Here is a 57,119-nt window from a genome sequence, read left to right on the forward strand (position 1 = left end):
GCACGACGCGGCCCTCGTCGCGGTGCCCGACTCGTTCCTCGGCGAGCGGACCTGCGCGTTCGTCGTCGCCACCGCCGAGGTCACCGGTCCCCAGCTGCGCGCGTTCCTGCGCGAGCGCGGCCTGGCCGCGTACAAGATCCCCGACCGCGTCGAGTTCGTCGACGAGTTCCCGCACACCGGCGTCGGCAAGACCAGCCGCCGCGACCTGCGGGCCCTGCTCGCCGCCAGGGAGGCCTGACCGTGGGACTGCCCGCCATCGCGCCGTACCCGATGCCGACCGAGCCGGAACTGCCCAAGAACCGGGTCGAGTGGACGCCGGACCCGGACCGCGCCGTGCTGCTGGTGCACGACATGCAGAACCACTTCCTGCGCGCGTTCCCATCCGGCGCGCAGCCGGTGCTCGACCTGGTCGCGAACCTGCGCGAGCTGCGCGAGGTGTGCAGGCGGCTGGGGGTGCCGGTCGTGTTCTCGGCGCAGCCCGGCGGCCAGACCGCCCAGCAGCGCGGCCTGCAGCTGGACATGTGGGGCCGCGGCATCGGCACCGACCCGGTCGACGAGCAGATCATCGCCGACCTGCGCCCGGGCGGCAGCGACCAGCTGATGACCAAGTGGCGCTACAACGCCTTCCACCGCACCGAGCTGACCGCGCTCATGGGCGACCGCGACCAGCTCATCGTCACCGGCGTCTACGCCCACATCGGCTGCCTGATGACCGCCACCGACGCCTTCATGCGCGACATCCAGTCCTTCCTGGTCGCCGACGCGGTCGCCGACTTCTCCGCCGAGGACCACGCCATGGCCCTGCGCTACGCCGCCACCCGCTGCGCCACCACCCTGACGACGTCCCGACTCATCACCCACCTCACCCAGGGCAGGCCATGACCCCCGACGACATCCGCACCCAGGTAGCCGCCCTCCTCGAAGTCCCCCCCACCACCATCGCCGACGACGACAACCTCCTCGACCACGGCCTCGACTCCATCCGCGTCATGACCCTCCTCGAGTCCTGGCGCACCACCGGCACCGACCTGGCCTTCGCCGACCTCGCCGAAACCCCCACCATCGCCGCCTGGTCCACCCTGGTCCGATAGCTCCGGGTGATCACGTCACACGAACGAGATCATCGACGATGACACGGTCGTGGAGATCGCTGGGGAGAACCCGACCGCGTGGCTGGTCATCGCCGCGGGTGACGACCGCGAGCACGCGGGCAACGACGGCTACGACGACGCACCGTCGCAGCACTACAGCTGGGACAGCACGGTCGCCAACCGGGAAGGTCCGCAGCAGGGCCACGTCATCGTGCTGCGCAACACCAAGGTCCTGCTGGGCGTCTCGGTGATCGACCGGGTCGACAAGGACACCGCGGACAAGCTGCGCCACCGGTGCCCCGCGTGCTCGCGGGCGAACTTCAAGCAACGCAAGGAGCTGCTGCCCCGGTACGTCTGCTCGAGCTGCAAGCACGAGTTCGACGAGCCGGAGTCGCGGTTGGAGCAGGTGACCACCTATCGCACGGACCACGCCGCGTCGTGGACCGACCTGCACGGTGTGTTGACCAAGCAGCAGCTCCGCGACCTGTGCTTCAGCACCGGCTCGCAGCTGAGCATCCGCCCCTTCCGCTACGACGCGTTCCGGGCGCTGCTCGGCGAGCGGTCCGACCTGCCGCAGCTCGGCTTGGTCGAGGCGAGGGTCCGGGCGATCGCCGGTGGGCACCGGCGGGCCTTCGTGCGGGTGCGCAACGGGCAGGGCGCCTTCCGGGCCCGACTGCTCAAGGAGTACGGCGATGTCTGCGCGTTCACCGGCCCCACGCCGCGGGAGGCGCTGGAGGCGGCCCACCTCTACAGCTTCGCCGAGGACGGCGAGCACCGCGACGAGGGCGGCCTGCTCCTGCGCCGCGACGTGCACGGCCTGTTCGACCGCGGGTACCTGGCGGTCGAACCCGGCGGACTGACCATCGACGTGGTCGACGCGCTGCACGGCTACGAGGCGTACCAGGCCCTCCACGGCGCTGTGCTGCAGGTCGAGCTGACCGCCCAGCAGCAGGACTGGGTCAGGGCCCACTGGGCCGCGCACCGCTGACCACCACTCGATCGGGTGGCCTGTCCGGTGCTGGCGGGCCAGGGGCGGCAGTGTCCTGAGTGGACCAGTGGTGTGGCTCAGGAGGCTCAGATGCGTGCGGTGGTGCTGGCGGTCGGGATGCTGGTGTTGAGCCCTGCGGTGGCGGCGGCCGAGGCGGCGGAGGGGGAGGTGTGGGTGCGGTCGGTGGCGACCGACCAGTGCCTGACCCGGCCGGAGGTGCCGGGGGTGGTGTTCGGCGACGCGTGCGCGCCGCTGGACCGGCAGGGGTGGCAGTTGACGGAGCACGAGGACCGGAGCGTGGCGATCACGGCCGCCGGGACGGACCTGTGCCTGGCGCACACCGACCTGGACGTCATCACCAAGGCCTGCGACGAACTGGACGAGCCGCAGGCCTGGACCCTGGAGGAACAGGACGGCGGCTTCTGGATCCAGGCCACCAAGGACGACGCGGGCGTGCGGTGGTGCCTGTGGCACGCGGACGAGGGCCCGTACGTAGGACTCCAACCGTGCGACGGGTCGGTCGCGGGAGAACGCTGGCAACTCCCCGTCTTCGGCGGCTGACCCCACTTGGACCGGGGCGTCGACACTCTCGGCGTCCCGGCTTGTGAGGTTGCGTGTGCTCGTGGCTTTGGTGGGCAGGGGCTTGCGGTGCCGGGAAGGTTCGCCGCGTTGCTGCTCCGCTCGGCAGGTTCCAAGGGGTCGAGGGTGGCTGGGCCTGCGAATCCTCATTGACGAGGCCCGGATTCTTCACCCGGTTCAGCGACAGAAGTTATCCACATCTGGATCTTGTCGGGGCTGGTTTCAAGATCGCCTGTCGGGGGGTGCCGATAGACTGGCACTGGGACGCCCCCCGGAGAGGGTGGGGGCTGGGGCAGGACTGGCGTGTGCGCGCGAAGCCGGTGGTTCGGCGTAGGAGCCCTGGTGTGGATTAAGGCTCCTGGTGTGGGGTTAGGGCCCTAGCGTGGGGTCAGTGCCTCGGTGCAGGTCGGAGTCCCGGTGTGGACGAGGGGCTCGGTGTGGGGTGAGAGTCTCCGTGCGGGTGAGGTCTCAGTCTCGGTGCGGACGAGGGCCTCGTCGTGGGCTCGGAGTCTCGTTGCAGGTGAGAGCTTCGTGGTGAGGTCAGAGGGTTGGCGTGGGTGAGAGCCTCGTTATAAGTCAGAGTCCTGGTGCTGGCGAGGGGCTCGGTGTGAGGTGAGAGTCTCGGTGTCGAGCAAGAATCCTGACGTGGGGCTCAAGTCTTTGGGGTGGGTGGGAATACGGGGCGGTAAGAGTTTCGGGGGTGGCGACCTAATAGGGCTCGTCAGGTTGGGGGGCTGTTGACCGGGCTGGGAGGCTGGGGGGATGAGGCCTGGGGTGGGGGAGTGGTTGGCTGTTCGGCGGTTTCGGGGGGCGGAGTCGCGGGGGTTGGCGCGGGTGGCTCTTGGGTTGTATGGGGCGGAGCGGGTGGGGGTGGTGTTGGCGCGGGAGGGGTGGTTGCTTGAGGAGCCGGTTGGGTTGGACCGGGTGAGGACTGTGCTCACGGATGTGCCTGCCCCGGGGCCGCCTGAAGTAGTGGAGCATGTTTTGCCGCCGGGGTACGACACCTACACGCAAGCCATTGGTGACCTGGCGCGGCCTCGGCTATTCGAGGATCGGCCGTGTTATCGGCTTGTGGATGCCAATGGCGTCCTGACCTACGGCATGACCACGTACTTCCAGGCGCTTGACGTTCGGGAGGCGTTGGCGCATGAGTTCGCGGCGGCGGCGCTCAAGGGGGAGCCGACCTGGGATGATCTGCCGCTCAGGCGGTCCACAACCGATCTGCCCATGGCGGCGGGGGTGCTGACCCTCACGCTCTCCAGAGACGGCCATTTCCTTGCCCACCAAAGAGATGGCAGAGCCGTGGCCGACGCGGGTGGCAACATCACCGCCGTACCAGCGGGCACCTTCCAGCCCACGAGCGACCACACCGCGGCGCACGACTTCGACCTCTGGCGCACCATCATGCGCGAGTACGCCGAAGAACTCCTCGGCTACCCCGAACGCCGCGGCACCATCGACTACGACAACGACGAGCCCTTCGCCACCCTCGACAAAGCCAGGCAAGACAACAGGATCCAGCTCTACTACTACGGCACCACAATGGACCCACTGACCCTGGGCGTCAGCCACCTCACCGTAGCCGTACTGGACGAGCTACCCCAGGACATCGCGACCACCAACGACGAAGGCAGAGTCCTCAAAGGAATCCCCTTCACCGAACAAGCTATTGCCGAGCTGGAACCCAGACTTTCCCTGGGAACCCTGCACCTGCTCCGGCGAGCCCACCTGGACCGCGAACGCCTGCTGGCCCCAGGTCCACAATAGACCCAGGGCCGGCGGCAGCTCACACAGCGGAGAAGTGCGACGCGTCCCCCGTGCGCACCGCGCTCGGCGTCCCGTCGATGCTGACCGGGACGTCCCCGGCAAGGGTGATGCGGTGCAGGCGGCGGGCCTGGTCGTCGTAGTCGGCGATGGCGTAGTGCTGGGTGGCGCGGTTGTCCCAGATGGCGACGTCGCCGTCCTGCCAGTGCCAGCGGACGGTGTTCTCCAGCCGGGTGACCCTGGCCTGCAGGAGCTGGAACAGCGCCTGCGACTCGACCGAGGTCACGCCGATGAGCCGCTTGACGAAGTGGCCGAGCAGCAGCGAGCGCTCGCCGGTCTCCGGGTGCACGCGGACCACCGGGTGCTCGGTCTCGTACAGGTCTGACTGGAACTCCGAGCGGTACTGCTCGGTCTTGACGTCCACGCCGCCGATGCGCAGCTCGTCGATGTTGGCCGCGTAGTCGTAAGCGTTGGTGTGCACCGCCCACAGACCGTCCACAAGCGCCTTGAGCGACAGCGGCAGCGCCTCGTACGCGGCGACGGTGTTGGCCCACACCGTGTTCCCGCCGTACGGCGGCAGGTGCACCGCGCGCAGGATGCTCACCGACGGGATCCGGTCGACGAACGTCACGTCGGTGTGCCAGCTGTTGGCCTTGCCGTACTCCGAGTCGATCGGCAGCACGTTCGGGTTCTTCACCGCGCGCACCGTCGGGTGCGCCAGGGTCACCTCGCCCAGCAGCGAGCCGAACGCCAGCTGACCCTCGTCGTCGAGGTGGTCCTGGCCGCGGAAGAAGATGACCTTGTTGGCCAGCAGCGCGGCGCGGACCGCGGCGACCGCGGCCTCGGACAGGTCACCGCCGAGCCGCACGCCGTCGATGCGCGCGCCGATGTTCGAACCGAGCTTGACGACCGACACCCCGGTCTGCACGGACTGGCTCACGGTAGGGGTTCCTTTCTGCTGCGGATGCCGCGACCGCGGCGAGAGGCGGGCTGCCCCGCACGCCGAACCTACGAACGCCACCGGCGCGCCAACAAGTTTCCGGAAAGCACTGAAATTAAGTGGGCACCACCGGTTCCATATCCCGGACGCCGTTGACATCCCCTGTGGACAAACGGATTCTTCCCTGGTGCGCCGCTGCCGTTGACCACTTGCGCCTGCCCGCCACCGCCTGCCGGGCCGGTTCGTCTCCACCTGAGTTCTTTACCCGCGCGAACAAAAGCGGGTCGACCCCACCTGCCTGAGAGGGAACCCACCCGTGCCCGAGTCCCCGCGCCGACCCAGCGTGCGCGCGGCCAACGCCGCCGCGGTGTTGGCCGTGATCCGCCGCGAGGGCCCGCTCTCCCGCGCCGCCATCGGCGAGCACACCGGGTTGAGCATGCCCACGGTCAGCAGGCAGGTCGGGGTGCTCATCGAGCTGGGCCTGCTGCGCGAGTTCCCCGAGCTGGTGCCGGTCGGCGCGATCGGCCGCCCCAGGGTGCCCATCCACCTCGACGACACCACCTTCGCCGCCTGCGGGGTGCACATCGGCGTGAGCACCACCACCTACGGCCTGGCCGACCTGCGCGGCACCCTGCTCGACTCCGAGGAGATCCCCACCCCGCAGGGCAGCGCCGAGGACGCCCTCGCGCACATCGCGGGCAAGGTCCGCGCGTTCCTGCGCCGCTGGCCGCGCCGCCGGGTGGTCGGCATCGGCCTGGCCAGCGGTGGCCTGGTCGACACCGAGCGCGGGGTGCTCGACCACGACCGCCTCGGCTGGCACCGGGTGCCCGCCGCCGACCTGCTGCGCCGCGCCACCGGTTACCCCGTGCACCTGGACGGCCACGTCACCGCCATGGCCAACGCCGAACTGCTCTTCGGCTGGGGGCCGCGGGTGTCGAGCCTGCTGTACTTCTACGCCCGCGAGGTCGTCGGCATCGCGCTGTCGGTCGACGGCGTGCTGCACCGCGGCCCCGGCGGGGGCGGCAGCATCGCCCACCTGCCCATCGGCGGCGACACCCGCTGCCCGTGCGGGTCCACCGGCTGCCTGGAGGCCACCGTCGCCGACCGCACCGTCGCCGACCGGGCGGTGGCCGCGGGCATCGTCCCCGAACCCGACATCCGCCTCGTGCGCGCCGCCGCCACCGCGGGCGACCCCACCGCCAACGCCCTGCTCGCCGACCGCGCCGCCGCACTCGGCCGGGCCGTCGGCCTGCTGCGCGACGCCCTCAACCCCGACCGCGTCGTCCTCGGCGGCCAGGCCATCACCGACCCCGCCGAGCGGCTGCCCGACCTGCTGCGCGCCTTCGCCACCACCACGACCCTGCCCGGCACCGACATCGTGTCCGTCACCAGGTTCGGCCCCACGCTCCAGGCCACCGCCGCGTGCACCGGCCTGCTCAACCGCCTGTTCGACCACCCGCTCGACCTGCTCGACCAGGCCCCCACCGCCGACCGGTCCCCGGTCGGCGCCCCCTGACCCCGACCCCGGACCGCAAGAGAGGCCCCACCCCGATGAACGCTCCGTCCAGACGCCAGACGCTCAAGGCCATCGCGGCCGCCGCGCTGCTGCTCGCCGCGACCGCCTGCCAGTCGGCCGTGGACGCGCAGACCAGCTCCGCGGGCACCTCCGCCGCCCCGAAGCCGGGCGGGGTGGCCGAGATCGGCGTCGCACTCGACCTGGTGCCCGCCAACCTGTTCACCAACAGCAACGTCTCCATCACCACCGTCGTCGGGCTGGTCTACGACACCCTCGTCCGCTACGACAACAAGACCCTGGAGCCCAAGCCGCGGGTCGCCACCGAGTGGAAGCAGACCGACGGCGGCAAGACGGTCACCCTCAAGCTGCGCAAGGACGTCAAGTACCACACCGGCCGCACGCTCACCTCCGCCGACGTGAAGTTCGCGCTGGCCAACTACGCCGACGCCAAGTGGAACGGCCAACTCCTCTCCACCGCCAAGACCATCACCGCCGTGGAGACCCCGGCCGCCGACGAGGTCGTGCTGCGCCTGGAGCACCCGGTCAGCAACCTGTTCGACCTGCTCGACACCGTCCCGCTGGTCGACTCCGAGACCGCCGCCGACATCGCCACCGGCAAGAAGTTCGTCGGCACCGGCGCCTTCAAGTTCGACTCGTGGCGGCCCAACACCGACCTCACCTTCAGCAAGAACCCCGACTACTGGGGCGGCGCGCCCTACCTCGACGGCGTGCACGTGCGGGTCATCCCCGACGCCCAGTCGCTGGCCGCCGCCGCGAAGTCCGGCCAGGTGCAGCTCGCCCGCGCGGTCGGCTACCGCGACGCCGAGTCCCTCGCCGCCACCCCCGGCATCAAGGTCACCTCGCTGGAGGGCGCCGAGCTGCAGGCCTACGTCGGCCTCAACGTCACCGCGCCGGGGCTCGAGGACCCGAAGGTCCGCCAGGCCATCGCCTACGCGCTGGACAAGGAGCGGATCATCAAGGAGGTCTTCCGGGACAAGGGCTACCCGACGTCGCTGCCGTGGCCGCGCACCAGCCCGGCCTACGACCAAGAGCTCGACGGCCGCTACAAGCGCGACGTCACCAAGGCCAAGGCGCTGATCGCCGAGTCCGGCAAGCAGCTGCCGGAGATCCCGCTGTCCTACGTCGGCAACGACGGCGTCTACACCGCGATCGCCCAGATCATCCAGAACAACCTCGCCGAGGTGGGCATCAAGGTCGCCCTCACCCCGGTCGACTCCACCCAGTTCGTCAAGCAGCTCATCGGCGCCCAGTTCCCCGGCCTGTGGACGACCAACCACTCGTGGGCGCAGTTCTCGCCCTCGACGCTGACCGTCAGCGCCTACCCGTTCAACGCCCGCCGCAACGCCTCCAAGTACAGCTCGCCCGCCTACACCGCCGCCGCGGAGAAGGCGTGGACGCTGGCGTCGGCGACCGGCCCCGAGGCCACCGCCGCCTACAAGGAGCTGTCCACCCAGCTGCTCGACGGCGCGTTCCTCGCCGAGATCGGCGTGGTGTTCGAGCTGGCGGCCACCCGCGACACCCTGCACGGGCTCGACTGGTCGCGCAGGCGGGAGCTGGACCTGTCCAAGGCGTTCCTGGCATGACCCGGTACCTGCTGCGCCGCGCGCCGTCGGCGCTGGTCGTGCTCTGGCTCGCCTCGGTGCTGATCTTCCTGGTCATCCGGGCGATCCCGGGTGACGCGGCCGCGGCGCTGGCAGGTCCGGACGCCTCCCCGGAGGCCATCGCCGCCATCCGGCACGACCTCGGGCTCGACCTGCCGGTGCTCACCCAGTACCTGCGCTGGCTCGGCGGGCTCTTCAGCGGGGACCTCGGCCGCTCGTACCTGGTCGGTGGCGACATCGCCGACCTGGTGGCCGAGGGCTTCTCGAACACGCTGACCCTCACCCTGGCCGCGCTGGTGGTCGCGGTGCTGGTGGCCCTGCTGCTCGGCCCGATCTGGGCGGCGACCACCAACCGCTGGGTCGACCGGGCGCTCACCGGGTTCCACACCGCCGCGGTGGCGCTGCCCCCGTTCGTCACCGGCGTGGTGCTGATCATCGTGTTCGGGGTGTTCTTCCGGCTGCTGCCCACCGGCGGCGTCCCGCCCAAGGGCATGTTCGACCGGCTCGACATCACCGCCCAGTACCTGGTGCTGCCCGCGGTGTGCCTGGCGCTGCCGGTGGCCGGGGTGCTCACCGGGTTCCTCGCCGAGACGCTGCGCTCCGAACTGCGGCAGGACTACGTGACCACGGTCCGCGCGGCCGGGGTCAAGCGGCGCGAGGTCGTCGTGCGGCACGCCATGCGCGGCGCGCTGCCGGTGGCCATCACCACCCTCGGCCTGCAGACCGGCGCCCTGCTCGGCGGCGCCGTCCTGGTCGAGTCGATCTTCTCCTGGCCCGGGCTCGGCCTGCTGATCGAGCAGGGCATCACCCGCCGCGACTACCCGGTCGTGCAGGTGCTGCTGATGCTGTCGGTCACGGTGTTCGTGCTGGTCCAGCTGCTCACCGACGTCGTACACGCCTACCTGGACCCGCGGGTCCGGCTGGGAGCGCAGGCATGACCGCCACCCTGGAGACCCCGGAGCCGGTCGAGGTCGCCGTCCCGGACCGGCCGAGGACCTTCCTGCGCGGCAAGGGCCTGGTCGGGCTGGTGCTGGTCGGCCTGGTGATCTTCGCCGGGCTGCTCGGGCCGCTGCTGGTCTCGTGGGACCCGTACGAGCAGATCCCCGGCGCCAACCTGCTCGGCCCCACCGCCGGGCACCCGCTGGGCACCGACGACCTCAACCGCGACATCCTCGCCCGCCTGCTCACCGGCATCCGGGTGGACGTGCTGATCGCGTTCACCGCGGTGCCGATCGGTGCGCTGGTCGGCTGCGCGGTCGGGGCGCTGGCCACGGTCAACAACGTGCTCGACGTCGCGGTGCAGCGGCTCTTCGACGTGCTGCTGGCCTTCCCGCAGCTGATCCTGGCCATCGGGCTGGCCGCGGTGATCGGGCCGGGCACCACCTCGGTGGTCATCGTGATCGTCTGCGTCGAGATCCCGGTGTTCGGGCGGCTGCTGCGCGCGGCGGTGCTGCGGGTGCGGGAGGCGCAGTTCGTCACCGCGTCCGAGGTGATCGGCGCGGGCAAAGCCCACGTGTTGCGTCACCACGTGTTGCCGAACTCGCTGGAACCGATCCTGGTCCAGTTGGCACTGTCGCTGTCGGTCGCGGTGTTCATCGAGGGCGCCATGAGCGTGCTCGGCATCGGCGTGAGCCCACCGCACCCGTCCATCGGCTCGGTGCTGACGACCTCGTTGCGCTACCTCGATCTCAACCCGCTCTTCGCCATCGGACCCCTAGCGGTGACAGCCGTGCTCGTGCTGGGCTTCCAGCTGATCGCCCAGGCCGCGAACGCCGCACGCGGCGCCTGACCCGAAGGACCAGACCATGACCCCATCCCTGCCAGCTGACCCGAACGAACCCGCCCTCCCGCCCAACGCGCGCGGGTACGAGGGCTTCACCGGCCGCGTCGGCCGGGTCTTCGCCGAGTCGCGCCCGGGGTGGCCCGTCGAGCGGCGCGCCAAGGGGCCCAACATCGTCGTCGTCCTCGTCGACGACCTCGGGTACGCCGACATCGGCCCGTTCGGCGGCGAGATCGCCACCCCCGCGCTGGACGCGCTCGCCGCCGGTGGCCTGCGGCTGACCAACTACCACACGACACCGCTGTGCTCGCCCTCGCGCGCGGCGCTGCTCACCGGGCTCAACCCGCACCGCGCCGGATTCGCGTTCCCGGCCAACTCCGACCCCGGCTACCCGGCGTACTCGTTCCAGCTGCCCGACAACGCGCCGTCGCTGGCCGAGTCGCTGCGCGCCGCCGGGTACGCCACCTTCGCCATCGGCAAGTGGCACCTGAGCAGGGACGCGGCCAGCCACGACGCCGCCGACCGGTCGTCGTGGCCGCTGCAGCGCGGGTTCGACCGGTACTTCGGCAGCCTGGAGGGCCTGACCAACCTGCACCACCCGCACCGGCTGGTCTGGGACAACAGCCCGTACGACGGCGACTTCCCCGAGGGCTACTACCTCACCGACGACCTCACCGACCGCGCCACCAGGATGATCGACACCCTGCGCGCGAACGACCCGGACAAGCCGTTCTTCCTCTACTTCGCCCACCACGCCATGCACGGACCGTTGGGCGCCAAGGACTCCGACCTCCAGCGCTACCGCGGCCGCTACGCCGAGGGCTGGGACGCGATCCGCGAGAAGCGCTTCGCCAAGCAGCTCGCCGAGGGCCTGTTCCCCGCGGGCACCGTGCTGCCGCCGCGCAACAGCGAGCCCGGCAAGGACGTGCCGCCGTGGGACGAGCTGTCGGTGGAGCAGCAGGAGCTGTTCGCCCGGTACATGGAGGTCTACGCCGCGTCACTGGACAATGTGGACCAGAGCGTCGGCCGGATCGTGGAGACCCTGCGCAAGCACGGGGAACTGGACAACACGATCATCGTCTTCACCTCCGACAACGGCGCCACGGCCGAGGGCGGGCCGGAGGGGACGCGCAGCTACTTCAGCCAGTTCGTGCACGTGCCCGGTGTGCCGTCCACCTGGGAGCGCGACGTCGCCCGCGAGCTCGACCTGCTGGGCGGCCCGCAGACGACCATCCACTACCCGCGCGGGTGGGCGCAGGCGTCGAACACGCCGTTCCGGCTCTACAAGTTCGACACGTACGCCGGTGGGGTTCGCACGCCGTTCATCGTGCACTGGCCCGCCGGCCTGGACGCTGGCCTGCGGCACCAGTACGTGTACGTGACGGACGTGACGCCGACCCTGCTGGAGCTGGCCGGGGTGTCTCGGTTGGACGCTCGGCACGGGGTGGCGTCGGCCGAGGAAGACGGGGTCAGCGCGGTTCCGGTGTTGCGTGACTCGGCTGCTGAGAGTCCACACACGACTCAGTACACGGAGACCGGCGGCAACCGCGGGTACTACGCCGACGGGTGGAAGATCGTCACCCGGCACGTCCCGGGGAAGCCGTACGACGACAGCGAGTGGGAGCTGTACCACGTCGCCACGGACCCCACGGAGACGACGAACGTGGCCGCCGAGCACCCGGAGAAGCTGGCCGAACTGGCGGCGGCGTGGGAGAGCGCGGCCTGGAACAACACCGTCTTCCCGCTCAACGACTACGGCCCGGCCAACAACCTCCGCCGTCCCGCCGACGACCGCCTGGAGCAGCCGGTCACGCTGTACCCGGGGACGCCGTTGCTGGAGCGGTACCGGTCGGCGCAGTTGGTGCAGTTCAGGGACTTCGTCGTCGAGGCCGCTGTGGACGGTGACGGCCGGGGCGTGCTCTTCGCGCACGGTGACCAGGGTGGCGGCTATGTCGTGTACGTCGAGGACGGGGCCGCGCACCTGAGCTACAACGCTTACGGCGTCGTGCACCGGTCGGGGGCCGTGCCGCTGGGGGAGGGGTTGGTTCGGTTGTCAGCCAAGGCCTTGCCGGACTTCCAGTGGTCGTTCGTGCTGGACACGGGTGCTGGGTCGGCCGAGGTCGGTCCTGTCGCCCAGCTGATCGGCCTCGCCCCGTTCACCGGCATCAGCGTTGGTGCTGACCGGGGCGGTCCGGTGGACTGGGACCTGCACGAGCGCGCGGGGACGTTCCCCTACAGCGGGACCCTGCGGCACGTCCGGTACGAGCCGGGCCCGCAGGCCGACTACGACCCCAAGCTCATCGCACGTCTCTGGGCGGAGGCCGAACGTGTCTACGACTGATGTGTTGACTGTGGAGGGTCTCCGGATCTCCTTCGGCGCGGTGCAGGCGGTGCGCGGCATCGACTTCACCGTCGGCGAAGGGGAGATCCTGGCGCTGGTGGGGGAGTCCGGTTCGGGCAAGTCGGTGACGGCGCGCGCTGTGCTGGGTTTGTTGCCGGGGAAGGCTTCTGTCAGCGGAAGCGCGCGGCTCGGGGATCAGGAGTTGGTCGGCGCGGACGAGGAAGGTCTGCGGCAGGTGCGGGGCAGGCAGGTCGCGATGGTGTTCCAGGAGCCCGCGACGGCGTTGAACCCCGTGCACACCGTGGGGTGGCAGATCGCCGCCGTCCTGCGCGCGCACCAGCCGCTGTCCAAGGCCCAGGCTCTCAAGGAAGCCGTGCGGCTGCTGGACCTGGTCGGCATCCCCGATCCCGGCACGCGGGTCGGGTACTACCCGCACCAACTGTCCGGCGGCCAGAAGCAACGCGTCGTCATCGCCCTGGCACTGGCCAACAGCCCCCGGCTGATCATCGCCGACGAGCCGACCACCGCGCTCGACGTGACGGTCCAGGCGGAGATCCTGGACCTGCTCCGGGACCTGCGCGACCGGCTGGGCACCGCGATCCTGCTCATCACGCACAACATGGGCGTGGTCGCCGACCTCGCGGACCGGGTGGCGGTGATGCACCAGGGCACCCTCGTCGAACAGGCCCCGGTCGAGGACCTGTTCGCCCGCCCCACACGCGCCTACACCCGCGAACTCCTGGCCGCGGTCCCCCGACTGGGACATCGAGCGCCTGCTGCCGTTCCGGCGGCCGAGCTGGCACTTGAACTGAACCAGGTTGTGGTGCGGTACAAGGACTTCGTAGCCGTCGACGGCGTCGACCTCCGCGTCGGCCAAGGCGAGGTCGTCGGCCTGGTAGGCGAGTCGGGCTCAGGCAAATCAACCCTCGGCAAGGTCGCTGCTGGCCTACTGCGCCCCTCGTCTGGCACAGCCACGGTCCTTGGTGGCGACCCCGCCACTGCTCGCCGTCACATTGGCTTCGTGTTTCAAGACCCCGGTGGTTCTCTGAATCCCCGAATGTCCATTGAGGACTGCGTCGGCGAACCCCTGCGCGTGCACAAGGTTGCTCGCGGTGCGGACTATCGCGCCCGAGTGGCTGCGCTGCTGGAGTCTGTCCGCCTTCCCGCTGCATATGCTGGGCGTCGGCCTCGTGAGCTTTCTGGAGGGCAACGTCAGCGTGTCGGCATCGCGCGGGCGTTGGCTTTGGGGCCGTCGCTCTTGATCGCTGACGAGCCTACTAGTGCGTTGGATGTGTCTGTTCAGGCTACGGTGCTTGAGTTGCTTACGGGCCTTCAGCGGGAACTGGGGTTCGCTTGCCTGTTCATCAGTCATGACTTGGCTGTGGTGGACAGTTTGGCGCACCGGGTGTCGGTTTTGCATCGGGGGAGGGTGGTGGAGGAGGGGCCTCATCATGAGGTTCTTCGGACTCCTGCTGCTGACTACACGCGGAGGTTGGTTGCGGCTGTGCCGGTGCCGGATCCGGTGGAGCAGCGCGTGCGGCGGGAGGGGCAGGTCGCTCCGGTGGGGTGAGGGCTGGTGCGGGCGGTTTGATCTTGGGCTGGGGTAGTCCGGCTCTCGGTCTCGCCTGCGGCGTCGACGATCAACGCCTCGCCTTCGGCATTGGCCGGGGGCGCGAGAAAGCGAAGAGCTCGATGGGGCGAACTTGTTTTGTGCGGGGCCCCTACGACACCCGGGCAGAACCACAAAGCAGGGGCCCACAAGCAGGCCCTGCCACGGTGAGCGACGCTACGGGTGCCGTCCCCCCACACAAAACAAGTCCACCCCATCGAGCCGGCCTGGCACCAGCGACTCCGAGGAGCGTTGTTCGGCCAACGTTGTTCGGGGCGCGTGGTCGGCCAACGTCTGTGAGGGCCGGGTGGTTGGCCAACGTTGTAGAGGGGCGCTTGTCGGCCAACGCCTCAGAGGGGCGTGTTGGGGCCAACGTCTGTATGGGCCGGGTGGTTGGCCAACGTTGCTGGGGGGGGGCGCGGTGGGGCCAAGGCTTATAGGGGAAGTGCGCTACGCGGCCAGGCTGTAGTGCTGGCTCACCTGGGTGGAGGTCATGGCGTACGGGTAGAAGGAGATGAACGCCAGGTAGTCCCAGAAGTGGGCGAGGTCCTGGTCGGTGCCGAAGCCGTTGGTGAAGCCGTTGGTGTTCTCGTAGCCGATGCGGAAGTACGCGGTGAGGGCGGAGGGGTGGCCGCTGGAGTTGGAGGCGCGCAGGACGCCGTCGACGTAGAGGAAGAGGCCGGTCGAGGCGTTGTGGACGCCGACGACGTGGTGCCAGGCGCCGTCGTTGAGGGCGTACGAGGTGGTCAGTTCGTAGTTGGACGAGCCCTTGACCAGGAACGCCACCCGGCCGGTGCTGGTGATGGTGAGCAGGTTGGTCTTGTTCGTCGACGCGCCGGTCTGGGTGCCGCCGAAACCGCAGATGACGCCCTGGCTGTTGACCGTGCGGAACCAGGCCTCCTGGCTGGTGCTGCTGCCCGGGGCGATGGCGATGGTGCCGGGCGTGGAGATCCAGTGCGTCTGGTCGACCCTGGCGTACCAGTCCACCGGCCGCGCGCACGGGTACGGGTTGGCGGCGTTGGAGTTGCGGCCGCCCTGGTAGGTGCCGTCCGCGCCGGTGGACGACGCGTCGTAGGCGATGACGCCGCCGGAGCCCTCGTTGAGCGGGTAGTGCCGGGTGGCGCCATCGGCGAGCGGGACCTGCGTGCAGTCGAGGACCGCCGAGGTGACCCGGTTGGTGGTGTTGACCACGCGCGCCAGGAAGGCGCTGAGCGTCGAACTGGTGCCGAGCCAGGTGATCAGCACGAGCACCCCGGCCAGTGCCGCCAGCCTGCGCTTGATCATCGCACCGTCCTCCTGCCCAGGAACACCGACACCGCGAAGGGGACGCAGCACAGCGCCAGACACACTGTCCACCACAGAACGGACATGTGCGCGTCGACGGTGAACGGCACCTGCCCGTCCGAGTTGGCCGCCTTGCTCACCAGGTCGGCGACCTGACCGGCCCGCAGGTCGGCGAACACCCCGTCCGGGTCCTGCACGCGCACCGGCAGCACCCCGGTGGCCACCACGGTCGCCGTGGTCACGCCCGCCTCGCCGAGCGTGGTCAGCACCGCGGCGTTGACCAGCGGCCGCAGCGCCACGATCGCCGCGCACACCACCAGCGAGTAGCCGACCAGCCGGGTCGACACCCGCCAGCGCGGCGTCGACCAGCGGGTCAGCAGCCACACCAGCCCGGCGCCGGGCAGCAGGATCGGCAGCGCCTTGATCACGTACGCCATGCCCCACAACCGGGCGACGACCTTGCCCACCAGGTGGTCGGGCACCACCGGCCGCGGGTCCTCCGCGCCGTTGATGTCGCCCTTGGTGAACACCACGCCGTCGGTGATCCGCACGACCCGGTGGGTGTGGGTGACCCCGCCCTCGACCGGGTCGAACGAGATGATGTCGCCGACCCGCACCTGGTCCAGCGCGATCGGACGGGTGAGCACGAGCGTGCCGACCGGGGCCGCCTGCCCCATCGACGGCGAGTCCACCGACAGCCACCGCCCGCCGGTCGCCCGCCAGCCCAGCACGAGCACGAGGCCGACGATCAGCACCGCGCCCACCGCCGCCAACGCCCGGACCGCGGCACGCGACGGAGCGGCGCGGTGTCTGCCACCGCGCCGCTCTCGTCGCTGCCGCTTGTCGGTCATTGCATCAGGAGCTGAACGTCCAGGTCAGCTGCTGCGAGGCGGTGAGGCCCATGTAGCTGTTGCCCAGGCCCGCGGGCAGGCTGACGACGAAGGTGTACGCCTGCGAGCCCGCGGGGGCGAGCGCGGTCAGCGACAGCGGCGTGGTGAACGCCGCCAGGGTGCCGTTGTAGGAGGTCGGGCCGGTCGCGGTGGCGGCGGCGTAGATCTTCAGCGTCACCTGGGCGCAGAAGTCCGACGCCGGGGTGATGCCGCTGACCGAGCCGGACTGGCTGCACGTGGCCGGGGTCAGGGTGAAGGTCGCGGGGGTGATGCTGCCCTGGTTGGACAGGGTCACCGTCTTGGTCGCCGAACCGCCGGGCATCAGCGTGTTGCCGGTGTACTTGTTGATGGTCGCGCAGTTCGCCGAGTTGGTCGACGAGCTGCTGCTGGTGCAGGTGTTGGTGCCGTCGGTCTCCTGCATGACCAGCGAGCCGGTGGACACGGTGTCGGTGGTGTTGGTGATCGCGGCGGTGAAGGCGGACAGCGTGCCGGTCAGCGACAGCGCCAACAGCACGGTGCCGATGAGACCACCCAGGATCACGATGAGGGCAGACCGGCGGTCACGTGTACGGGTGCCGCGCTTGCGTGGGGACGGCACGTACTCCGGGGACGTGGTCATGGCCAACCTCTTCTCGGTCCGGCATGGGTGGTGCCGGTAGGGCGGGGACGCGGTTCCTGCTCGTGTGCACCACACAGTCCATCGCGGACTGTGGACTGATTCTTAGGAGTGACACGAACGAGTGTGCCCAGCGTGACGGAGCGGGCGTGTGGCTCGGACGACTGTGGACAGTCCGATGCAGACGCTGCGTGTCATCGAGGGCCACCGCGTCCCCGCCTTCCGCCGGGCCGATGGCCGAGAAGACGGGCGAACTACACGCTGTGTGGCAAAAAGGCCTACTTGAGGCACTTTAGTAGCTAAAACGGGTGAACATGCTTGAGTGGATCACGGAACGCCGGATCGAGTGGTCCAAGCCACACGTTCCGGGCGCCTTTCGTGACGTGTTGTCAGAAAACCAGTCCGAACCGAGCGTCTCGGTTGCCCCGGGGGAGTGCTCGGGGTGCGCAGGCTACCGCGCGATGGGCGGGAGCGGGTCTCCCGTCTCCAAGAGGGTCTTGAGGCTGGAGACGATCTCCGGCCACCCGTGGCTGACCCCCGCCACGAGCTCGCTGCCCGGCTCGAACCCGTCGTGGGTGACCGTCAGCCGCACCCGCCCCTGCAGCGGCTCGATGTCGAAGGTGACCTTGGACCGGCGCTGCGCGGCCAGCACCGCGATCTCGGCCGGGTCGAACCCGTGCGAGTCGCGCCACTCGTCGCTGAGCGTGTGCCAGGTGTAGGACAGCCGCCGCGGCGGGTCGGCGAGCAGCACGACCTGCTCGGGGTCGGTGATGGTGACCCCGTTCTCCTTCCACGTCATCGGCGCCCCGGTCACCCACTCGCTGGTCAGCTCCACGCCCCAGTACCTGCTGGTGAACGCGGGTTCGGTCAGCGCCTGCCAGAGCCGTTCCGGCGTCGTGTCGATGTAGGAGGTGTAGACGAACTCGGTCGGCCCCTCGGGGGTGCTCATCGGGTGCTCCAGTGCTCGTTTCAGGTCGGCGAGCGCGCGCACCCGCCCCCGGTCGTACTGCCTGATCCAGCGGTCGGCGATGGCGTTGACCGGCTCGGCGTTGAGGTGGTGCAGCTTCTCCCGGCCCCGCCACGCGGTGCTGACCAGGTTCGCCGCCTCGAGCACGGCCAGGTGCTTGCTCACCGCCTGCCTGCTCATCGCCAGGCCCGCGCACAGCTCGCGCAGGCTCAACCCGTCGTGCTCGTTGAGCCGGTCGAGCAGGTCGCGGCGGCTGGGGTCGGCCAGCGCCCGGAAGACCTGGTCGCTGGGGTCCACGGCCGCTCCTCAGACAGGCAACCCGGTGGTTGCCCATCCAGCATAGGCAGCCGCGCGGTTGCCTGTAAAGCGGGTGGCCCAGCCCGGGTTCGGACTGGGCCACCCGCGGTACTGGGACTAGCCGACCTTCACGACCACGTCGTCGACGTAGTACGTGCGGGTCGCGGGCCAGGCCGCCGCGATGCCGACGGCCACGTTGAGCTCGGACTGCGAGAGCGTGTTCACCGTCGTGGTGAAGGTGTACTTCGCCCACGTGTTCGCGGTGTGCGTGATGCTCTGGTACTGCCAGCCCGCGCTGGGCGAGCCGGAGTCGCTGTGCGGGTTGACGGTCCCCGCGTAGGCCGCGGCGTTCCACGCGTTGGCGGAACCGCCGGAGGACGAGCGCACGTAGAAGCTGATCTCGACCGGCAGCGCCGACGACTGCTGCGGGTTCAGGTAGTACCACTGGATCCACGGCTTGCCCGCGGAGTTGAACGAGCGGATCCGGAACCGGGCCGCGGTGGACCCGCTGCGCACCACGGTGCCGTTCTTGTCCACCCAGTAGCCGGACGTGTCGCCGTCGTCGTGCTGGACGATGTCGTCGAGGTTGTCGAAGTCGTAGGTGTAGGTGACCGCCGCGGCCCTTGGGGGACTGGCGGTTCCGGCGGCCGCGGCGGCCGCGTCCCCGGCGAACAGCGCGGTGCCCGCGGTGACGACAGCGGCCGCGATCGCGGTGAGCTTCTTGGACAGCATCGTTTCCCCCACTCAGCCGATGGTGACGGACACGTCGTCGAAGTGCAGGTAGTCCCTTGTGGTCTCGAAGTTCGCGTGCAGCGCGATGGCCACGTACACCGTGTTGCCGGAGGCGACGGTGTTGACGGTGGCGGACTTCGTGTACTGGTGCCAGCCGCCGTAGTACTGCTCCGGCGTGATGTCCCAGGTGCCCAGGTTGTCCCAGGGCGGGTTCGACGCGGTGGCGCCGAGGGTGTGGTCGGTGCCCTTGATGGACGCCGTGGTCAGCCAGTAGCCGGAGCCGGGGCCACCGGAGGCGGGCGACCAGCCCCAGTACGTCACCGTCACCGGCAGCGCGGTGCTCGCGGTGGTGGTGAACGCCTTCTCGATCCAGATGGTCCCGTTGTCCCAGGTGCCGTCGAGCTGGTAGTTCAGCGACTGGCTGCCGCCGTGCGCCCGCGCGGTGGTGTGGTCGATCCACCACCCCCTGGTGTTGCCACCGTCCTCCGGTGACCAGCCTTCCCAGTCGCCGCCTTCGAAACCGTAGGTGTAGGTCGTCGAGGTCACCCCGGCCGGTGCGGCCAGGGGTGTGTTCGGCGCGGCGAGCGCGGGCGCGGCGATGCCGATCCCGGCCGCGAGACCGATGCCGACCACGAGCGCGGCGAGCCTGCCTTTCGGAGACACAGCTGTCCTCCCGAGTGTGAGCTGCTGCTTGTCGTGCGCGATATCGCCCCGCGCGGAAGCGACCGGCATTCAACGCGTGAAATGCCGGTGGCGCGCGGGTTTCGGTAGGTTGATCTGCCCCAGAGTCCTTCCGAAACCCAAGCTAGCAGCACACTCCGACGCCGGTCAGCGCCGATCGGGTGCATCCCATTCGATGGTAAAGGGCACGCGGACCCTTGTCGGTGCCCGCGCGCCCTTATTCTTCAATGGACTCTTTGTGGGTTGATCCCGCCGGTGAGAGACGGTGCCAGGTCGGGAACGATGCCGGGTGGGGACGAGGGGGCGGGTGGCGGGAGAGAGTGACTCAGGTCCTGACCGCTGTTCTGCTCGATTGGTCGGTGCCCCAGCCGACCTGTCCGCCCCGGGTGCTGACCAGCACCCGGGCGAGCAGCGTCACAGCGACGAACACCGCGACGTCGACCAGGTAGGCCTGGCGGGTGCGCACCAGCGTGACCATCGTCGCCAGGCCGGAGCCCGCCGCGCTGCTCTGCTGGATGTGCGCGTTGCCGCGGTGCACCCGCTGGCGCCTGCGGACCAGGCTGCGCAGGTCCCTCGGCGCGGTCACCGTGACCACCGCGCTCGACACGACCGCCCGGTCCGGCACCGTGCTCGACACGTGCCCGTCGTCGCTGATGAGCTCCGGCGGCAGCGGGAACAGCCGCTCGTGCGCGTCGCGGGTCAGCACGTAGACGCCCCGCCCGGAGGCCGCTCGGTGCACCGACGGCAGCCGCTGCCACACCGCGTAGTACCGGCGCACCGCCCACGACGCCCCGGTCAGGTCGAGCCGCGCCGCGGGCATCGCCGCCGCGACGCCCGGCTCCCTGGTGGCCGCGGCGAGTGCGTCCAGGTCAGCGCCCCGCAGTTCTATATCGGCGTCCAGGTACGCTCGCGGGAAATCGACACACAGCGCGTCGCCCGCATTCAACGCGGCCGCTTTTCCGGGTTCGGGGACCTCGACCACCAACGGCGCGCTGGGATGGGCGCGCGCGAGTTCGGCGGTCCGGTCGGCACATCCGTTCGCGACCACGACGACGCGGTTCACCTCGACCGACTCGGCGAGTCTGTCGAGGCACGCGATGATGCCGAACTCCTCGTTGTGCGCGGGCACAACGACATCCATGTCTTTCCCCCTCGGCCATCCCCCGATGATCACGACAACACCTACGGAGTCGCGGTGAACCGGTTGCCGTTACTGGATTTTCCGGTTGCCGACCGAGGCTGCCGATCCCGCCTGGCGGAAGGCGTTGGGCCGTTCGTGGAGAATGGCCACCCGACATTTCGGTCATCAAAGTACGAACTGGCCGGTGGTGTTCACCGAATGTGCAGGCAGCGGTCTTGACACTGCTCTAGCCGGGTCCGGGAGCTCGCGGACCGGTTACCCACGGTTGGCTCGACGTTCTCTTTGTCGCGCACCGGAAGTCCGGGTGTGACATTGGCGACTGCGGCCGCCGACCGGTCTATTCCGGACAGTAGGAAACGGACGGAGACACCGTACGGTCAGTCGTTTTCCTCGCGCGCGGACTGCCGCCTGCGGGCGAACAGCGCGACCCCGGCCGCGGCCAGCAGCCCGGCGGCGACGTACCAGCGGTTGCGGGTCACCCACGAGTCGGCCGCTGCGGCGACCACCCGCGCCGAGTGCGACGCGCAGACCAGCGGCGGCCCGTCCTGCACGGTGCGCGCGCAGGCGATGGTGGCGACCCTGGCCCGCTCGTCGCCGACCACGGTCATGGTCGAGCGGAACACCGCCTCGCCCCCGGCGGCGAGGTCGACCGACCACTCGACGGCGGCCGCGTCCGCGGTGCCGATCGGCTCGGCGGTGTCGAAGCGCAGCCCGGACGGCACGCTCTGGGTGAGCGCGAGGCCGTCGACCGCGGCGGTGCCCAGGTTGCGCAGGACGACGGTGTAGGTGAGCCGCTCCCCGGTGATCGCCGCCGCGGTGTTGTCCACCGAGATGCTCAACCGCGGCTGCCCCTCGGCGGGGGCGGGGAGCGCGGCCAGCAGAACGGCGGACAGTACTGCGGTCGCGATCACGGCGGCTCCTCGGCTGGATTTCCCACGCGTGCCTGCGGCATTGCCGCGGCATTCCCACGCGGTGCGGACCCACCCTACGGATGACCGGGGAAATCGCCCTTTCCTGCCACCCGATCGTGTGGCGAACTGCCGGTGGGAATGCGCGCCTTGACGCTAACCCGTAGTGGGGTTATATATGGGGGTATGCCCAAGGTGAATGTGTACCTGCCGGACGACCTGGCCGATGCCGTCCGCGAGTCCGGCCTGCCGCTCTCGGCGATCTGCCAACGCGCGCTGGAACTGTCGGTCCGCCGGGTCACCGCCATCCGGTCCGCCACCCTCGACGACCTCGACGCCCTCACCCAGTTCACCGACCGCGCCAAGACCGCCATCCGCCTGGCCATCGCCCGCGCCCGCGCCGACGGCGTCCCCGAGGTCGGCGCCGAGCACCTCCTGCACGGCATCCTCACCGAGGGCGCCAACCTCGCCCTCCACATCCTCCGCCTCGCGGGCGCCGACCCGGCCGCCCTCAGCCCCGCACTGTCCACAGGCGACACCCCGGCGGACCGCTTCGGCCCCACCGCCGCCACCGCCCTGGAAATGGCCGTCACCGAGTCGCTGACCCACGGCCACAACTACGTCGGCTGCGAACACCTACTCCTCGGCATTCTCGCCGACCCCACCACCCTTGCCGCCCAAACCCTCCACACCCACGGCATCACCCCCAAACCCACCCGCGCCGCGGTCTTGGCCGCCCTCGCGGGCTACACCCACCTCCGCGCCACAACCCCAGACCCCACAACAGCGTTAACGGCCGCCCTCCGCACCGAACTAACCCCCATCCTCACCCGCCTCACCACCCTCGAACACCACACCGGCCTAACCACCCCCTGACCTCCCCGGCACCACCCCACTGCGGCGCGCTCGAGTCCTCTCGCCCCACCAGAGCGGCTCGCGGTGCCCCGCGCTCCCGCAAGGATGGCTCGTGCTGGCCCCTTCGCTCTCCCACCAGAGCGGCTCGCGGTGCCCCCCGCTCCCCTCTGAGGGTGGCTCGTGCTGCCCCTTGGCTCCGTCAGGGCGGCTCACTGCATCCCCGCCGTCCTCGCACCGGCCGTCAAGCCTGTCTTCACACCCCTCGCGGCGCCCTCACACCGGCCCTCGCGCCCGTCTGCACACTCACCCTCGCGGACGCCCCCGCGCCAAGCCGTCACGCCTGTCGTCCCACCCGCCCTCGTGACGTCCTCACACCGGCCCTCGCGCCGTCGTCCCACCCGCCCTCGCGGCGTGTCCTCACACCGGCCTCCACGCCCGCCCTCGCGCCTGCCTTCACCTCTATCCCCGCAGCGTCCCCGCGCCGGCCCTCACACCCGTCTTCACGCCCGCCCTCGCACCGCCTACATGCGCCTGCACTCGCTGCATCCCGCATCGGCCCACACGTCCGCCCTCGCAGCATCCCCGTGCCAGCCATCGCGCCTGTCTTCACACCAACCTCGTGGCGTGTCCGCACACCGGCCTCACGCCCGCCCTCGTGGCGTCCTCGCGCTAGCCCGTGGGCCCCTCACTCTGTCCAGCCCCCACGGCCTGCGGCCCACGCCGGGTTCGACATGGACCAGTCCGTCCAGCGCACCCCACCGCCTACTGCAACCCCCACCGCCTACCGCCACCCGCGCCGCCTACCGCAGCTTCCCCTCTTACCGCCGCCCCCACCTCTAGCAGGCTCTCGCGCGCGCGGTCCCGACCCTGCCCAGCCCCCACCCACTCCGGGGGGCGTCCCTGTGCCAGTCTATCGGTACCCCCCGACACGCGATCGTGAAACCACCCCGCCCAAGATCCACATGTGGATAACTTCTGTCCCTGAACCGGGTGAACTCCAGCGTCCCAAAGTAGCCCCGGGGGAAGCCGTGCCGCGCCGAGAAGCCACAGGTCAGCGGCGTCGCGAGGGAGCCGGGAGGCGATTGGCCAGCTACCCGTCAGTGGCGCAAGCGGGACAAAGGGGTCAGCCGGACAGCGGGGTGATGACCGTCAGGTCCAGGCCGGTGGCTCGGGCCAGGAATCCGCCCGCGCGGGGCGGCCCGAGGGGGGCCGCTGACCAGGGGCCGCGGTCGCCTGAGGTCAGCAAGGACAGTGTGGCCTGTTGGGCTCGGTCGGGGGTCAGCGCGGAGATCGCGGACAGGGCGGCGGCCAGGTGGACGCCGTCGTAGCAGGCTTCGGCGTAGGCGTCGAGGACGGGGGCGGTGCCGCCGAAGAGGGCGCGGTGGCGTTCGGTGAGGGACATGCGGCGGTCGTCGCCCTGGCCCGCGAAGGAGCGCATCGCGGCGTACAGCTCGCCGGTGTCGTCGCCGCCCGCCGCGAGCAGGCCGTTCTCCTCAAGGGAGCCGGAGAGCCGGACCACCCGCGAGGCGAGCGGCGACCCGGCGAAAACCCGGTTGAACTGGGCCAGGTCGCGCCCGACGAGGCTGAGCAAGATCGCGTCGACCCGCACCCGCGCCAACCCGGCCACGATGGCTTCCGCGTCGATCCCACTACCGGGGAACGGCACCAGCCGCTCCGCCACGACCTCCGCCCCCAACGCGCGCACGATCCCGCCCGCCGCCCGGTGCACCGCCCGCGGCCAGATGTAGTCGCTCCCCACCAGCGCCCACCGCCGAGCCCCGCGCCGCGCGACCAACCACCGCACGGCAGGCGCCAACTGCTGCGTCGGGCTGTCCCCGAGCAGCACGACCCCGGCCCGCCGGTGACCTCCCTCGTGCGGGGGAGTGAAGATGTACGGCACCCGTCCACCCAGCGCGACCTCCAGCGCCCGGTGCACGTCACTGGTGTGGAACCCGACGAACGCGTCGACCAACCCGGCCAGCGAGATCGCGTCCGCCGCCACCACCTCCGGCGCCTGACCCGCGTCGACCAGCACCAACTGCACCTGACGGCCGACGACACCGCCCGCCGTGTTCAGCTCGGTGGCCGCGAGCGCCGAGGCCATCAACCCGGACGGCCCGGTCAGCCCGAGCGCCCCGGACAGCGGTAGCAGCAGGCCCAGCCGCAGCGCCGCCGGGTCCGGTCCGGTGAGCGCGACCTCCACCCGGTCCCGCACGACCGCGCGCACGACCGAGGTGGAGTCCATGACCGGACAGTATGCTCGCCGGGAGGTCTTACGGCGAAGGGCGCGTCATGGCTGGTCAGCGCGGCACGCAGGTGCCCGACCTGGTCGATCTGCTGACCAGGGCGCAACGCGCGCTCGCCCGCGACCTGGGCGCCGTCCTGGAGGAGGAGTCGACCACCGTCGACCAGTGGCGGGTGCTGCGCGCCCTCGCCGCCGCCCCGGACGGCCGCTCCATGGGCGAACTCGCGGTCACCGTCGAGATCCCCCACCCCACCCTGACCCGCCTCGTCGACGCCCTGGTCGACTCCGCGTACCTGTACCGCACCCAGTCCCCCGAAGACCGCCGCCGCGTCTCGGTCCACATCTCCGAACTCGGCCGCACCAAACTCGACCGCCTCGAAGCCCTCGCGACAGCTCACGAGAAGAGCCTGGTCGACCGCCTCAGCGAGGACACGGTCACGGCGCTGTCGGCACTCTTGCGGGACCTACGCCTGTAGATCGGGGATTTGGGGAGAAACTCGTCCCCTGGTTTATCCACAGGGGACGGTGCGCACTCAGATGTCGGTGCGCTGCAACGGGTCGTCAGTGGTAGCCGGGGCCAGCACGGGCGGTTCGAGCCGCTGCATGCCGACTGCGCCGAGCATCAGGACGAACGGCATGGCGAGCGCGATCCACATGGGAAGTTCCCCTCTGGTTTTCGGTCGGTCCGTTCCCCGATTCAGATACCCCCACCCACCGCCCCCTACACCGACCGAGTGGCGATGTGGCCCCGCTCACCCGGATGGCCGACCATCCTCCGCTGCCCGCTGCCCGCTGCCCGCTGCCCGCTGCCCGCTGCCCGCTGCCCGCTGCCCGGCTGTGGGACTGTGCGCTAGGCCGCCACCTCGCGCCACCACCGGCACCGCACCCCACCGCGCTCCCGGGCCGCCGAGGGGGTCGGGTCGGGGCTTCACCGGTCGCGGGGACGCGCGTCAGGCGCCTCGTGCCGATCAAGCCGGGATCGCCATCGGCACCTTCGCCCGCCATCGGCACCCCACTCGTCGCCCGCCCCCACGCCGAGCCGCCACCTCGCGGCACCAGCACCTACCCGCCGCGCCCCCTGCTCCAGGTCGTCACTCGGCCCTCCACACCACCGGAGTCGATCCGCCGGTGCAGCTCAGAGCCTTCTCGCAGCCGAAGTCGTGCTTGGTGACCGCGCCCGGCGCCGGGTGCCAGTAGCGCCGGCACCCGGCGCTCACCATCGGCGCTTCGCCTGCGTCCGCACCCCAACCAGCCGCGCACCCAACTCCAGGCCGTCGCCAGCCCTCCATGCGCCACCGGCACCCCACCCGCCGTCAACCAGCACGCCCAGGCCACCACCCTCGAACGAGTGATTTCGCCCCGCGCCCACCCCCGACGCCCCCCGCACCCGCCGCCAACCAAGATCAACTCCCCGCGCCGGGGCCCACCCTCCCGGGGGCCGGGGGCCCATCTCTGAACCTATCGCGGTCGGCGTGCTGTCAATAGGGCTCCGGCCGAGGTTGTGGATGGTTCGAGGGTTGTGGACAGGTGAGGCCCGGGAACGCGCGGGGTGGCGGGTAAGCGAACGCGCGTGGTGGACGAGGGGCGTGGCCAGACGGCGGCACGTAAGTGAGCGAGGGCCCTGCGTGGACTGCGCGCGCGGGCGAGTGAGAGGGCGGCATGCAGGCGGCGAGGGGCGTGGCTGAACGGCGGCGAGCGGGGGACGGCTCGTGGGAGTGGGAGTCGGTCGGTGGTCCTGGGGGGGCTGGCGTCGTCGGCTCGGGAGGTCTGGCCGGGCGTGGCCGGCCAGCGGGTATCACCCTGGTTTCGGGCGGAATCGTCGCGGAGGAGAGAGCAGACTCGGGCGAACTATTTTCAAATGGAAGTAATGGCTCTACGCTTCGCCCACCGCGGCCGGGTGGTCGGGGGGTGGTGGGGTTGGAGGAGCGGATGGGCGAGGACGGTGGGCTCGGCCGGTACGGCTACACCCAGGAGTTGCGGCGGACGTTGGGGTTCCGGGACCTGTTGGTCTACGGGCTGATCTTCATGGTGCCGATCGCGCCGTTCGGGATCTTCGGCAGTGTGTTCGCCGGGTCCGGGGGCATGATCGCGCTGGCGTACGCGATCGGCATGCTCGCCATGCTGTTCACCGCGAACTCCTACGCCCAGATGGCCAAGGCGTTCCCGATGGCGGGGTCGGTCTACACCTACGCCGGGCGCGGGATCGCCTCCCCGGTCGGGTTCCTGTCCGGCTGGATGATCCTGCTCGACTACGTGCTCGTGCCCAGCCTGCTGTACTTGATCGCGGGCATCGCGATGAACTCCCTGCTGCCCGCCATCCCGGTCTGGCTGTGGCTGGTCGCGTTCGTGGTGCTCAACACCGCGGTCAACTTCCTCGGCATCGAGATGACCGCCAGGGTCAACCGGGTCATGCTGGTCGCGCAGCTGGCCATCCTGGCGATCTTCATCGTCATCGGGGTGGTCGCGCTGACCCAGGGCAAGGGCCGCGGCTTCAGCTTCGCCCCGTTGTTCGACAGCGGGAACTTCTCCTGGACGCTGGTGTTCGGCGCGGTCTCCATCGCGGTGCTCAGCTTCCTCGGCTTCGACGGCATCTCCACCCTCGCCGAGGAGAACCGCGACTCGGCCAGGGCGATCGGCCGGTCGATGATCGCCGCGCTGCTGGTCACCGGGGTGCTGTTCATCGTCCAGACCTGGGTCGCCGCGCTGCTCGTGCCCGACCCGGCCGGGTTGATCGCCAACGGTGACGCCGCGGGAACCTCCTTCTACGACGCCGCGAGGGTGGCCGGTGGCGGCTGGCTCGCCGTCCTGACCGCCGCCGCGACCGCCGTGTCCTGGGGATTCGCGAACTCCCTGGTCGCGCAAGCCGCCACCTCCCGCCTGCTCTACGCCATGGCCCGCGACCGGCAGCTGCCCGGGTTCCTGGCCAAGGTCCACCCGACCCGCAAGGTCCCGGTCAACGCGACCCTGCTGGTGGCCGGTGTCTCGCTGGCGCTCGGCCTCTACATGCAGACCCGCGACGACGGCATCACGCTGCTGAGCTCGCTGGTCAACTTCGGCGCCATGACCGCGTTCCTGGTGCTGCACGTGTCGGTCGTCGTGCACTACGTGGTCCGCGCCCGCAGCCGCGACTGGTGGAAGCACCTCATCGCCCCGGCCATCGGGTTCGCCATCCTGGCCTACGTGGTGATCAACGCCAAGGTCGCCGCGCAGGCGCTCGGGTTCGTCTGGCTCGGCATCGGCGCGGTCATCCTCGTCGGACTGCTCGCCACCGGGCGACGACCGGCGCTCGCGGGCATCGAGGGGGACGACAAGTGAGGGTCGAACGCCTGGAATCCGAGCCCGCGTACTCCTTCGGACCGAGGGAACCCGCGCTGACCGTCCCACCCGGAACGGTCGTCGAACTCTCCACTGAGGACTGTTTCGGCGGTGCCGTGCGCGGCGTGGACGACCTGCCCAGCCGGGTGTGCGAGTTCCCGTACCTCAACCCGGTGACCGGCCCGATCGCGGTCGAGGGCGCCGAACCCGGCGACACCGTCGCGGTGCACTTCGTCGACATCCGGCCCCGCCGCGACTGGGCGGTGTCCACCACGTTCCCGCACTTCGGCGCGCTGACCGCCACCCACACCACCGCGATGCTGCACGACCCGCTGCCGGAACTGGTCTGGCGCTACGAGGTCGACGTCGACCGCTGGACCTGCTGCTTCCACGCCCGCGGCAGCGACTTCAGCATCGACCTGCCGCTGGACCCCATGCACGGCACCGTCGGCGTCGCCCCCGCGGCGCACGAGGTGATCATGAGCATCACCCCGGGCGCGCACGGCGGCAACATGGACACCCCCGAGATGCGCGCGGGCACCACGGCGTACTTCGGCGTCAACGTCGACGGCGCGCTGATCTCCCTCGGCGACGGCCACTGCCGCCAGGGCGAGGGTGAGGTCTGCGGGACCGCAGTGGAAGCGGCGATGTCCACTGTGGTCGTCGTCGACCTGGTCAAGGGCGCGCCCTGCCCGTGGCCCAGGCTGGAGGACGACCGGTACCTGATGTCCACCGGCACCGCGCGCCCGCTGGAGGACGCGTTCCGGATCAGCCAGCACGACCTGGTCGGCTGGACCGGCCAACTGCTGGGACTCGACGCCCTCGACGCGTACCAGCTGGTCAGCCAGACCGGCCTCGCCCCGGCGGGCAACGTCGTCGACACGAACTACACGATGCTCGCCAAGATCGCCAAGGACGTCGTCGGCGTCCCGGCGTTCGACGGCGTGCACGACCGGCTGCGCGCGACAGCGGCGAGGTACCTCGCCGAACGCTAGCGGCCACCTGGCGGGCGGGTGTGCGCGGTGTCCCGCGCAGGGTGGCACCACGCACACCCGCCGACCAGGCAACACCAACAGCGTCCGGGCAAGTGCGGCAGACCGACCACATCGGACAAAACGCCTCAGTCCGCAGGGAAACGTCCACAGCGGATACAGTCGCGGGGGAGACGTGCACGCCCGTGATGCCGACGCCCGTGGCACGCACAGCCGAGACACCGGCACCTGCGACGCCCATGCCCGTGGCATTCGTAGCCGAGACGTCCGCGCCGGAGCCGCTCACACCCGAGGCGGTTACCGCCGAGTCGCCTGCACTCGATACGCCGGCGCCCGGGACACTCAGGTTTGAGACGCTCGGACCGCGGTCGTTCACGTCCGCGGCATGCGCAGCCAAGTCGCCCGGACTCGAGACGCCAACACCGGCATGTTCACGGTGGGGACGCCCGCGTCGGAGTCGCTCACTGCGAGGCGCCCACGCCCACGGTATTCGCAGCCGAGAAGCCCCGCACACGAGACGCTGGCACCCTAGACAGTCACGCTGAGGACGCCCGCACCAGAGCCGCCCGCGCCCGGGGCATTCGTACCTGAGCCACCTGTGCTCGAGGTGCTCAAGTCCGATGAGACACCCTCGTCGCAGATGCCTGCGCCTGCGCGTTCGCACCGGAGGCACCCGCGCTGGAGACGTCCGCACCCTGGGCATCCGCGGCCAAGACGCCCGAACCTGAGTCGTCCGCGCTCGGTGTGTCCGCAGCAGTCACCGTGGCGAGATCCACACTGGACACGGTCACCGTGGAGACGTTGGCCCGCAACCGGTCGAGCAGTCGCACCAACACGGCCGTCTCCCCGGCGCTCAATCCATCCCCGAGTCGTCCCTCGAAGCCGGTGACCACCTCGCGCAGCCGGGCGAACAAGTCCTCCCCGCGCTGGGTCAGCACCACCTCGTGCGTCCGCCGATTGCCCGGTGCCCGCCGCCGGGTGAGTAGGCCGTCGTCTTCCATGGTGTTGAGGTGGTGGGTGAGCGTCGCGCACTGGATGCCCACGGCCGAAGCCAACTCCCGTTGCGTGCCGATGTCCTTGGTCTTCACCGTCAGCAGCACCTGCCACACCGGCACGCTGCCGCCCACGGCCGACATCGCCTCGTCCATGGCCCGGCCGACCTCCTTCGCGGTTCGCGCCAGGAACAACCCCAGCGGCCCGTGGTCGACCTCGTGCATGGGCCGAGAATAGGACGACCGCCGCGCCCCCGCCAGCGATCAGGGCTGGGTCAGCGGCAACCACACCTGGAACCGGGTGTTGCCCGGCTCCGAGTCGACCCGGATGTCGCCGTGGTGCTTGGCGACCACGATCCGCCACGAGATGTCCAGGCCGAGCCCGGTGCCCTCGCCGACCGGCTTGGTGGTGAAGAACGGCTCGAACACCCGCCCCACCACCTCCGGCGGGATGCCGGCGCCGGTGTCGACGACCTCGACCAGCAACCGGCCGTCGTGGTGCGAGGTCCGGATCGTCAGCGTGCCGGTGCCGCCCATCGCGGCCAGCGCGTTGTCGATGAGGTTCGTCCACACCTGGTTCAGCTCGCCCGCGTACCCCGGCAGCGGCGGCACCGACCGGTCGTATTCCTTGTGGACGGTGACCGCGCCGACCTTGCCGCCCAGCATGACCAGGGTGGCGTCGAGCAGGTCGTGCACGTCGACCACCTGGAACGGGGCCCGGTCGAGCTGCGAATACTGCTTGGCGGCGCCGAGCAGGGTCGACATCCGGGTGGTGGCGTCCTCGATCTCGTCCATCAGCGCCTCGGTCCCGACCGTGTACGCCAGCCAGCGCACCGCGGGCTCGGCCGCGCTCGCCGGGCAGCTGCCGATGGCCTTGGCCAGCCACGCCACGTCGAGACCGCCTGCCACCAGTGTCGGCGCCAACTCCCAGCCGCCGGAGATCCCCAGGGACTCCAGCCAGTCCGCCAATTCGTCCTCGCGGTCGCTGGCGTCTATCGGGGACAGTCGCGGGGCCTTCGCGACGCGCTCGACGGCCTCCTCCTGGAGCCGGACCATCGCGGGCAACGTCGCCGGGTCGAGCGCCCCGGAAGCGAGCAGCGACAGCTTGTGCCGCATACCGGCGACCCGTTCGCGCAGGGCCGCGGTCGCCCGGACCGCGGCGGCCGCCGGGTTGTTCAGCTCGTGGGTCAGGCCCGCGGTCAGCGAACCCAGCGCCAGCAGCCGTTCCCGCTGTCCGACGATCGCCTGGGTGGCCTGCATGCCCCAGAACAAGCCCTCCAGCAGGTGGATGCCCATCGGGAACCACGACCGCACGGCCGGGCCGAACTCGGCCGCGGGCAGCTGCAGCATCCGGACGTCGGTGACCGCGACGACGGTCATCAGGTAGATCCGCCGCGAGGTCACGTCGTCCTGCAGGTACGCCTGCGTGGCGCCGAAGTACGAGCCCCGGTGGTCGGTGCGGGAGATCTCCGCGCGCTCACCGCCGATGGTCCGCAGCAACGACACCGTGCCCTCCAGCAGCACGTAGAAGCACGTGGCCTCCGCGCCCTCGCTCAGGATCTCGGTGCCCGCCGCGTCGGTCTCCACCACGCCGTGCTCGGCCAGCCACGCCAACTGCTCGTCGTCGAGGCTCTCGAACAGGAACAGGCCGCGGATCTCGTCGGGTGTCATGCCTTCTCCAGGTACCGGTGCACGAGCGAGACCGCCATCGCGCCCTCGCCGACCGCGGAGGCGACCCGCTTGACCGACTCCGCCCGCACGTCACCGGCGACGAACACCCCGGGCAGGCTGGTCTCCAGGTGGTACGGGTCGCGGTCGAGCTCCCAGCCCGGTGGTCGGGCGCCGTCGGTCACCAGGTCCGGGCCCGCGAGCACGAACCCGTTGCGGTCACGGGAAAGGGTACCCTCCAACCAGTCCGTGCGCGGCGCGGCGCCGATGAACGCGAACAGCCACGACGCGTCCACGGTCGTCGACTCACCGGTCTTGTTGTCCCGCAACGTCAAGGTCTCCAGGTGGTCGCCGCCGGTGCCGCCGACGACCTCGGTGCAGGTCAACACCTCGATGCACGGCACGTCGGCGATCTGGTCGATCAGGTACCGCGACATCGACCGGTCCAACGACTCGCCGCGCACCACCAGCACCACGCGCTTGGCGTGCCTGGCGAAGTACATCGCCGCCTGGCCCGCGGAGTTCGCGCCGCCGACGATGTAGACGTCCTGGCCCGCGCACCCCGGTCCCTCGGTGGTCGCCGCGCCGTAGAACACGCCCCGGCCGGACAGGTCGTCGAGCCCGGGCGCCGCCAGCATCCGGTACGACACGCCGGTCGCCAGGATCACCGTGTGCGCGGCCAGTTCCGTGCCGTCGTCGAAGCGCACGACCCGCGCCGCGCCGCGCGGTTCCAGGGCCACCACCTGGCGCGTGGTCAGCATCTCCACCTCGAACTTGGCCGCCTGCCTGCGCGCCCGCTCGGTCAGCTGCTCGCCGGAGACGCCATCGGGGAAGCCGAGGTAGTTCTCGATCCGGCTGCTGGTGCCCGCCTGCCCGCCGGTGGCCATCCGCTCCACCAGCACCGTGCGCAGGCCCTCGGACCCGCCGTAGACCGCCGCGCCGAGCCCGGCCGGGCCGCCGCCGACCACGATCAGGTCGTAGAAGTCGGTCGCGGGCACCGTGCTCAGGCCGACCGTCGCGGCCAGTTGCGCGTCGGTGGGCTCCACCAGCGCCGCGCCGTCCTCGGTGACCACCACCGGCAGCCGCGTCCCGTCCTGCCCGGCCGCGGCCAGCAGCCGCTCGCCCTCGGCGTCCTCGCCCAGCGCGAGCCAGCGGAACGGCACCGAGTTGCGGGCCAGGAAGTCGCGCACCTCGTAGGACCGGCTCGACCAGCGGTGCCCCACCACCCGCACCTGCCGCGCGGGCTGCCGGGCCGCAGCGGTCCACGCCGCCAGCTGCTCGTCGAGCACCGGGTACAGCTTCTGCGCAGGCGGGTCCCACGGCTTGAGCAGGTAGTGGTCCAGGTCGACGACGTTGATCGCCCGGATCGCGGCGTCGGTGTCGGCGTACGCGGTCAGCAGCACCCTGCGCGCCAACGGGAACACCGCCATGGCCTGCTCCAGGAACTCGATCCCGGACATTCCCGGCATCCGGTAGTCCGCCAGCAGCGCGGCGACCTCCTCGCCGCGCAACTTGATCTCCCGCACCGCCTCCAGCGCCTGCTCGCCCGACTCCGCCCGCACGACCCGGTAGGTCGCGCCGTACCGGGCGCGCAGGTCCCGCGCGATCGACCTGGACACCCCGGGGTCGTCGTCGACGGTGATGATCGAGGCCCGCGGTGCCCGCGCGGTCGCGTCAGCAGTGGTCATGCCCCCAGTCAAGCACCAGGGCGGAGGTGCGCGGAAGCCACGACCCGAAGGCTCCTTCACAGTGTGTGAATGGCGAGGCGCGGCGGTTGACGGCCCCTGAGCCACCGGTGAAGGATTCGGGGCTGTCGGGGAAAATCGGATCCGCACAGCGGCGGAAACACGGGGATTCGGGCGCCGCGGGGTAACGCGGGCGTCGCGGTCCGCGATTGTCGCTTGGGGAATCCGGGCGAGTTCTGGGGGGTGGCGTGAGCGACCGCCGCGAACGGGTGTTGTCGAATCCGAGGCTGCTGCGCGCGATCGGGCACGAGTTGCGCACCGCGCGCGAGGATCGCGGGTGGACGCGGGCGCAACTGGTCGCCCGGCTCGACCTGGAGGTCCACTCGCAGACGATCGCGACGTACGAACTGGGCATCCGCCAGTGCACACTGGCCCGGTTCGTCTCGATCTGCGAGGCGTTGGGCATCCCGGCGCCGGAAGTCCTGGCGACCGCGTTGCGGCAGGCCGAGGTCCAACCGCACCTGCTGGTCTGCTCGGTGGACCTGCGCGCGCTCGCCGCCGACCGGACCCCGGACCTGCACCCGATCCGCCGCTGGGCCCACCACCGCCTCACCACCGACCCCGGCGACGACGGCGTGGTCCACTTGGAACCCAAGGCGGTCGCCGACCTGGCCGTCTTCTGCGGACTGACCCATGTGGACCTCTTCGAGCGGCTGACCGCCCTGTCCGCGCAACCGCGCTAGTGGTAGTCCCACCAGGCAAGCGCGGGCTGAGCATTGACGACGGTCAGCGTGAACACGACGAACACGATCGCGGCGAACTTCTTGCGCACAGTCGACTGACTCCTCGGGGATAGCGCTCAGCAGCAGCACCCAGCCACGCGACACGCCAGACGAAGATCCTTACCCGCCATCTTGGTCCACCCGTTCGAGTGAAGTCAACTCTCTCAGGCAACAAAAAACCCTCCGTTGCCTCCCCGGACGCCCGTCCCCCGCCCAAGATCAACTCCGCGGCCGGGGCCCGCCCTCCCGGGGGCCGGGGGCCCATTCCTGAACGTATCGAACCTGGCCACTTGTCAATAGGGGTACGGCAGAGGCTGTGGATGGCTCGAAGGGTTGTGGACAGAGGGGAGTGCAGGCACCCCACGGCAAAGCCAAGGGCGTCGGCAGATCCCGGTTTGCCCCCAGTGCATCCGGTCACCCGCTCCTGACTCGACTCCGCCGGTCAGGAGCTCCCCGCACTCGACTGCCCGCCCCTGATTGACGCGGTGGTCGGAGGGTTGTCTGGCACTCGGCCGCCCGCACGTGTTCGACTCTGCGGTCCGGGGCGTCCCCGTGCCCGGCTGCCCGCCCCTGATCGACTTGGTGGTCGGAGGCTTCACTGGCACTCGGCCGCCCGCACGTGTTCGACTCTGCGGTCCGGCGCGTTCCCGCGTCCGGGTGCCTGCTCCAGATCGACTCCACGGTCGGGAAGTGTCTCTCGCGCTCGGCTGCCCGCGCCTGTTCGACTTTGTGGTCGGATGTCTCTCGCGCCCGACTGCCCCGATCGCGATCGACTCTGTGGTCTAGGGCTTTCCTGGCGCCCGGCTGCCCGCTCGCGGTCGACCCAGTGGTCGGGAGTCACTTGCGCGCCGGGCTGCCTACCCGTGATCGACTCCGTGGCCCAGGGCTTCTCTCACGCCCGGCCGCCCGCCGGTGATCGACTCCGCCGTCCGCAGCGTCCCTTGCGCCCGGCCATCCGCCCAAGATCAACCCCGCGGCCGGGGCCCGTCCTCCCGGGGGCCCATTCCTGAACGTATCGAACCTGGCCACTTGTCAATAGGGGTACGGCAGAGGCTGTGGATGGCTCGAAGGGTTGTGGACAGAGTGGTCTGCGGCGTGGGTGCGGCAGCCCTGCGCGGAGGGAAGGTCAGGCTCGGGGGATCTTGGCCAGTACGGCGTTGTAGTGGGCCGCGTTCCCCATCAGGTCGTACAAGGCCGCCGAGTCTCGCCAGGCTGTGTGGGCCTGTGGGGTCCTGCCCTGCCCGACCAGGACGTCGCCGAGGAGGTTGAGGGATTTGGCGTGGGTGGGGAGGTCGTGTACGCGGTCAGCCAGGTTTATTGCGCGTCTGGCCAGGGTCTCGGCCGCGGCTAGGGCGCCTCGGGCGTGTTCGACCTCGGTCAGCGCGACCAGGGTGGCCACGACGATCACCGAGTCCCTGGCCTCCTCGGCCGTGCGCAGCGCCGCCTCGCCGTACGCCGCGGCCTCCGGGAAGCGGCCGCGGGCGCGCCACACCGCGCAGATCCCGGCCAGGACGCTCGCCCTGGCCGACTCGTCGCCGCCCGCCACCGCGAGGCGCTCCGCCTCGCGCAACGCGGTCAGCGCCTCGCCGTGCCTGCCCGCGGCCAGCAGTGCGTCGCCCAGCGCGTGCAGTGTCCACCGCCTGCCCTGACCGTCGTGGCCGCGTTCGGCGAAACCGAGGCTCTCGCCGAGCAACCCGATCGCACGATCCGCGTCGCCGAGTTGCAGCGCCAGTCTGCCCAAGTGGAACCGGATCACACCCTGGCCGCGCACGTTTCCGGTCGTGTCGGCGAACTCCCGCGCGCGCAGCAAGGCGCGCTCAGCGTCCGCGAACCGTCCCAACGTGAGGTACGTGAGCCCGAGGTCCGCCAGCGACGACGCCTCCGCCTCGGCATTCCCGTCGCGCCGGGCGGAGTCGACCGCGATCTCCCTTGCCAGCCTGCATTCCTCGTGGTGGCCGTTGCGTTGCAGGTACCGACTGGCCGCGTGCGGCAACCGCCACGCGTACCCGTGGTGCCCCGAGTGGGCGGCGAACACCATGGCAGCCATGAGGTTCACCTGCTCGGCCGCGAACCACTCCCGTGCGGACTCCGCGCCGGTGAACCGCGTCGGCAGCACCAAAGGCTCAGGCGGGGGAGGTGGACCAGTGGAGTGTCCAGGGTAGAGGGTGTCGTGAGCGGCGATCGCGGATCCCAGGTAGTAAGCCAAGATCCGGCGCTCCGCGGCGTGACGACGGGCAGGCGGGTCGTCGGTGTGCGCGATGCGGTGGGCGCACTCCCGGATGAGATCATGGAACCGGAACCGCTCTCCGTTGCGCTCCAACAGGTTCGCATCGACCAAAGTAGACAGCGCCAAGCGTGGATCGCCACCGCCCCAACAAGCCCGAGCGGCCGACACGCTGAACTCACTGCCAGGATGGGTGCCGAGCGCGCGGAAGAGGTCGCGCGCGTGCGGTGGGAGCGCGCGGTAGGACCACGTGAACAAGGTCTGCGGCGAGGTGTCGCCATCGGCGTCGATGCCCAGCTCCAGCAGCAAGCGCCGGGCCGGGACCGAGCCGCGGCGCAGCCGGTACTCGGCGACGTGCCCGCCGACCACGGCGATCACCAGCGGCAGGCCGCCGCACAGCCGGACCACCTCGGCCCACAGCCCGGCGTCGTCGCGCCCGAGGCGGGTGCTGAGCAGGGTCGTCGACTCCGCCCGCGACAGCGGCCCGACCTGGACGCGCCGCACGTCGAGCGAGGTCAGCGCGGTGCGGCTGGTCACCACCACCAGGCAGTCGGTCAACAACGGCACCAGGGGACGCAGCTGGTCGGCACCGCGGGCGTTGTCGAGCACGACGAGCGGGTGCTTGCTGGCCAGCACCCGGCGTAGCGCCGCGGCGCGGACCAGGGGCGTCGCGGAACTGTCCGGCTGCTCACCGAGACCGGCCAGCAGCTCGTCGACGACCGCGGCGGGCGAGGCAGGTGGCTGCCCGGAATGGCCTGCCAGGTCGACGAAAAGGTCGCCATCGGGGAAGTGGCCGCGGACCTGGTGTCCCCAGTGGACGGCCAGCGCCGTCTTGCCGACACCGGGCATCCCTTCGAGCACGACCATTCCCCGCCTGGCCTCCACTGCCGCGTCGAGCGCCGCCAGTTCCGTTGCCCGGCCAACGAAGTCGGTCACGTCGTGGGGCAGCTGCCGCGGCTTGCGGGGGAGTGGCGCCGACGGGCCGCCTGCGACCAGTGACTCGTGATGGTGCAACAGGTGCTCGGCGGCCTGGATGTCGCCGTCAGCACGCAGCGAGCCGCGCACGGCCAGGCAGTACTCGCCCGCTTCCTCGACCCGGCGCAGCGCGTGCAGGACCACCAGCCGCAGTTTGTGCAACGCGAGGCTATCGCGGTGCTCCGGCAGCAGAACGTCCAACAGCGCCAACGCCTCGTCGCCCCGACCGAGGTCCAACAGGGCGCGCAGGTGGGTGCTGTGCGCGGGGATCAGCTCCTCGCGCTCGAACCGCGCCCGCCAGGCCATCGCGTCCGGTGACCGCAGGTCCTCCAGCGGCTTCCCCCGGCTCAACCGCAGCGCCCGGTCGGACAACCGCGCGGCACCCGCGTGATCGCCCCGCATGGCGTGCTCGCGCGCGGTCGTGGCCAGCTCGCGGAACTGGAAGTAGTCGATGGCGGAGCGGTCGGTGTCCAGCCGGTACGTGCCGCGGTCACCGCGCAGGCTCGCGGGCACCGGCAACCGCTTGAGCAGCCTGCGAATCCGGGTCGCGTACACGTCCAGCGTCGCGGCGGTGTTGCCCGGCCTGCGCTGGTCGTCGCCCCACACCCAGCGCGCCAGGGCCGCGGCCGCGAGCGCCCCGCCGGGTGCCACCAGCAACGCGGCCAGCATCGCCCTCGGTTTGGCGGGCGCCCACCGCGCGTCCAACTCCCCGTCGAGCCGCAACGCCGTCGAACCGAGCACCCCGAACGCGGCTTCCACCGCCCCCACCCCCGCCCTGGATTTCCCCGGATCCGGCGCCGCCCGCGCGCGGGTCGGTTGTGCGTTGGTTCGGGAATCGAGTGTAGTGAGCGGCGAACCCGTTCCGCAGCGCCATTCCCGCCGTTGTCAGCCGCATGGTGCAACGATTGTGCGGAAAGCGGTGCGCGCTTCCAACATTCGGTCTACCCCGTTGGTTCCGCGCTGTCCGGCTTTTGGCACCCGCGTTCGGCGGAAAACGTGAAACACCGGGATCGGGCCGGTCAACGCTGGGTTTGCCGGCATCGCCCTGGGTTGGCAGGCGGTCGAACCGGTCATTCCGGTCGGTGTGACGGACAGGTCATTGCCCTGGGGCAATCGTTTTGCTTAGCATGGCTAAGTGACACGGACCGAGCGCGCGGCGGGGGCCACCCCGGGGCCGCGCTACAAGTGGATCGCGCTGTCGAACACGACGCTGGGGATGCTGATAGCCACGATCAACTCCTCGATCGTGCTGATCGCGCTGCCGGACATCTTCGCCGGGATCGGCATCGACCCGCTCGACCCGGCCAACACCGGCTACCTGCTGTGGATGATCATGGGCTTCCTGGTGGTCACCGCCGTGCTGGTGGTCGGCTTCGGCCGCCTCGGCGACATGTTCGGCCGGGCCAGGATGTACACGCTGGGCTTCGCGGTGTTCACCGTGTCCTCGGTCCTGCTCGCCGTCACCTGGTTCACCGGGGACGCCGCCGCGCTCTGGCTCATCGGCTGGCGGGTCGTGCAGGGCGTCGGCGGCGCGTTCCTGATGGCCAACTCCTCGGCGATCCTCACCGACGCCTTCCCGGCGCACCAGCGCGGCATTGCGCTGGGCATCAACGGGGTGGCCGCGATCTCCGGCTCGTTCCTGGGCCTGGTCGTCGGCGGGGTGCTCGCGCCGGTGAACTGGAACCTGGTGTTCCTGGTGTCGGTCCCGTTCGGGCTGGTCGGCACCGTGTGGGCGTACCTGAAGCTGCACGACACAGGGGTGCGCGGGCACGCGCCGATGGACTGGTGGGGCAACCTCACCTTCGCCGTCGGCCTGGTCGCGGTGCTGGTCGGCATCACCTACGGCATCCAGCCCCACGGCCACTCGCAGACCGGCTGGGGCAGCCCGTTCGTGCTCGCGTGCCTGCTCGGCGGGGTCGCGGTGCTCGGGGTGTTCGTGCTGGTGGAGCGCAGGGTCGCCAGCCCGCTGTTCGACCTGTCGCTGTTCCGGTCGCGGTCGTTCGCCTGGGGCAACGTCGCCAACTTCGCGGCGTCGCTGGGGCGCGGTGGGCTGCAGTTCGTGCTGATCGTGTGGTTGCAGGGCATCTGGCTGCCGCAACACGGGTACAGCTACGAGCAGACGCCGCTGTGGGCGGGCATCTACATGGTCCCGATGACCGTGGGCTTCCTGCTCTCGGCGCCCGCGTCCGGCATCTTGTCCGACCGCCTGGGCAGTAGGATGCTCGCGACGACCGGGATGCTGCTCACCGCGTTGTCGTTCGTGCTGCTGATAGCGCTACCGGTGGACTTCCCGTACCTGGCGTTCGCGGCCGTTCTCGTACTCAACGGCGTGGGGATGGGCATGTTCTCTTCGCCTAACCGCGCCGAGGTCATGAACAGCCTGCCCGCACACACCCGGGGCTCTGGCTCGGGGATGATGACGACCTTCCAGAACACCGCGATGGTCCTGTCCATCGGCTTCTTCTTCAGCCTGATCGTCGTCGGTTTCGCGGGCAGCCTGCCGGAGGCACTACGTACCGGCTTGCAGGCGCACGGCGTGTCCGCTGCCTCCGCCGACCAGGTCGCCTCGCTTCCCGCCGTGGCGGTGCTGTTCGCGGCCTTCCTCGGTTACAACCCGATCCGACAGCTCCTAGGTGACCAGCTCATGAGCCTGCCGCCGGACCAGGCCGCGTACCTGACCGGCCGCGGGTTCTTCCCGAGCCTCATCTCCGGGCCGTTCTCCACGGGACTCGCGATCGCCTTCGGTAGCGCTATCGCGTTGTGCCTGGTGGGGGCTGTCGCGTCGTGGTTGTGCGGTCCGGTGGCGCGCACCGAACCGCACGGGGTCGAGCTGGCCTCGGCGGCGGGGGAGCGGGTCGGATAGTCCACTGTGGAGCGCCAAAGGCCGCGGGAGTCCATCGTCGCGCGGGCCGAAGGTGTGACGGTCGAGTGGTTGACAGGGGGTTGGTCAAGGTTCGACGCCTATCGGGCGATGTCGGCGGCCGCGTATACCGGGAGCGATATGTCCCGCTAATCACGGTTAGCGCATCCACTGATAGGAGGAGAACGTGGCCCGAACCCCGATCGTTGTGCTCGCCCTTGCCCTCGCGGCAGGCGGTGCGATGTTCGGCCCTGCGTGGGTCTCGTCCGAACCCCAGGCGACAGCGGCGCAAGCCCCTGCCGCACCCGCCTCCGGCGCGATGAAGGTCGGCGAGGAGACCGTCCTCGGCAGCACCGTCGCCTACGCGGGCACCGACCGGCAAGAGATCAAGCAGCCGGGAGCGAGCTACATCAAGGTCCACTTCGAATCGCTGCGGCTGGCGGGCGGTGACTTCGTGACCGTCGCCGACCCGACCGGGCGCGAGGTCCACACCTACCACGGTGACCCCACCGCCGGTGCGGCGCGCGCGGGCGACAGCGACTTCACCCGGCACGGCCGCAAGGGCTTCGCCGCGATGTCCATCGACGGCGACACCGCTGTCGTGACCCTGCACAAGTCCTCGGCGCGTACGGCCGACGCGACTCGCGGCCTTGGCTTCAAGGTCGACCGCTACTGGCGCGGTTACTCACCTGAGGAAGTCAGGGCCAACAACCCCACCTTCTTCAGTGTGTGTGGCACCGACGCCAGGCGTGACACCGTTTGCTACAAGACCAGCCACCCCACCGAGTACGCGAAGTCGAACGCGGTGGCGCGGTTGCTCATCAGCGGCGGCGGGCTCTGCACCGCGTGGCGCGTCGGCACGACCAACCGCGTGCTGACCAACAACCACTGCATCGCGACCCAGTCCGCGGTGACCTCGTCGGAGGTCCAGTTCGCTTACGACTGCGCTACCTGCGGCGGTAATAACCCAGGTGCTGGCACCAAGGTCAGTGGCGCGACCTTCTACAAGACCAGCCCCGGTGGGTCTGCCCGACTCGACTACACGCTGTTCTCAGTGAACAACTTCGCGTCGATCCAGAAGTACGGCACGCTGTACCTTGACGTGCGCGACCCGGTCGCCGGTGAGCGGATCTACATCCCCGGGCATGGCGACGGCAAACCGAAGCGGCTGTCGATCTACGACAACACCCAGGGCGGTCCGCTGTGCACCGTGCGCAGCGCGGCGTCCGACTCGTACAACATGAGCTACAGCTGCGACACCTCCGGCGGCAACTCCGGTTCCCCGGTGCTGGCGGCCAACCACAAGGTCATCGCGTTGCACCACCTGGGCGGGTGCCCCGGCAACCAGGGCGCCCGGATCAACCTGATCTACAACGAGATCAAGGACCTGATCGACAACGTGTCCCCGTGACCATGTCCCTGTAGGTGCTGCACGGTGCTAGAGACCACCTGCCGCCCCTGAGGACCTGACCGGTGTCGACGCCTCGGCACCGGTCAGGTCCATTTCCCGTTCAATCGGGCAGGTTGGTTCGTACCAGATCGGTCAGTTCCCGCACAGCGCCAACGGTCGGCCAGTGCTCGGTGAGTTGGGTGTGCACTACGCGCATCTCGGCCCTTACCCTCGCTGAGCCGTGGGGGCCAGACGGTGGGTCTAACAGCGTGGTGAGCACCGACGCGGCTTCGTCCGGTTGACCCGCGTGTGTGTGGGAACTGGCTAATCGGGTCGCGATGACCGCGCGGTCGTGTTCGTTCGTGGTCGGTACCGCGGCGAGTGAGCGCTGGGTGTGGTCGACCGCGCTGTTCGCCAACCCGGAGTGGTCACTGCGCGCGGCCAGGTCGCGGTAACAGGTGCCTGTGGCCAGCGCTAGCACCGAAGGTGTCGCCCACGGCTCGGTGACCGGGTCCGCCGCCGCCAGCAGCGCGGCCGCCTCGTCGAGCCGCTGCTCGCACGGCAGGCGATCACCAGCCAGTGCGTGCCCGCGCGCCTCGGCCAGGCACGCCCAGGCCCGCACGCCGGGACTCGCCCCGTCGACCAGCCGGGCCCGCTCGGCCAGCGCGATCGCGCCCGCCGCGTTGCCGACCGACCAGTGCACCGAGCTCTGCCTGGCCAACAGCCTGCTCATCAGGTCGCGGTCGTCGGCCTGCGTGGCCCAGTGCAGGCCGCACGTGTACCAGAACTGGGCGGTGGGGTAGTCCGCGCCGTCGAACCGCGCCCACCCCGCGAGTTGCGCGAACCGTGCGGCCAGGCGAGACAAGCCGGGTGCTGTTGACGCTGCCTGCCATTGCACGACCGTGCGCGTGTAGTGCTCCAGCGGCACTACCAAGTCTCGGCCGCCCAGTTGGGAGCCGACGGCGTGATATGCGCCTAAGAGAGCTTCCATCGCCTCTGGCGCTGTCGGGCTCGACGGTGTCGATGGCGCTACCGGCTCCGTTTGTCTTGGGCCCTCTTGGCGTTCACGCTCGACCAACGGCCAGAGCACGGCCAGCTCCCCGCCGGTGTCGAGCACCCGGTCGGCCCGATCGGGCAGGTCCGGTGGTGGCCACCGGTCGCCGCTCTCGACCTTGCTCAGGTGGGAGTCCCCGTAGCCGAGCCGAGCACCGAGCTCGGTCTGGGACATCCCCCGCGCGCGCCGCCAGTGGCGCAACCGCCAGCCGAAATAGGCACGCAAAGACCCCGCGGGCTGCAGTCGCCGCGACATGCCCCGTCCTCCTCGCTCCGTACGCCCGCCCGAGGGTCCGACCAGCATGGTGGGTCCGCGTGGCGCCGGACAAGGCTCGTGGGCCGCGGCGTGGGCGATGCCAATTACCGGATTTGTCGGGAACCACCCCGGGCCCCGGGGCGTTGGGACGGCATGGGCTAGTTGTGGGCGATGAGCCTCCCGGGTGTCGTCGTGCTGCTGGTCGTCCTGGCCGCCCTGGAGCGGTTCGGCCTCTGGGCGCACGAGCGGAGCCGGCTTCCCTGGCGCCGCTCCCGCACCGGCACCCCCATCTCCGCCGCCGGTTTCGACGAACTCGGCGCCGCCTTCTCCGGAGCCAAGCGCGACGAGGTGGAATACCGCAAGACCGAACTCATGCTCCGCGACGACTCGGACGACGGCGCCCCACCCCGAACCACCGTCGACCTCGACGGCTTCGGCGTCCGGGTGGTCTTACCCCCGAAGCCCTAGGGCGCCGCGGGCTTCTCGAAATGCTGGTAGTCGATGGGCGTCGTCCAGTAGCCGCCCCAGTCCCAGCCACGCCGTTCGAAGGCGCGCACGGTGGCGTCACCTGCGTGGATCAGGCCGGGGTCGGTGCGGGTCCGGTCGACATAAGGGGCGCCGTTGGGCGGGTAGACGGTCCCGGAGCCGGAGATGTAAGGGTTGAGGACAGGGTTGATGTCGATCGCCCTGCCATAAGAGTGATTCGACCACTCCGTGCCGCCGGTGATGGGGCGGCAGTTGAACGCCGACGTGTTGTTCGCGGCCATCGACTTGTCGTCATCAGCGTCGTACTTCTCCACCGTCACCAACCGCTCTATGGGATACCTGGCGCGGTAGAGCTCACCGAACACCTTCGCCACCTCGCTGGCGACTTCCTTGGCCACAACCAGTTCACCCAGGTGCACCCGCCCATCGAACCCGATGACGGTAAGAGTGATCAGTCGCAACCCTTCCGGCCCCACCGGGCACCCCGGACGCCAACTCTTACCCAGCCGCTTCTCCGTCACCGGCCAGATCACCGCGACATACGGCAGACCCGCGGTAGGGCCAACTGCGGGAGTTGCAGCTGCCTGGCCGGTGCCACTGATGGTGCTGCCCACGAGTAGGAGTGCTGCCAGCAGAACACGCATCGCTTCCCACCTCCAACAACAAGTCTAGTGGGTTGCGCAATGTCCTTAGAGGATATAATTGGGTCCGATGGCCTCTTGTCCCGCACCGAAGGTCCCGGTCACCGAAGGACCTCAGGTGGCGGCGCTGTGCTGCCCCCGTCCATAGCGTGGGTGCCGTAGTCCACCGTGAACAGGAGATGCCGACCATGAGCACCCCCCTTCCCGTGCTGGCCGCGGTCGACGGCTCCCAGTCCGCCCTGGCCGCGTTGCGGTGGGCCGCTGGGGAGGCCGCACGTCGTGGGACGTCGTTGAGAGTGGTCTCGGTGTATCCGTGGCCGCTGGCAGGCTATCCCGAGGCGCTCGTCGTCCAGCACGATCTCCGCGATGGACTGCGCGCGCAGGCGGTGGCGAATCTCGACGAGGCCGCCGCGGTCGCCGCGGAGGTCGCGCCGGGGGTCGAGGTGCGGGTGAGCGCGCTGGAGGGGGACGTTGTCGGGTGTTTGCGGGTGGCGAGCGAGGACGCCGCCGTTCTGGTGTTGGGGTCGCGGGGGCTCGGTGGGTTCTCCGGGCTACTCCTGGGGTCGACCGCGGTCGCGTTAGTGGCGCATGGGCATTGCCCTACCGTCGTCGTGCGAGGTGAGGACAACGGGCCGCACGGGCGGATCCTGGTAGGGATCGACGGTGGGTATACCGACGACGCCGCGTTGGGGTTTGCCTACGGGCGCGCGGGCACAACGGGCGAGACGGTGGTCGTAGTGCACACGTGGGGGAGCGGGATCGCGGACGCTGTCGGGTTCGCTGCTCTTGACTGGACGCTGGTGGCCGAGGCCGCCGATGCCCTGGTCGCCGAGCGGTTGGCGCCGTGGCGGGCCAAGTTTGCCGAGGTCGAGGTCGAGGCGGTGGTGGTTCGGGATCGGCCTGCTCGCGCGCTGCTGGACCGTTCCGCCGAGGCTGATCTGGTCGTGGTCGGGTCGCGGGGGCGAGGTGGGTTCGCGGGGCTGGTGCTCGGGTCGACGAGTCAGGTGTTGGTGAGGCACTCAGCCTGCCCGGTGGCCGTTGTTCGTGTCTAAGAGGTCTTAGCGGGTGATGCGGTGTGCCCGGCCGGGATGACCTGGCCGGGCACACTTGCGTCTACCAGTCGACGACGTCCGATAGGGGGCGGCGTGGGGTTCTGGGGACTGGGGTGTTGCCTGGGGTAGGGAGGCCGACGCGCAGGATTAGGTGGGGGGCTTGTTTGCCGCCGAGGATTTGGCGTTGGAGTAGGCCGCGGGTGTGGCGTACTTCGATCGGTTGGCTTACCGGGCACGACACAAGTCGCAGCGAGGTTGCGGTAAGAGTCACCGCTGACGTTGCCTCGCCGGTTTGGAGCCAGGACAGTCGGTCGTCACATGGGGTTCCCAGCACTAGAAGCGTTCCAGCACCACCGCTGGGCGACGTCTGCGCCAGCCGGGGGACGGTGAAGCGTCGCGTGATGAGGTCGCCGAAACGCGTCTCGGTAGGACTGTTCGCGGCTGGAACACCGTCAGGAGAGGCGAATCGGCCAGTCCACAGCGCCAACTCGCTCAGGTAGGCGCTATCGGCCAGTTGCGTCGCGTTGGCTTCCGCGACGTAAGCCGCAAGGTCTGACGGCCGTAATGCTTTCACGCTGACGCTCCCCGCCGCCTCCGCCAACTGCGCAAGGTAGGGCTCACTGACTTCCTGCGGCGCATACGCTCGACGGTCACTACGACGCTGAGTGATCGCCGCGGCCAGTACTAGGTCAGCCTGACCAGGCACAGTCGGCACTACCTCGACCGCCGCCAAGTGCTCAGAGGCACCGGGACTGGGCAGCCGGTGGACCCGCGCGGACCACCCGAATCCCGCCAGCGCCACGACCAGGTGGTGCAACGCGGCGCCGCAGCTGATGACCAGGTCACGGCCATCGGGGTCGGTGGCGGGCAACCGGCGCTCGGGGTCGGCGAACAGGTGGATCGACGAGCGCCCGATCCGCCACCGCCACGGCTGCGTGTTGTGCACCGACGGCGCGCAGCACGCCAGCCGCACCGCCGTCAGCACCGTGTCCCGGTCCGGGAAACCCGTCCGCCCAGCTGTCATCGCGTCCCGTCCTCACCGTCGGCAGGACTCCAGCCTTCGGCACGGCGGGGTGCCCGCCCCAGAGCGGGAGGTCCCGACCCGGGAGGGACCTACGGATGCCGCGATTCGGTGGATCGGCAGGTCAGAGCGGGTTTCCGTTCCATTTCCACGCGGTGAGCCTCGGCCGTCCCGGCAGCTCGATCCGGCCGGTGCACCACTGCAGCGCCCGCCACCCGCCCACCTCGTCCGGCGCGTAGCGGAACAGCCGCGCCAGCACCCGGTCGCATAGGTCGTCCGGCGGGTTCCAGGCCAGCCCCAGGCCCTCGGCGATGTCGGAGCCGTGCACGATCGTCTCCACGACCCCCATCCCGGCGAACCCCTCGGCGTCCGACTCGCCGTAGGTGTGGTGCGCCAACGCGGTCGGGTTCGCGGTCGTGGTGATCGAGGACAAGAGGGTCCCGCACGCCTCTAGGACCTGCATCAACCCATCGGTGCCCGCGGCTCGTTCGGCGAAGATGATGTTGGCAGGGCCACCTTCGCGCCTCGGCGCCCAGTCGAAGGCGACCGCGGTCGTCGGAGGAACCCGCGTGGCCAGCTGGCCCGCGTAGTAGAAGAGGCAGTCCGCGATGTGCTCGACGGTCTCCCAGCACGTCCACTCCAAGGACCCGGCCTGGTTGTCCCACTGCTCAGCGGGCACCTTGCCGAAGACCGAGATAGCGAACCGAACAGCGTCATCGACGTCGGCGGGCGTAAGAGGCCCAGGGTGTGTGTTAAGCATCGCCGCAGACTAACCACGGTCACGCGCTGGAGTCGTCCGATTTTGACGTGCCGGCAACTGGGATCGTGAATCAGCGCGATCCGGACAACCCGGGTGGCGCCGCGTTCCGTCCAGAGGACATGCGCACACGACTGCTGACACCGACGCTGGTCGCCCTGCTCGCCCTCGCGGGATGCGCCCAGGGCGGGACGACCCCGGCCGACCAGGCGCCCCCGCCCGCCGACGGGCCGACCCCCGCGGGCAAGACGTTCACCGCGAACTCCGCGACGGACAAGGGCACCCCGCACGCGCTGGTCCCCGGTTCCACCGTGAGTCTCTCCTTCGAGGACAACCGGCTGACCGCGACCGCGGGCTGTAACTCCATCGGGGGAACGGTGTCCTTCTCCGGTGGCACACTGCAACCGGGCGAGCTGAGCATCACCGAGATGGCCTGCGACGCCCCGCTGCACGACCAGGACAAGTGGCTGGCCGCCTTCCTGCAGGCCAAGCCCACCTGGCGCCTCGACGGCGACAAGCTGACCCTCAGGTCGGCGGAGACGGAGCTGGCGTTGGCAGTGCCCAAGAAGGCCGACCTCGCAGGCCCCAAGTGGACCGTCGAGTCCCTCCTGGCCGCGGAGACCGCCACCTCGACCCCCAACACCTCGACGGCGTCGCTCACCTTCACCGCCAACACCGTCGCCATCGAGACCGGCTGCAACTCGGGCACCGCCAACTACACGGTCCAGGGCAACACCCTCAAGTTCGACCCCCCGCTCCTGACCAAGATGGCCTGCGCCGACGGCTCCTCCGAGGTCGAGAACGCCATCATCGCCGCCCTCGGCCCAGCCACCACCTACACCATCGAAGCCCAATCCCTCACCCTCACCAACGGCGACAAGGGTCTGGTCCTGCGCGCCTCCAGCTAGCCCGTGACCCGCTCGGCGACGCGCACCGGACGTCTCGCGTCCGGTGCGCGTCGCCGTCCTCCGGCCGGTTCCCGCGGCTCTCCCGGCGCCGTACGGTCGAGGCGGAACTGATCATCGAGTGACGGGAGCGGCGGCGATGGCACAGCGGTGGGAAGCGGATCGCGAGGCGGGGTTCGGCAGGCGGTTGGGCAAGACGGCGGCGGAGCTCGGGCTGTCGGACAACAACCCGTCCTGCCCGGAGGTCTGGGAGCTGGACAACGGTGACGTGGTGGTCATCGGCCGGGATCTGACCGAGCACTACGCGGCGCGGCTGCCCGAGGGCGTCAGCGTCGGGTCCGACGAGCGGTTGGTCGTCATCCCGCGGGCCACCATCCTGGCCGCGAAGGACGACCTGGTCTGACCTCGGCAGGGCCACCGGGCCGCGCGGGCCCGGTGGCCCAACAGACCTAGGTGGACGGTGGGTGAGGTCACAGGGTTAGGGGTGGGGCGGCGGGAGTGGGCGGCCGATTCCCGGTGTTGGCACCAAGGGGTGCGGGCGCTGGGAATGGAGACCGATGACGGCCACGGTGGTGCGGGCGCGGCCGGTGGGGGCGTTGTGGTTGCCGTTGTTGTCGGCGCCGGTGGCCATGGCGAACAACTCGCCGGGGTTGGTGTTGGGGGTGATGGGGGAGGACCTGGGGACCTCGGGCGCGACGACCGCTTGGGTGGTGACGGCGTTCGGGTTGGGGCTGGCGGTGGGGACGCCGTTGGCTGGGCACCTGATCCGGGGGCGGGGGGCGCGGGTGGCGCTGCTGGTCAGCGCGGCTTTCGTGCTGGCGGGGACGATCTTGCTGGTGGCCGCGCCGTCGTTCGGGGTGGTGGTGGCGGGGCGGGCGGTGCAGGCGTTCGGGGGCAGCGGGATGATGGTCGTCGCCATCAACGCGGCGGGGACGGCCGGGCGGGCGGGGTTGGTGACGGCCGGGGCGGGCGTCGGGGGCGCGCTCGGGCCGATCGTCGGGCTGGCGGTGACCTCCGCGACGTCGTGGCACGTCGCGTTGGGGCTGGGCGCGGTCACGCTGCTGACGGTCCCGGCGTTGGCGTCGAGGCTGCCGGACGCGGCGCCGGGGGCCACGCGGTTCGACGTGACCGGGGCAGGGTTGTTCATCGCTCTCGTGCTGGCTCTAGTGCTAAGCACGAGGTTCTCCGTCGCGGCCGTGGTCGCCATAGCCGCCGTTGTGCCGCTGGTGCTGTGGGTCCGGGCTCGCCCAGAGGGATTCGTCCCCATCGCCCTAGTGCGTTCTAGGCCCTACCTGCTGGCGTGCGGACTCATCCTCGCACTCGCTACCGGCTACTTCTTCCTGCTCTACCGCGTCCCCGCGCTGCTGCGTGTGGCGGGCTGGGACTCCGGCCACATCGGACTCGCCCAGCTGGTGCTCCTGCTCGCCGGGTCGTTCCTGTCGTTGGTCTTCGCGTCCAACTCGGACCGCTTCGGGCGGCAGCGCGTCGTCGTGGGCATGGTCGTGCTGGCCGCCGCCGCGCAGGTGCTGGGGCTCCTGGTCGGCGCCGACCCGCTGCTGCCCGTGCTCGGCCTCGGCGTCGCCGTGCTGGCCATGGTGTCCGCCCAGGCCGTCCTGATGATCACCGGCACCGAGCGGCTCAGCGCGGCCCACCGCCCGGTCGCGGTGGGCCTCTACTCGCTGTTCTTCCAGCTCGGCGGCGCTTTCGGGCCGATGTTCGCCGCGCTGCTCAGCTAGCCTGGATCGGGATCGGGCTCATCACCGACCGCAGCAGCAGCGCCTCGGCCAGCGTCATGTGCTCCAGTTCGGACTGGCTGACGCTCTCGTCGGCGCCGTGCGCGTGGCTGCTCGGCTCCTCGCAGCCCCACAGCACCATGTCCGCCTCCGGGTTCGCCGCCCGCAGCGCGTTGACCAGCGGGATCGACCCGCCCTGCCCGGCCCTGGCCACCGACGACGCGTGGTAGGCCTCCATCAGCGCCCGCTCGATCTCCCGCTGGTGCTCCCCGGCCGACGCGATGAACCCGGCGCCCGACGCGACCTGCTTCACCACCGGCTTCAGCCCCCACGGCGCCGCCGCCGTGATGTGCGCCGCCATCGCCGCGTACGCCTCGTCCGGGTCCTGGTTGGGCGCCAGCCGCAGGCTCACCCTGGCCTTGGCCTTCGCGCACAGCACGTTCGCCGCGCCGCTGACCAGCGGCAACCCGCTCAACCCGGTCACCGTCACCGACGGCTTGCCGTAGAGCAGCTTGGCGATGGTGCCGCTGCCGATCAGGCTGGTCATCGGCAGCACCCCGGCGTCGCGGCGGTAGTCGGCCTCGGGCACCGTGGGCCAGGCGTGGTCGTACTGGCTGAGGCCCTCGATGGCCACGTCGCCGGTCTTGCGGTCCTGCAGCGTGGCCAGGATCTGCACCAGCGCCATGAACGCGTCCGGCACCGGGCCGCCGTACGTGCCGCTGTGCACCTTCCCGGCCATCGTCTCGACCGTCACGTCCGCGGCGACGATGCCGCGCAGGGTCTCGGTCAGCGTCGGCGCCCCGCGCTCGATGTTCCCCGTGTCGGCGACGATGACCAGGTCCGCTTTGAACCGCGGGTCGTCAGGGTTATCGGCGAGGTAGGACTCCAGCACGCTGGTGCCGCTCTCCTCCTCGCCCTCGATGACGAGCTTGATATTGAGCGGCAACGCACCCCGGTCGCCATAGAGGGCCTTGATCGCGCCTAGGTGCATCATCACGCCGGACTTGTTGTCGGCGGCACCCCGTCCATAGAGGCGCATGTCGTGGTTCTCGTCCATCCGCTCCGTTGGCTCGAACGGCTTGGTCGTCCACTTGGACTCGTCGGCAGGCTGCACGTCGTAGTGCGCGTACAGCAGCACAGTGGTGACGCCGGCGTGCGCGACCTCGTCGGCCAGCACCATCGGCGCCGACTTCCGCGTGCCGTGCGTGATCGTCTCCACGGTGGCCGTGCTCAGGCCCGCCGCGCGGAACAGCTCCGCGATCGTCTCCGCGGTGACCGCCAGCGGCGGGTCGGGGGTGGTCGCCACCGAGCGGTGCCGCACCAGGTCGCCCAGCGCGTGCCACAGCTCGGGCACCAGCCGGTGCACCCGGTCCCTGACCTGCTGCTCGGGCAGCACCATCGTCATCGGGGACTCGTGGCGCATGGGGGGCTCCTCTCGCCGAGGTGGCGTCGGCGGGCCCTGGCGACCCGCACCCCTCACCACAGCACGCGCGGCGGATACCCGAAACCGCTGTGACCTGATCAGGCGACCCGCCGGGCGCGACCGGTCTCTCACTCGAACGAGTGGCCTGATTTGGTCAGTTGACCACCGGGGGCGTCGATGAGTTGGGGCGTTGAAGCTGGACCCAACGCGGGTTGGCCAGGGTCGGCGCGGTCGTCGCGCCCGTCCCACGGCGTCCGCGGCAGGACTCGACGAAGGGCGCCTAGGACCATGACCCAGACCACCACCGCAGAACCCGCCGTCGCGGGCCGAGGAGGCGTGCGTGGGGTGTTCGCCAACCGCTCGCTCAGCGCCAAGATCCTCTCCGTGGTCGTGTTCTCCACGTTGGTCACCATCGCCGTGGGCCTGGTCGGCGTGTTCGCGCTGAACTCCGCCGCGGACGCGACCAAGCGCATCGACAACAACGTCGCCGCGCTCAACGACCTCAACACGCTGAACGCGGCAGGCTCGGGCGGCACCCTCTACATGCTGCTGGCCACCGCGGTCGGGAACCCGGCCGAGGCGCAGAAGATCCTCGCCGAGGCCAACGCCAAGATCGACGTGTCGTTCGCCGCGTACAAGAGCTACCAGGAGCGCGGCACCTTCGACCAGGGCCTCATCGACGAGTGGAACGCCGCGAGCGCCGCGTTCGGCAAGGTCCTCGGCGAGAAGGTCATGCCCGCCGCGATGAGCGGTGACGCCAAGTCCGGTGTCGACGCCTTCAACACCGAGGCGCTGCCGCTGCTGGTCAAGTTCAACGAGGTCTCCGCCCGCATGCTGGAGTCCGAGCGCAAGCGCACCCTGACCGAGATCGAGTCGGTCAGCGCCGAGCGCGACCGCAGCATCACCCTGGCCGTCGTGCTGCTCAGCGTCGGCCTGGTCATCTCCTTCGGCGTCGGCGTGCTGATCACCCGCTCGATCACCAAGCCGATGCGCGGCCTGTCCGCCGCCCTCGAGGCCGTCGCCGACGGTGACCTCACCCAGCGCGTCGAGGTCCGCTCGAAGGACGAGGTCGGCCGGATGGCCGCCGCGCTCAACAAGGCCACCGACGGCACCCGCGCCATCGTCGGCACCATCTCCCGCGGTGTCGGCTCGCTCAAGGCCTCCACCCAGCAGATGGCCGAGATGTCGAGCCAGGTGACCGCCTCCGCCGAGGAGACCTCCGCCCAGGCCGGTGTCGTCACCGCCGCCGCGGACCAGGTCGCCCTCAACGTGCAGACCGTCGCCACCGGCGCCGACGAGATGTCGGCCTCGATCAAGGAGATCGCGCAGTCGGCCAACGAGGCCGCCGGTGTCGCCGGTCAGGCCGTGTCCGTGGCCGCCGCCACCAACGGCACCGTCGCCAAGCTGGGCGAGTCGTCGATGGAGATCGGCAACGTCGTCAAGGTCATCACCTCGATCGCGGAGCAGACCAACCTGCTCGCCCTCAACGCCACCATCGAGGCCGCCCGGGCAGGCGACGCCGGTAAGGGCTTCGCCGTGGTCGCCAACGAGGTCAAGGACCTGGCCCAGGAGACCGCCAAGGCCACCGAGGACATCTCCCGCCGCGTCGAGATGATCCAGGCCGACACCGCCAACGCGGTGAACGCCATCGACGAGATCTCCGAGATCATCGGTCGGATCAACGACTTCCAGCTGACCATCGCCTCGGCGGTGGAGGAGCAGACCGCGACCACCACGGAGATGAACCGCAACGTCGGCGAGGCCTCCGCCGGTGTCTCCGAGATCGCCGCCAACATCGGTGGCGTCGCGGAGAGCGCGGGCAACACCACCGGGACCGTCACCAAGACCACCGAGGTCCTCGACGACCTGTCCCGCCTGTCGGCCGAGCTGCAGAGCCAGGTCAGCCGCTTCCACCTCTGAACTGGGCGCGCCCTCCCAGCCTGAGCGGCCGGACCCCCACCCGGGGGTCCGGCCACTTGGCGTTGCGACATCACCGCGTCCCCGGAGACCGCGCCACCACCACCCCGCAGGCCAACCCCAGCACGATCTCCGTCACCAACGCCCCCACCAACCCACCCGGAGGCACCCCGTCCACCGCGATGCCGACCAGACGTCCCAGACCGAAGGCCAGGTAGAACCCGGCACCCACCGCGGCCGAGACCCTGGTCAACGCCGGCCGGAACGCGCCTGCGAGGATCCCCGCGCCCGCCGCCACGATCCCGGCGCCCACCGCCCGGGCCTCGCTGAGAGAGCCGGGATCGGTGACGGCGGGCAGGCCGCTGAGTTCGTGGAACCCCACCGGTGCGAGCAGTTGCGCGGCACCGACCGCCAGCGCGGCGAGGCCCGCGACGGTCAGGGTGATCCGGGCTATCACGGTCGGTCGCCGAACGCGGCGGCGCAGAACTCGCTGAAGTCGCGGGGTTCACGGCCGAGGGCCTCGCGGACGCCGTGGGTGACCGAGGCGTTGCGGCCGTCGAAGACCTCGGCGCACAGGGCGGTGATGACCTCGGCGTACTCCGGGCCCGCCGCCTCGGTCACGGCGGCGTGGAACTGCTCGAGGGTCACCGGCGCGTACTGGACCTGGCGGCCGGACGCGGCGCTGATCTCCGCGGCGACCTCGGCGAAGGTCAGCAGCCGGGGGCCGGTGACCTCGTAGACCTTGCCCGCGTGCCCGTCCCCGGTGAGCGCGGCGACCACCACGTCGGCGATGTCGTCGACGTCGACCAGCGGCTCGGGGACGTCCCCCGCGGGGAGCGCGAACACGCCGTCGAGCACCGAGGGGGCCAGCGCGCCCTCGCTGAAGTTCTGCGCGAACCAACTGGCCCGCACGATCGTCGTGTCCAGTGTGGACGCTCGGACGATCTCCTCGCACACCCCCGCGTTGTGCTCCCCGCGCCCGGACAGCAGAACCAGTCGCTCGACGCCCTCGGCGGTCGCGAGCTCGACGAACCGCTCGATCGCGGCGGGCGCGCTCTTGGCGGCGAGGTCGGGGGCGTAGGTGACGTAGACGGCCCGGGCGCCTGCGAGCGCGGGCTGCCAGGTGTCGGGCTCGGTCCAGTCGAACCGGGGGGTGGTGCCGCGGGCGACCCCGGTCGCGGTGACGCCGCGGTCCCGCAGGCCGCGTAGGACGCGGAGGCCGGTCTTGCCGGTGGAACCGATGACGAGAGTGGACATTCTGCGTGCTCCTCGCACTTGAAGGTACGTCCAGTCTCTGGGCGGCAGGCTGGACGTTCAATGACTTCAAGTCCGGCCTTCTGTGCCGATCGTCCACGAAAGCTGGACGCCCGGCACATGCACCCGGCATCCTGGTGCCATGCAGAGCCCCACCCGCGCCATCCCCGGCAACACGGACCTGCTCGGCGAGGCGCTGCACCTGCTGCGGCTGACCGGCACGCTCTATTGCCGCGCGGAGTTGACCGCGCCGTGGGGCGTGGACGTGCCGGAGCTCAACGAGTACATGATCCTGCAGGTCGTGACCGCGGGGGAGGCGTGGCTCCAGGTCGAGGGCGGCAACCAGGTGCGCCTGCCGCGGGGCAGCCTGACGCTGCTGCCGCACGGGTCGGCGCACCGGCTGCGCAGCGCGCCCGACGCCGGGGTGGAGCCGCTGTTCGACCTGGCCGTGACCAAGGTCAGCGACCGCTTCGAGACCATGACCTACGGCGGCGGGGGCGAACCGAGCCAGGTCACCTACGCGGTGATGTGCTTCGACCACGTCGCCGCGCAGCGGCTGCGCGCCCAGATGCCGCCGGTGCTGCACCTGCGCTCGCTCGACGACGACTGGGTGCACAGCACGCTCAACCTGATCACCCGCGAGGCCGCCGCGCCCCGACCCGGCGGCGAGACGGTGCTGACCAGGCTCGCCGACGTGCTGGTGATCCAGTCCATCCGGGCCTGGCTCGACACCGCGTCCGAGGCCAGGCGCGGCTGGCTGGCCGCCTTGCGCGACGAGCACGTCGGCCGCGCGCTGCTGGCCGTGCACCGGGCCCCCGAGCAGGCGTGGACGGTGGGTTCCCTCGCGGCGTCGGTGGGGATGTCGCGCTCGGCGTTCTCGGCCCGGTTCACCGAACTGGTCGGCGAACCGGTGATGCGCTACCTGGCCTCCTGGCGCCTCGGCCTGGCCCGCCTGCACCTGGGCGAGTCGGACGAACCCCTGCACGCCGTCGCCCGCCGCTTCGGCTACGCCTCGGAAGCCGCCTTCTGCCGGGCCTTCAAACGCGAGTTCGGCACCGCCCCCGGCGCCGCCCGCCACCACGCCCGCCAGGCCCTCCCCGTACCCCAGGCCGCCTGCCTGTAGCCCCTCCGCTTCGGGTCAGTGCAGTGGGTGGTCCACATAGGACCGGTGGGCGGCCGCGGCGATGGGGCGGGGGGTGAGGCCCAGCTTGGTGTAGAGGGTGATGGCGGGGTCGTTCCAGGAGTCGACCATGAGGGCGGCGTGGCCGGTTGTGGTGACCAGGGTGTCGATGACCAGGGCGCAGACGGCGGTGGCGTGGCCCTGGCCGCGGGCGCTGGGGGCGGTGACGAGGCCCGCGAGGAAGCCGACCTCGGGGGCGGACCAGGCGTCGGCCGCGGCCGCGACGAGGGTGCCGTGGTCGTCGCGGACCCCGGCCCAGCGGCGGATGCCGGTGCCGCCGGGGCGGGCGTAGGAGCCGGGGTACTCGGTGTCGATCAACGCCCGCACCTCCGGCACCGCCCGGTCGTCCAGCCAGCGCGCGCCGCCGCGGATCCCGGTGGGGCCGCTGGTGTCCATCCACCAGCCCCGGTCGAGCAGGGCGTACTCGGGGAACTCGGCCACCACCGCCGTGACCACCTCCGCGTCCCCCAGCGGCCGGAACTCGGGCCCCACCACCCCGAGCGCGTGCCGCACCAGCCCCAGCACCCGCCCGCCCTCCCCGCGCACCGCCAACCGGTGCCGCCGGAACAGGTCCGGGCAGGCCACCACCACCGCGTCCCCGTCCCGCCACGCCCGCACCCCCGCCCGCATCCCCTGGGCGCTCCAGAGCAGCAACGGGTCGGCGGGCAGTTCGGCGACGGCGGTCAGCGGCGTTGGGGGCACATGTCCATCATGCAGGCCGCTAGTCCGAGTACCTGGCAACCGGGATCGGCAGCCGGTCGGGGACGGTGGCGAACCACCTGTCGTACGCGGCGGCGAGGCTGCCGTCCGAGCGCATCTCGTCCAGGACACCGTTCACGAATCGGACAAGATCTGGGTCTCTGTCGCTCATGGCGATGCCCGCTTCGCTGGCGCCGGGGGAGCGGTAGGGGAGTAAGACTGTGGAGGGGTCCTGGAGCCGGAACCCCTCCAGGACGAGGATGTCACTGTAGATCGCGTCGACCAGGCCGCGTTGCAGCAGCATCAGGCACTCGCTGGTGTCGGCCACGGACACCGGGATGACGGCGGGCTTGCCCGAGCCGCTCTGCTGGTCGCGGATCTCGATCATCTCGCTGCTGTCGGTGGTTCCCGTGCCGGAGCAGACCTTGCGCCCACCGAGGCCGTCGGGAGACCGCACCTCCCGGTCACCCGCGCGCACCAGCAGGCCGGTGTTGGTGCTCAGGTAGGGCGCCGAGAACAGCAGCCCGTAGGAGGACGCGCGTGTGCAGGAGATCTTGACGTTGGAGATGACCAGGTCGACGGTCGGAATCTCCAAGAGCTCAGGTCTCAGCAGGCGTGCGTTCTGGTTCTCGGCTGTGTCGAGGGAGTACAGCCTGCCGCCGGTGGGCATGTCCACCAAGTGCAGGCGGGCATCATCGGACAGCAGCGGTTCACCGAACAACTCACTCGCTATCCGACGCGCGATGTCGACCTCGAAACCGCTGAGTTCGCCGGTGCCGAGGCTGCGGCTGCTGAACAGGCGCGTGGTCTGGCTGAGGCCCACCACCAGCCGCCCGTTCCAGTGGCGGATCCGGTTCAGTGCGAGTTTTGTCCCCGCGGCCAGCCCAGCCGGATTCAGGCTGAGATCGGGGGTGGGGCAACCGGGCACCGGAGGAAACGTCACGGCAGGATCCCTATAGCCCTCAGGTTGGACTACCGGCCTCTCGCGAGGCGGTCGAGGTGTCGGCACAACG

At 70.6% G+C, this 57,119-nt stretch carries 50 protein-coding genes (1 of these 50 running past the window's edge); 26 read left to right on the forward strand and 24 right to left on the reverse strand.

Annotation, left to right across the window (positions count from 1 at the left end; all coding sequences use genetic code 11):
• From BMY07_RS02355 to BMY07_RS02380, 6 genes are all read left to right on the forward strand, one after another.
• On the forward strand, positions 1-238 hold the 3' end of the coding sequence (locus BMY07_RS02355; RefSeq protein WP_092774703.1) for a (2,3-dihydroxybenzoyl)adenylate synthase. The gene continues 1,346 nt to the left of window position 1, outside the view; 238 of the gene's 1,584 nt are visible here — the last part of the coding sequence; its start codon lies off the left edge, out of view; its stop codon occupies positions 236-238.
• Between the two features lie 2 nt (positions 239-240).
• Positions 241-882, forward strand: coding sequence for an isochorismatase family protein (locus BMY07_RS02360; protein ID WP_177215389.1), 642 nt, complete (start codon positions 241-243; stop codon positions 880-882).
• Positions 879-1,091, forward strand: a complete 213-nt coding sequence (locus BMY07_RS02365; protein WP_092774704.1) for a phosphopantetheine-binding protein — start codon at positions 879-881, stop codon at positions 1,089-1,091. The genes BMY07_RS02360 and BMY07_RS02365 overlap by 4 nt, the downstream gene beginning before the upstream one ends.
• 49 nt (positions 1,092-1,140) lie before the next feature.
• Positions 1,141-2,079: an HNH endonuclease signature motif containing protein gene (locus tag BMY07_RS02370; protein WP_177215390.1), complete on the forward strand. Its 939-nt coding sequence runs from the start codon at positions 1,141-1,143 to the stop codon at positions 2,077-2,079.
• A gap of 90 nt (positions 2,080-2,169) precedes the next feature.
• Positions 2,170-2,640 (forward strand): RICIN domain-containing protein, encoded by a 471-nt coding sequence (locus BMY07_RS02375; protein WP_092774706.1) that lies wholly within the window; start codon positions 2,170-2,172, stop codon positions 2,638-2,640.
• Positions 2,641-3,729: 1,089 nt separating this feature from the next.
• Entirely contained in the window at positions 3,730-4,425 is a 696-nt protein-coding gene (locus tag BMY07_RS02380) for a hypothetical protein (RefSeq protein ID WP_143073309.1), read from the forward strand.
• A 19-nt stretch (positions 4,426-4,444) separates the two neighbouring features.
• On the opposite strand, the gene BMY07_RS02385 is transcribed toward BMY07_RS02380, so the two are convergent.
• Complete coding sequence (locus BMY07_RS02385) at positions 4,445-5,362, reverse strand: TauD/TfdA dioxygenase family protein (protein WP_281245021.1); 918 nt, start codon at positions 5,360-5,362, stop codon at positions 4,445-4,447.
• Positions 5,363-5,678: 316 nt separating this feature from the next.
• Here BMY07_RS02385 and BMY07_RS02390 point away from each other — a divergent pair, with 316 nt between their 5' ends.
• From BMY07_RS02390 to BMY07_RS02415, 6 genes are read left to right on the forward strand one after another with little or no spacing between them, the layout of a single operon-like run.
• Positions 5,679-6,878 (forward strand): ROK family transcriptional regulator, encoded by a 1,200-nt coding sequence (locus BMY07_RS02390; RefSeq protein ID WP_092774709.1) that lies wholly within the window; start codon positions 5,679-5,681, stop codon positions 6,876-6,878.
• A 35-nt stretch (positions 6,879-6,913) separates the two neighbouring features.
• Complete coding sequence (locus tag BMY07_RS02395; RefSeq protein WP_092774710.1) at positions 6,914-8,482, forward strand: ABC transporter substrate-binding protein; 1,569 nt, start codon at positions 6,914-6,916, stop codon at positions 8,480-8,482.
• Complete coding sequence (locus tag BMY07_RS02400) at positions 8,479-9,438, forward strand: ABC transporter permease (protein WP_092774711.1); 960 nt, start codon at positions 8,479-8,481, stop codon at positions 9,436-9,438. The genes BMY07_RS02395 and BMY07_RS02400 overlap by 4 nt, the downstream gene beginning before the upstream one ends.
• Positions 9,435-10,289 carry an ABC transporter permease gene (locus tag BMY07_RS02405; protein ID WP_092774712.1) on the forward strand — a complete coding sequence of 285 codons (855 nt, stop codon included), beginning with the start codon at positions 9,435-9,437 and terminating at the stop codon, positions 10,287-10,289. The genes BMY07_RS02400 and BMY07_RS02405 overlap by 4 nt, the downstream gene beginning before the upstream one ends.
• Positions 10,290-10,305: 16 nt before the next feature.
• Positions 10,306-12,621: an arylsulfatase gene (locus tag BMY07_RS02410; RefSeq protein WP_092774713.1), complete on the forward strand. Its 2,316-nt coding sequence runs from the start codon at positions 10,306-10,308 to the stop codon at positions 12,619-12,621.
• Positions 12,608-14,191, forward strand: coding sequence for a dipeptide ABC transporter ATP-binding protein (locus BMY07_RS02415; RefSeq protein ID WP_092774714.1), 1,584 nt, complete (start codon positions 12,608-12,610; stop codon positions 14,189-14,191). Before BMY07_RS02410 ends, BMY07_RS02415 begins: the two co-directional genes overlap by 14 nt.
• 489 nt (positions 14,192-14,680) lie before the next feature.
• On the opposite strand, the gene BMY07_RS02420 is transcribed toward BMY07_RS02415, so the two are convergent.
• From BMY07_RS02420 to BMY07_RS02455, 8 genes are all read right to left on the reverse strand, one after another.
• Complete coding sequence (locus BMY07_RS02420) at positions 14,681-15,514, reverse strand: LamG-like jellyroll fold domain-containing protein (RefSeq protein WP_092774715.1); 834 nt, start codon at positions 15,512-15,514, stop codon at positions 14,681-14,683.
• Positions 15,511-16,365, reverse strand: coding sequence for a S24/S26 family peptidase (locus BMY07_RS02425; protein WP_143073310.1), 855 nt, complete (start codon positions 16,363-16,365; stop codon positions 15,511-15,513). The genes BMY07_RS02420 and BMY07_RS02425 overlap by 4 nt, the downstream gene beginning before the upstream one ends.
• A 4-nt stretch (positions 16,366-16,369) precedes the next feature.
• Positions 16,370-17,023 (reverse strand): hypothetical protein, encoded by a 654-nt coding sequence (locus tag BMY07_RS02430; protein ID WP_092774717.1) that lies wholly within the window; start codon positions 17,021-17,023, stop codon positions 16,370-16,372.
• Positions 17,024-17,471: 448 nt separating this feature from the next.
• On the reverse strand, positions 17,472-18,284 hold the full coding sequence (locus BMY07_RS02435; protein WP_092774718.1) for an ArsR/SmtB family transcription factor: 813 nt from the start codon (positions 18,282-18,284) through the stop codon (positions 17,472-17,474).
• Positions 18,285-18,401: 117 nt separating this feature from the next.
• On the reverse strand, positions 18,402-19,028 hold the full coding sequence (locus BMY07_RS02440) for a hypothetical protein (RefSeq protein ID WP_143073311.1): 627 nt from the start codon (positions 19,026-19,028) through the stop codon (positions 18,402-18,404).
• A complete protein-coding gene (locus tag BMY07_RS02445; RefSeq protein WP_092774720.1) occupies positions 19,029-19,679 on the reverse strand; it encodes a hypothetical protein in 651 nt (216 codons plus the stop codon). It abuts the gene before it with no gap.
• A 343-nt stretch (positions 19,680-20,022) separates the two neighbouring features.
• Positions 20,023-20,838: a glycosyltransferase family 2 protein gene (locus tag BMY07_RS02450; protein ID WP_092774721.1), complete on the reverse strand. Its 816-nt coding sequence runs from the start codon at positions 20,836-20,838 to the stop codon at positions 20,023-20,025.
• A 377-nt stretch (positions 20,839-21,215) separates the two neighbouring features.
• On the reverse strand, positions 21,216-21,749 hold the full coding sequence (locus tag BMY07_RS02455) for a DUF11 domain-containing protein (RefSeq protein ID WP_092774722.1): 534 nt from the start codon (positions 21,747-21,749) through the stop codon (positions 21,216-21,218).
• Positions 21,750-21,932: 183 nt separating this feature from the next.
• Here BMY07_RS02455 and BMY07_RS02460 point away from each other — a divergent pair, with 183 nt between their 5' ends.
• A complete protein-coding gene (locus tag BMY07_RS02460; RefSeq protein WP_092774723.1) occupies positions 21,933-22,622 on the forward strand; it encodes a Clp protease N-terminal domain-containing protein in 690 nt (229 codons plus the stop codon).
• A 1,102-nt stretch (positions 22,623-23,724) separates the two neighbouring features.
• On the opposite strand, the gene BMY07_RS02465 is transcribed toward BMY07_RS02460, so the two are convergent.
• Positions 23,725-24,846: an ABC transporter substrate-binding protein gene (locus BMY07_RS02465; protein WP_092774724.1), complete on the reverse strand. Its 1,122-nt coding sequence runs from the start codon at positions 24,844-24,846 to the stop codon at positions 23,725-23,727.
• Positions 24,847-24,893: 47 nt separating this feature from the next.
• On the opposite strand from BMY07_RS02465, the gene BMY07_RS02470 reads away from it, so the two are divergent.
• Entirely contained in the window at positions 24,894-25,322 is a 429-nt protein-coding gene (locus tag BMY07_RS02470; protein ID WP_092774725.1) for a MarR family winged helix-turn-helix transcriptional regulator, read from the forward strand.
• Between the two features lie 57 nt (positions 25,323-25,379).
• Here the strand turns inward: BMY07_RS02470 and BMY07_RS35815 are convergent, their stop codons facing one another.
• Positions 25,380-25,502, reverse strand: coding sequence for a hypothetical protein (locus BMY07_RS35815; RefSeq protein ID WP_281245023.1), 123 nt, complete (start codon positions 25,500-25,502; stop codon positions 25,380-25,382).
• Positions 25,503-26,775: 1,273 nt separating this feature from the next.
• Between BMY07_RS35815 and BMY07_RS02475 the strand changes: the two genes are divergently transcribed.
• Complete coding sequence (locus BMY07_RS02475) at positions 26,776-28,161, forward strand: APC family permease (protein ID WP_092774726.1); 1,386 nt, start codon at positions 26,776-26,778, stop codon at positions 28,159-28,161.
• The gene (locus BMY07_RS02480) at positions 28,158-29,156 is read left to right on the forward strand and encodes an acetamidase/formamidase family protein (protein ID WP_092774727.1); all 999 of its coding nucleotides are present in this window, start codon (positions 28,158-28,160) and stop codon (positions 29,154-29,156) included. The genes BMY07_RS02475 and BMY07_RS02480 overlap by 4 nt, the downstream gene beginning before the upstream one ends.
• Positions 29,157-29,764: 608 nt before the next feature.
• Here BMY07_RS02480 and BMY07_RS36125 read toward each other — a convergent pair.
• From BMY07_RS36125 to BMY07_RS02495, 3 genes are read right to left on the reverse strand one after another with little or no spacing between them, the layout of a single operon-like run.
• Entirely contained in the window at positions 29,765-30,370 is a 606-nt protein-coding gene (locus BMY07_RS36125; RefSeq protein WP_092774728.1) for a MarR family winged helix-turn-helix transcriptional regulator, read from the reverse strand.
• 39 nt (positions 30,371-30,409) lie between these two features.
• Positions 30,410-31,816, reverse strand: a complete 1,407-nt coding sequence (locus BMY07_RS02490; RefSeq protein WP_092774729.1) for an ATP-binding protein — start codon at positions 31,814-31,816, stop codon at positions 30,410-30,412.
• Positions 31,813-33,501, reverse strand: coding sequence for an NAD(P)/FAD-dependent oxidoreductase (locus tag BMY07_RS02495; protein WP_092774730.1), 1,689 nt, complete (start codon positions 33,499-33,501; stop codon positions 31,813-31,815). The genes BMY07_RS02490 and BMY07_RS02495 overlap by 4 nt, the downstream gene beginning before the upstream one ends.
• Positions 33,502-33,746: 245 nt before the next feature.
• Between BMY07_RS02495 and BMY07_RS02500 the strand changes: the two genes are divergently transcribed.
• Complete coding sequence (locus tag BMY07_RS02500; RefSeq protein WP_245782147.1) at positions 33,747-34,241, forward strand: helix-turn-helix domain-containing protein; 495 nt, start codon at positions 33,747-33,749, stop codon at positions 34,239-34,241.
• Between the two features lie 1,165 nt (positions 34,242-35,406).
• Here the strand turns inward: BMY07_RS02500 and BMY07_RS02505 are convergent.
• On the reverse strand, positions 35,407-38,238 hold the full coding sequence (locus BMY07_RS02505) for an ATP-binding protein (protein WP_092774731.1): 2,832 nt from the start codon (positions 38,236-38,238) through the stop codon (positions 35,407-35,409).
• A gap of 457 nt (positions 38,239-38,695) precedes the next feature.
• On the opposite strand from BMY07_RS02505, the gene BMY07_RS02510 reads away from it, so the two are divergent.
• Both BMY07_RS02510 and BMY07_RS02515 read left to right on the forward strand, forming a co-directional pair.
• Positions 38,696-40,342 carry an MFS transporter gene (locus BMY07_RS02510; protein WP_092774950.1) on the forward strand — a complete coding sequence of 549 codons (1,647 nt, stop codon included), beginning with the start codon at positions 38,696-38,698 and terminating at the stop codon, positions 40,340-40,342.
• Between the two features lie 184 nt (positions 40,343-40,526).
• Complete coding sequence (locus tag BMY07_RS02515; RefSeq protein WP_245782148.1) at positions 40,527-41,750, forward strand: trypsin-like serine peptidase; 1,224 nt, start codon at positions 40,527-40,529, stop codon at positions 41,748-41,750.
• A gap of 100 nt (positions 41,751-41,850) precedes the next feature.
• On the opposite strand, the gene BMY07_RS02520 is transcribed toward BMY07_RS02515, so the two are convergent.
• Complete coding sequence (locus tag BMY07_RS02520; protein WP_177215391.1) at positions 41,851-43,038, reverse strand: helix-turn-helix domain-containing protein; 1,188 nt, start codon at positions 43,036-43,038, stop codon at positions 41,851-41,853.
• A gap of 171 nt (positions 43,039-43,209) precedes the next feature.
• Between BMY07_RS02520 and BMY07_RS02525 the strand changes: the two genes are divergently transcribed.
• Complete coding sequence (locus BMY07_RS02525; RefSeq protein WP_092774733.1) at positions 43,210-43,506, forward strand: DUF6191 domain-containing protein; 297 nt, start codon at positions 43,210-43,212, stop codon at positions 43,504-43,506.
• Here BMY07_RS02525 and BMY07_RS02530 read toward each other — a convergent pair.
• Positions 43,503-44,168 (reverse strand): M15 family metallopeptidase, encoded by a 666-nt coding sequence (locus BMY07_RS02530; RefSeq protein ID WP_092774734.1) that lies wholly within the window; start codon positions 44,166-44,168, stop codon positions 43,503-43,505. The two genes, BMY07_RS02525 and BMY07_RS02530, sit on opposite strands and share 4 nt — an antisense overlap.
• Positions 44,169-44,353: 185 nt before the next feature.
• Between BMY07_RS02530 and BMY07_RS02535 the strand changes: the two genes are divergently transcribed.
• Entirely contained in the window at positions 44,354-45,217 is an 864-nt protein-coding gene (locus tag BMY07_RS02535) for a universal stress protein (protein WP_092774952.1), read from the forward strand.
• A gap of 61 nt (positions 45,218-45,278) precedes the next feature.
• On the opposite strand, the gene BMY07_RS02540 is transcribed toward BMY07_RS02535, so the two are convergent.
• Positions 45,279-46,241 (reverse strand): Acg family FMN-binding oxidoreductase, encoded by a 963-nt coding sequence (locus BMY07_RS02540; protein WP_092774735.1) that lies wholly within the window; start codon positions 46,239-46,241, stop codon positions 45,279-45,281.
• Positions 46,242-46,362: 121 nt separating this feature from the next.
• Positions 46,363-46,998: a DinB family protein gene (locus BMY07_RS02545; protein WP_092774736.1), complete on the reverse strand. Its 636-nt coding sequence runs from the start codon at positions 46,996-46,998 to the stop codon at positions 46,363-46,365.
• A 119-nt stretch (positions 46,999-47,117) separates the two neighbouring features.
• Here BMY07_RS02545 and BMY07_RS02550 point away from each other — a divergent pair, with 119 nt between their 5' ends.
• The 3 genes from BMY07_RS02550 (at position 47,118) to BMY07_RS02560 (ending at position 49,636) form a co-directional block, all read left to right on the forward strand.
• Positions 47,118-47,903, forward strand: a complete 786-nt coding sequence (locus tag BMY07_RS02550) for an META domain-containing protein (protein WP_092774737.1) — start codon at positions 47,118-47,120, stop codon at positions 47,901-47,903.
• Positions 47,904-48,039: 136 nt separating this feature from the next.
• Positions 48,040-48,303, forward strand: a complete 264-nt coding sequence (locus BMY07_RS02555) for a hypothetical protein (protein ID WP_092774738.1) — start codon at positions 48,040-48,042, stop codon at positions 48,301-48,303.
• Between the two features lie 154 nt (positions 48,304-48,457).
• Entirely contained in the window at positions 48,458-49,636 is a 1,179-nt protein-coding gene (locus BMY07_RS02560) for an MFS transporter (protein ID WP_092774739.1), read from the forward strand.
• On the opposite strand, the gene BMY07_RS02565 is transcribed toward BMY07_RS02560, so the two are convergent.
• A complete protein-coding gene (locus tag BMY07_RS02565) occupies positions 49,629-51,056 on the reverse strand; it encodes a M20/M25/M40 family metallo-hydrolase (protein WP_092774740.1) in 1,428 nt (475 codons plus the stop codon). The genes BMY07_RS02560 and BMY07_RS02565 overlap by 8 nt on opposite strands.
• Before the next feature lie 336 nt (positions 51,057-51,392).
• Here BMY07_RS02565 and BMY07_RS02570 point away from each other — a divergent pair, with 336 nt between their 5' ends.
• Positions 51,393-52,976 (forward strand): methyl-accepting chemotaxis protein, encoded by a 1,584-nt coding sequence (locus BMY07_RS02570; RefSeq protein ID WP_245782149.1) that lies wholly within the window; start codon positions 51,393-51,395, stop codon positions 52,974-52,976.
• Between the two features lie 70 nt (positions 52,977-53,046).
• Here BMY07_RS02570 and BMY07_RS02575 read toward each other — a convergent pair whose 3' ends face one another.
• Together BMY07_RS02575 and BMY07_RS02580 are read right to left on the reverse strand one after the other, a co-directional pair.
• On the reverse strand, positions 53,047-53,430 hold the full coding sequence (locus BMY07_RS02575; protein WP_177215392.1) for a DUF4345 family protein: 384 nt from the start codon (positions 53,428-53,430) through the stop codon (positions 53,047-53,049).
• The gene (locus BMY07_RS02580; RefSeq protein WP_092774743.1) at positions 53,427-54,230 is read right to left on the reverse strand and encodes an NAD(P)H-binding protein; all 804 of its coding nucleotides are present in this window, start codon (positions 54,228-54,230) and stop codon (positions 53,427-53,429) included. Before BMY07_RS02580 ends, BMY07_RS02575 begins: the two co-directional genes overlap by 4 nt.
• 139 nt (positions 54,231-54,369) lie before the next feature.
• Between BMY07_RS02580 and BMY07_RS02585 the strand changes: the two genes are divergently transcribed.
• Positions 54,370-55,350 (forward strand): AraC family transcriptional regulator, encoded by a 981-nt coding sequence (locus BMY07_RS02585; protein WP_092774744.1) that lies wholly within the window; start codon positions 54,370-54,372, stop codon positions 55,348-55,350.
• Between the two features lie 15 nt (positions 55,351-55,365).
• Here BMY07_RS02585 and BMY07_RS02590 read toward each other — a convergent pair whose 3' ends face one another.
• Both BMY07_RS02590 and BMY07_RS02595 read right to left on the reverse strand, forming a co-directional pair.
• Positions 55,366-56,109 (reverse strand): GNAT family N-acetyltransferase, encoded by a 744-nt coding sequence (locus BMY07_RS02590; RefSeq protein WP_092774745.1) that lies wholly within the window; start codon positions 56,107-56,109, stop codon positions 55,366-55,368.
• Positions 56,110-56,128: 19 nt separating this feature from the next.
• Positions 56,129-57,049, reverse strand: a complete 921-nt coding sequence (locus BMY07_RS02595) for a transporter substrate-binding domain-containing protein (RefSeq protein WP_177215393.1) — start codon at positions 57,047-57,049, stop codon at positions 56,129-56,131.
• Between the last annotated feature and the right edge of the window lie 70 nt (positions 57,050-57,119).

The sequence above is a fragment of the Actinokineospora terrae genome (assembly GCF_900111175.1).
Taxonomy (GTDB): Bacteria; Actinomycetota; Actinomycetes; order Mycobacteriales; family Pseudonocardiaceae; genus Actinokineospora; species Actinokineospora terrae.

Bases quoted from the DNA above. Each gene is read 5' to 3' on its own strand.
- BMY07_RS02490 (WP_092774729.1), bottom strand. From the start codon at position 31,816: ATGACACCCGACGAGATCCGCGGCCTGTTCCTGTTCGAGAGCCTCGAC.
- BMY07_RS02540 (WP_092774735.1), bottom strand. From the start codon at position 46,241: ATGACAGCTGGGCGGACGGGTTTCCCGGACCGGGACACGGTGCTGACG.
- BMY07_RS02430 (WP_092774717.1), bottom strand. From the start codon at position 17,023: ATGACCACGTCCCCGGAGTACGTGCCGTCCCCACGCAAGCGCGGCACC.
- BMY07_RS02420 (WP_092774715.1), bottom strand. From the start codon at position 15,514: ATGATCAAGCGCAGGCTGGCGGCACTGGCCGGGGTGCTCGTGCTGATC.
- BMY07_RS02565 (WP_092774740.1), bottom strand. From the start codon at position 51,056: ATGCGCCACGAGTCCCCGATGACGATGGTGCTGCCCGAGCAGCAGGTC.
- BMY07_RS02470 (WP_092774725.1), top strand. From the start codon at position 24,894: ATGGCTGGTCAGCGCGGCACGCAGGTGCCCGACCTGGTCGATCTGCTG.
- BMY07_RS35815 (WP_281245023.1), bottom strand. From the start codon at position 25,502: ATGTGGATCGCGCTCGCCATGCCGTTCGTCCTGATGCTCGGCGCAGTC.
- BMY07_RS02580 (WP_092774743.1), bottom strand. From the start codon at position 54,230: ATGTCCACTCTCGTCATCGGTTCCACCGGCAAGACCGGCCTCCGCGTC.
- BMY07_RS02495 (WP_092774730.1), bottom strand. From the start codon at position 33,501: ATGACCACTGCTGACGCGACCGCGCGGGCACCGCGGGCCTCGATCATC.
- BMY07_RS02365 (WP_092774704.1), top strand. From the start codon at position 879: ATGACCCCCGACGACATCCGCACCCAGGTAGCCGCCCTCCTCGAAGTC.
- BMY07_RS02560 (WP_092774739.1), top strand. From the start codon at position 48,458: ATGACGGCCACGGTGGTGCGGGCGCGGCCGGTGGGGGCGTTGTGGTTG.
- BMY07_RS02410 (WP_092774713.1), top strand. From the start codon at position 10,306: ATGACCCCATCCCTGCCAGCTGACCCGAACGAACCCGCCCTCCCGCCC.
- BMY07_RS02395 (WP_092774710.1), top strand. From the start codon at position 6,914: ATGAACGCTCCGTCCAGACGCCAGACGCTCAAGGCCATCGCGGCCGCC.
- BMY07_RS02405 (WP_092774712.1), top strand. From the start codon at position 9,435: ATGACCGCCACCCTGGAGACCCCGGAGCCGGTCGAGGTCGCCGTCCCG.
- BMY07_RS02550 (WP_092774737.1), top strand. From the start codon at position 47,118: ATGCGCACACGACTGCTGACACCGACGCTGGTCGCCCTGCTCGCCCTC.
- BMY07_RS02520 (WP_177215391.1), bottom strand. From the start codon at position 43,038: ATGTCGCGGCGACTGCAGCCCGCGGGGTCTTTGCGTGCCTATTTCGGC.
- BMY07_RS02465 (WP_092774724.1), bottom strand. From the start codon at position 24,846: ATGGACTCCACCTCGGTCGTGCGCGCGGTCGTGCGGGACCGGGTGGAG.
- BMY07_RS02400 (WP_092774711.1), top strand. From the start codon at position 8,479: ATGACCCGGTACCTGCTGCGCCGCGCGCCGTCGGCGCTGGTCGTGCTC.
- BMY07_RS02375 (WP_092774706.1), top strand. From the start codon at position 2,170: ATGCGTGCGGTGGTGCTGGCGGTCGGGATGCTGGTGTTGAGCCCTGCG.
- BMY07_RS02425 (WP_143073310.1), bottom strand. From the start codon at position 16,365: ATGACCGACAAGCGGCAGCGACGAGAGCGGCGCGGTGGCAGACACCGC.
- BMY07_RS02585 (WP_092774744.1), top strand. From the start codon at position 54,370: ATGCAGAGCCCCACCCGCGCCATCCCCGGCAACACGGACCTGCTCGGC.
- BMY07_RS02525 (WP_092774733.1), top strand. From the start codon at position 43,210: ATGAGCCTCCCGGGTGTCGTCGTGCTGCTGGTCGTCCTGGCCGCCCTG.
- BMY07_RS02510 (WP_092774950.1), top strand. From the start codon at position 38,696: ATGCTGATAGCCACGATCAACTCCTCGATCGTGCTGATCGCGCTGCCG.
- BMY07_RS02475 (WP_092774726.1), top strand. From the start codon at position 26,776: ATGGGCGAGGACGGTGGGCTCGGCCGGTACGGCTACACCCAGGAGTTG.
- BMY07_RS02450 (WP_092774721.1), bottom strand. From the start codon at position 20,838: ATGGATGTCGTTGTGCCCGCGCACAACGAGGAGTTCGGCATCATCGCG.
- BMY07_RS36125 (WP_092774728.1), bottom strand. From the start codon at position 30,370: ATGCACGAGGTCGACCACGGGCCGCTGGGGTTGTTCCTGGCGCGAACC.
- BMY07_RS02460 (WP_092774723.1), top strand. From the start codon at position 21,933: ATGCCCAAGGTGAATGTGTACCTGCCGGACGACCTGGCCGATGCCGTC.
- BMY07_RS02545 (WP_092774736.1), bottom strand. From the start codon at position 46,998: ATGCTTAACACACACCCTGGGCCTCTTACGCCCGCCGACGTCGATGAC.
- BMY07_RS02530 (WP_092774734.1), bottom strand. From the start codon at position 44,168: ATGCGTGTTCTGCTGGCAGCACTCCTACTCGTGGGCAGCACCATCAGT.
- BMY07_RS02535 (WP_092774952.1), top strand. From the start codon at position 44,354: ATGAGCACCCCCCTTCCCGTGCTGGCCGCGGTCGACGGCTCCCAGTCC.
- BMY07_RS02555 (WP_092774738.1), top strand. From the start codon at position 48,040: ATGGCACAGCGGTGGGAAGCGGATCGCGAGGCGGGGTTCGGCAGGCGG.